Source organism: Asticcacaulis benevestitus DSM 16100 = ATCC BAA-896, from assembly GCF_000376105.1.
Classification (GTDB): domain Bacteria; phylum Pseudomonadota; class Alphaproteobacteria; order Caulobacterales; family Caulobacteraceae; genus Asticcacaulis; species Asticcacaulis benevestitus.
Map to the genome: position 1 here is coordinate 1 of NZ_AQWM01000027.1, position 50,108 is coordinate 50,108.

Genomic DNA, 50,108 nt, shown 5'->3' on the forward strand with positions numbered 1-50,108 from the left:
CCCATCGACACCCTGCTCAAGATAACGATCGCGCCAGCGGTAGGCCGTCTTCTTGGTCTTGCCCAGCGTCCGCACAATCGACGCCAAACTCGCCGCGTCCGCCCACATCAGCACGATCCGCGCACGCCAAACAAGCTTCTGCGGCGTGTTCCGGTCCGCCACCCAACCTTCCAACCGCACCCGAGCCTCAGGCGACAGCAACAGCCTTTTGTCCATGTCCATCGACACAGACTCGCATATTTGCAAGATCAAGGGAATCCATCCGTTGATTCCACAACACTAGCGAGACCTCATCATCATCAACAATCAAAATCATTCTGGAGGGCGCGCCCGGCTCTTCATGCTTTCTGTCCAGCCCTTCATCCGAAGACTTTCCAACGGTTTCAACGCTTGGTTTACGTGGCTGGTCAGTTGTCGCCGCGATGCAGAAGGGAAGGTTGCCAATCACAGAGAGCTTGGAATTGCGGGGCGGCCTTGCCCGCTGAGAGGTCAGTTTCTTCATAAGGCTTCCACCGATTACCGACTGAGTGCGCGACACAGACATGCCATCAGTTTGCACCAATTCAGATTTTAACCGACGGCAAAACGTCGCGATGCCCCTCTCTGGCGACATTTTCCGATCTATCTGAGTTTTCGACATTTCAGTTACTTTCTTGAGGGCTGAAGGCGCGACGTTCTTGCAAACCTGCTTTGATCTTAGATTGCCGCATGACCGAGTAATGACGGTCGAATCGAAGACTGATCGGAGTGAGATTCCTGCACAGTTTTACGCGCACAAGGTATGTCGATGGTGAAGCATGAACCTTCGCCGAGTTTGGATTCGGCTGTAATCCCTCCCCCCATCAAGGTGCAGAAACGCCGCGTCAGGGCCAAACCCAGCCCAGTACCGCCAAATTTATGAGAGGTATCATCCTCGACCTGAGTGAAATCGAGAAATAGCTTTTTCATGCCGTCTTCGCTCATACCGATGCCTGTGTCGCGCACCTTGATCAGCATACGCCCGCTCGATTCTGGGCCTTTATGCACAGTCAAGGTGATCGTCCCTTGCGAGGTGAATTTGGCGGCATTACTTAACAGATTAAGAATCGACTGGCGCAGTTTGAGCGCATCGGCCATGACCTTGCCCGGATCAACGGGCATGTCGAGCACGAGGCGATTTCCCTTCTTGGCGATCACCGGAGCTGTCGCCGCGATGACGTCGTGCACGAGCTGGGCAAGTTCCACCTCAGTGATTGAGATTTCCACTCGGTTCGTCTCGATCCTGGACAGGTCGAGTATATCGGTGACCAGAGCCAGAAGGTGGCGCCCTGCCGCATTGATACGTTTCAGGTCTTGCGCACGTTGGGGGTTCGCGGGTTGGTCGCCCAGATTTTCATGGAGCATTTCACTATAGCCGATAACCGCGTTCAGCGGTGTACGCAGTTCGTGGCTCATCTTAGACAGAAAGATCGACTTCTGCTGGCTCGCGAGTTCTGTATTCTTGAAGGCCTCACGCAAGGCATCGGTTTGCGCACGGTGCTCGTGGGTGGCCTTTTCAAGCTCAGCACTGACGCGCATGACCTTCTCATAATACAACGACAGGATCGTTACATAGACCAGGGCCGACAAAAGCGAGAGGAGATTGACATAGGTCAGGCTGGAGAGGGGCAGCAGCTCCGGAAAATGCCCCAGCAGCAGACGCGCGGCCACAAAGGCCGTCATTTGCGCGATCACTCCGATCAGGACCATACGCACCCGCTCGGCCAGGTAAAAAAAGCCGGTCAGAAGCGCGATCAGGAACCACGGCAAAAAGGGCGAGCTGATTCCGCCGTAATTGAATGAGCCAAAGAGGCTCATGAAGACCAGAAGCTGAACGGAAATCGTCGCTGGCCAGACAAGTGAGCGCGTCATCTTTACCATCAAGGGCAACAGCCAAAAACCGGCGACGCTGGCTTCGATGGTCCAGAACTCCCAGCCGATCGATTTGGAAGCGCCCCACAGGAACAGGATGACGGACTGCCCCATAGCTGGCCCGACCAGGTGCAGGCAGATGAAGGTGCGAACCATCATTAAGTTCGAGCGCTCCCTCCGGATTTCCTGAGGGATGAAGTAGTCCAGTATTTTGTCGACAAACCCAAGCATCTGATGACTCCCGCAATATTTTAAATAGCACGGAAGGCTTTAATTAAAGTTAAAGCACGCCTGCAATCATTTCAGACTGAATTAACTTTCTCATGTTATTTTAAGTTGAGAAATCAGGACTTATTTAATGGAACATTACCATTTATTTTGCGAGACACGTTAATGAAAACTGAAAACGTGCGCCCAAAACACAACTTAAACGCTTTTTTGGATTATTTCATCCCTAAAGAACTTCAGTCTCAGCCCGATATGCACCGACGGGCCAGAATGTTCATGTTAAGCCATGTATTCGGACCATTTCTCGGTAATTCTATTCCATTATATCTGCATTTCGTATCGCACATAGCGCTAGATTATAGGTTCTGGACCTTTACCATATCGATCGTTGCTTTTTGGGTGTACCCCTTCATACTGCGATCGACCAAGCGCTATCAGGTTCTGGCTTTTCTTTCAGTTGAAAATCTCATATTTTGCATCTTGTGGGCCTGCTACGCTTATGGCGGAATCTATTCGCCTTTCCTGCCTTGGGTTCTGATTATTCCCTTGCTGTCTTTTCTCTATTTGCCGACCACGGGCCTTATCCGCAATGTGCTCTTCATACAGATTTTTGGCAGTGTGGGCATTTTCAGCCTGCTGGTTGTAACCGGCGCACCCTTTCCTTCGATCGACCTCAAAGAGTTCCAGTTGTTAGGTCTCGTCTCGATCACCAGCGCCTCAATCTATGTGGCGATGATGGCTTTGTATTTCGCCAACGTCTATTACGCCAACGTTCTGCGCGAACAGAACGCTTTTGAGCGCGAACTCGGCAGTCTTGATGTACTCGCCGACAATCTGCGCAACCTCACCCAGGCCGCTGAACAGGCAACGGCTGCCAAGGCCGATTTTGTGGCCTCCATGAGCCATGAACTGCGCACGCCTTTGAATGCGGTGATCGGCTACAGCCAATTGTTGCTTGAGGATGCCGAGGATGAGGGCGACGAAGAAACGGCGCGCGACCTTGAGCACATATATGGCGCAGGCACGCACTTGCTAAGGCTGGTAGATGACATTCTGGACTTTTCCAAGATTGAAGCTGGTAAAATGACAACTCATGTCTCGACGGGTCAACTCGGCGAAAGCATGGATGGCGTCGCCGCCGAAATCCGTGACAGCCTGACACTGCGCAACCATAGCCTGATCTGCGAGACGTCTGACGGGGCCACCCCATTAAATCTTGACTGGCATGCCCTGAAGAAGGCCACGTCTCACCTGATCGAGGGGATCGCGACAAGCGGCAATGGTGGCGTTATCAGGATTCACAGCACCTTGCTTTCGGGGAAATATCTGCGCCTTAACATCCTCGATCCGAACGTGCGTACCGCCAAGGTTGATTCCGAAAAACTGTTCGATATTTTTTCGGATGAATCCGATACCAGCGCGACCAAGTATGGCGGCGCCGGAATCAGCATGGCGCTGAGCCTGAAGTTCGTTCAGATGATGGGCGGAGACATCAGCGCCAATGTCGATAGAAACGGCCGACGCGAATTCACCATATTGATTCCGATTACACTGGAAACCAAAAATAAGCCGCAGATGGCGGCCTGATGATCGCAACCCTTTTCTGGAATTTTTCATGACCACCGTTCTTATTGTCGAAGACAATGAAATCAATCGCGACATGTTGCGACGCCGTTTGGAGCGCAGGGGCTATGAGGTCACCTGTGCCGTCGACGGCCCGGAAGGCATCGCCATGGCCAAGGAACAGATACCGGACATCATCCTGATGGACGTGGCTCTGGGAGAGATGGACGGCTGGGAGGCAACGACTATTCTTCGAGCAGATGAGATGACGCGATCGATACCCATCATCGCTCTGACCGCCCACGCGCTGGAAAGTGATCGTCTAAAAAGTATTGAGGTCGGCTGTGCGGATTTCGAGACGAAGCCCATAGCGCTCGACATACTCATAGAGAAGATAGAAAAACACATTATTAAGCAAAACATTTAACTAAAAAATATAACCCATTCTGTATGACTTATGTATTGATACACAAATGGGGAAAATCATGGTGAATATAGATCCTTTATCTGGCGCTTTGACTGGCAGTATGCGCGACTACCGCAATATTCCCGGCGCCAATCTATTGGACAGGGCGGAAAGTTTTTATGCCTGGCAGCAATTGCGCCGTAAGGCGGGATTATGGCCGCTGGGGCGTTCGACGGAAATGGGCCCCCACAGCAAGTGTCAGGCGCGTACGGATGAAGGTGAACTTTTCGAGGGCGTTAACTTCGCCTCGCAGGATTATCTGAGCCTGTCGTCCCATCCCGCCGTTCTGGAAACCGCAGTTGAGACCATGAAGCGCTTCGGCGTCCACAGTGCTGGATCGCCCGCGCTGGTCGGCAACACTTCCTTGTCACTCGCACTCGAAGCCAAGATCGCAGCGTTTCTCAATACAGAACATGTATCGCTGTTTCCCACAGGTTGGGCCGCCGGATTTGGTGTAATCAAGGGGCTGGTTCGCGCCAATGATCATATCGTTATGGATGCTCTGGCCCACGCATGTCTGCAGGAGGGCGCGCAAGCCGCAACCAAGAACATTCACCTGTTCCGCCACAACAGCATAGAGATGGCACGCGAAAAGCTGGTGAAGATTCGGTCCACCGACACGACCAATGGCATTCTTGTCGTCACTGAAGGCCTGTTCTCGATGGATTCAGATACGCCCGATCTCATCGCCCTGCAAGAACTGGCACACGAATTCAACGCGACCCTCGTCGTTGATGTGGCGCATGATCTGGGCAGCCTCGGCAAAGACGGGCGCGGCCATATCGGTATTCAGAACATGATCGGCAAGATTGACGTCATCATGGGCAGCTTCTCCAAAACGTTCGCCTCCAACGGCGGTTTTGTAGCCTGCCGCCAGCGCGCCGTAAGGGAATATCTGCGCTACTATAGTTCGCCCAATACCTTTTCAAACGCTCTATCTCCGGCCCAGGCGGCCATAGTCGGCAAATGTTTTGATATTATCGATTCTGAAGAAGGCGCTGCCTTGCGTGGGAAGCTGATGGACAACATCCTGCTGCTACGTGAATTGCTGCAAAGTTGCAATCTCGAGACCTATGGTGACCCTTCGCCCATCGTATGCGTGAAGATGGGACAGGAAAGTCTGGCCCGCCTGACGAGCCGGCACCTGCCCGCCAACGGCCTTCTCGCTAATCTGGTGGAGTTCCCTGCCGTACCGAAGGGGCGCGCCCGCTTCCGGCTTCAGGTCATGGCCAATCATACCCCCCGCGACATCATGGATGCCATTCATAGTTTGAGTACCGCGACAGCGAGCGCCCAACTTGAAGACCTGGCGCTGAAGGCGGGCACCCTAACTTTGACCACGCTTGAAAAGCAAACCCCTTACAAGCATTTGTCTGTTCCAGCGACGGCGCTTTCCGCAAATCGTGAAACTCAACCGGCTGCGGACATCGAAAAAAATTCTTTTTCCTTAAAAGCATCAGCCGGTTAGCCGATTAAGGGGAAATTCACGCCTTTGGGATATAGTGCTTGGGATTAGAGTATTTAAAAATGGGCTGCAGTATGAATAACAAGCTTTTCTCAACCGCCATTGCAATGGTAGCTTTGCTCGGTTGCCCAATGGTTGCAATGGCAGAGGCACCGGCCAAAGGCTTCGTACATTTGGGGTTGGCTCACGGCAAGCTCGCCGACAAAGGCACGACCTATTCTGACGGTGTCGCCATTCCGGGGGGCGGATCCAAATCAAATGAATACTGGCCTGTGGTCCTTGAAGGCGGCTATTTTGTTTCACCGCACTTCGCTCTGCAAGGATCGATCAGCACGCCGGAAACCACGCATAACATCCCAACCGGAAGCATGGCGGGGCTGCCCAATCTCGGCGATGACCAGTTCACCAATCTGACGTTCACCGCGACCTATCATCCGTGGCGCGGTGCCAAAATCTCGCCCTATATCGGTGCGGGCTTCATCGGACACATTACGCTACGCGAACAGGATGGACTTGTTAAGAACCTGCACGTCCAAAGCACGTCCGGCACGGTCATACAGGCGGGTTTCGATTACAGCCTGACCTCGCGTTACGGACTTTATTTCGACGTTAAAAAAGCAACCTACACCGCCAAGGCGTGGGGTGATCTCGGCGCCAGTAAAATTACCGCAACGACTATACTTGATCCGGTCATCGTTCAGGCTGGAGCATCGTGGCGCTTCTAGGGCATTTCCCGATCAAATTGGTCGTACAATGCCCTACTATTTTTTGTTTTTTCGCAATTTTTTACGAAAACCGGAATCCGTTTTTTTTCGAAAATTGCTCTCAAGACCGCCGTAGACGTGCCTGATGTTCAGACAATCTACATTGTGAAAGTAAGACGGAGAGTCGGTGTGAAAAAGATTTTTGTAACCCTTGCCGGGACGATTTTGGCGTGTCAAGCGGGCTCGGCTTTTGCAGGCGACACAGATCGCACCTGGATTGTTCGCGCCGGCATTACACAGCTCACGCTCTCTGATAAGCTTGACCTGACCGTTGGGGGTGCCACTGTACCGGGTGCGGCTCTTAATACCAAGACCCACTACACACCCTCGATCCAGATCAGTCGTTTCCTGACCGACCATTGGGCATTTTCCGCCACAGTAGGCATACCGCCCCACATCAAGCTCAATGGCGGCGGAACCGTAGCGGCCTATGGCAAACTGGGCGAGACGACGTACGGCCCTACAGCCTTCACGATGCAATATCATCCGCTGCGTGAAGGTACGGTCAGACCCTATGTCGGCCTGGGCGCCAGCTACATGATCATTTTTTCGACCAAAGATGCCGCCCTGCAAAACGTCAAGATGACCAACGACCTGGCGCCTGCTATCGAATTGGGCTCTGACTTCATGTTCGACGAACGCCACGGCATGTTCCTCGAAGTCAAAAAAGCGTGGCTGTCGTCGAAGGCTACCGGGACCCTGGGCGGCTATCCTGTCGTCGGCAAGGCCTCCGTTGCTCCCCTGGTCGTGAGTGCGGGCACCAATTTTCGCTTTTAAGGCCTGTCCATTCTAACAGATATTGCGGCTCGTTGGCTCGCATTTTATTGTGCGTTTGCCCATGCCGAAAGCTGAGCCTGAAGCCGATCTTGTTACGGATAAAATCTCGACTACGATTGTCCCTTTTTCCCAGGGTTTTAAGCACAAAATCAGGGGTTTCCACTTTAGGTGCCGATCTACAAGGCCATTCATTGGCGGCAATGACTGGTGTGGTAAAGTAGACCTATTCATATCGTAACGCCTTCGCAGGCTTGCCGGCAGCTATGATAAGGGCATGTAGGCAAACCGTCAGCCATGCGATGGCGAGCGCACACGCGCTTGATGCCGCAAATATCCAAAGCTCCATATCAACATGTGAGGCGAAGCCACTGAGCCATTGCCCCATCAGCATATAGGCTATGGGCCATGCCAGCAGATTTGCGGCGACGACAGGCACCATGTACCGCCTCACAAGCCACTCAACGATATCGCTACGTCCCGCTCCCATGGCCTTTCGGATACCGATTTCCCGGGTGCGCTGTTCAGCTGCGACCGCCGATAATCCGAACAGGCCGAGGCATGCCACCATGAGGGCTGCGCCAGCGCAGCACGCCACAAACGCGGACAGGTTTTGCATGTCGGAGAACTCCCTCGCGACGTAGCCCTTCAGGGAATAAATAGATTTCGGTTGGTTGCCGAGACGGGTCCAGACTGCCTCGATTACAGACCGGGTTTGACGCCTGCGATCGGGTCGCAGCTTGATGCTCATCAATTCCATTGGATAGGGCATGATGCCAAACGCCGCCGCAGGCACCGATTGGCGAACGGATTCAACGGAAAAGTCTGGAACAACGCCGATGACCTGAACAGAATGGCGGGTGTTGCCTTCGGTGACCGTCACTGTCTTTTCGATAGCGGCGACTGGCGAAGGAAACCCTGACGCCTTCACGGCAGCTGCATTCAGAATTACATGACGCAACTGATAGGCCGCAGCATCATCGGTAGGCGGATCGTTGTCCCAGGCGCCTTTGTCTTTAGGAAGGGTGCGATCGAATAGCCGGCCGGCAAGTGGTTTGACGCCGTAAAGTTCGAAAAAACCGTAGTCGACATAATCTGCCTGCAACGCAAGTGGCCCTTGCCTCTTCCTGTTCGCCATTTCGGTCTGCCCGAGCGCATTCCAGGACGAACATGTGGTAGCCTCGACGCCCGGAATCCGGACAATTTCGTTGCGCAAAGCAGGGTTACATGTCCAAGCGATCAGGACGCCATCCATGTTCAGGCGCGTGCCTGCGTCCTTCGCATAGCCGGTCTGACGGTAGATAACGGCGGAGCAGATCATCAATGTGATCAAGAGCGCAAACTGGACCACGACGACAACCTGACGCCCACGTTCACCGGCACGACCTACCATCGGAGCTGTTCGCAACACCTGAGCCGGCCGAAATCCAGAAAGGATCAACGCCGGGTAGGTCGCAGCCAGCGCACCGGTGACCAGCCAGATCAAAAGGATGAGGCCTATGAGTTCGATATCCCGAATCCAATTGAAGCCGATGTTGCGGTTCAAAAGTGCATTCATCGGGCCGATCAGTTGTTCAACGACAGCCACGCCTATGATCAGGCCTATTGTGATGTGGAGCAGGTTTTCGCCCACGAACTGGAGAATGAGGTCGCCTTGCCTGGCACCGGCGACCTTGCGAACCCCCACCTCCACGAGGCGCCTTGTCATGCGCGCTGTAAACAGGGTGATGAAATTGATGGCCGCAATGAGCATGACCAGTCCGCCTACCCCGCAAAGCGCGATGATCATGGACGGTTCTACCGGCGGATTTTCCATTCCCCGGATATCTGGCCTTTGATGCAGTTTAGTAATCGGCACCAGGTCCAGCGATGCGCTCTCTATATTCGTGCCTGGACGCAAACGCACATAGGTATGTGTGTTCCCGCCGCCGATACAGGTCGAGCATGGCCACGCAGGACGATAGTTGAAGGTCGAAAAGGCGGCGCGCCCGGACACTAGGATTTCAGCGGTCCAAGTCGTCTCGGCAGGCAAGTCCTTCAACACCGCCATGATCCGCAGACTGTGCGTCCCCCTCGGATCGCTGAGGGGACTGATCTCAATGGTTTCTCCGATCGGGTTCTCCTTGCCAAAATATGCCAAGGCTATCTTGCGCGTTATCACCGCACTGTCTGGAGCGTCGAGGGCACCGTCAAACACTCCATAGAGCGCCGGCCATGGTATAACGGAGGCGATATCCGGGTCAGCATAGGCAAAATTTTCGACATGCCGCGAAGGCTTGCCGTCATGGGACACGATGCCCTGATCTTCCGCCATCCGCGCAACCGCGTCGATATTGGAACGCGCCAGTAACTGCGCGGCCAATGCGGGTGGCGTCGACGCAAAGCCAATAGGTTCGCCGCGAGGCCCTGAGGCACGTGCAACCGCCAGATAGGTATGATCAGCACCTGGCAACCCACTGTCGAAGCTCAATTCGTTGCGAACGTAAAGAGCGATCAGGATAACGGTTGCGAAACCCAGCGCTAGGCCAGCAATATTGATGGCGGCGTAAAGCCGGTTGTATGCCAGATGGCGAAGGGCGGCCGCCAAATAGGTTCTGAACATTCTAGAGGCCCATATCAGTTTCGCTGACGATGCGACCGTCGAGCATCCTGACCACACGACTCGCCGCTGCGGCATAGGCCAGCGAATGGGTAACCATGACGAGTGTAGTCCCTTTGGCGTTCAAACCTGTAAGAAGCTCGATGATAGCATCGCCATTGGCGGAATCGAGACTACCGGTTGGCTCATCGGCCAGGATCAGGCGCGGATTAGAGACAAGCGCCCGAGCGACGGCGACGCGCTGCTGCTGCCCACCTGAAAGTTGCTTCGGAAGGAACCCCGCTCGGTGTGAAAGGCCAACCTGGGCTAAAGCGTCAGCAATCCGCTCGCGCCTTTGCGCGCCTGGCATACGACGATAGATCAGTCCGATCTCGACATTCTCTTCCGCCGTCAAGTCTTCAATCAGGTTAAAGCTCTGAAAGACAAAACCGATGGAAGCGCGGCGGAGTTCCGTGAGGCGCTTTTCCGGATATCGCGCCACCTCCTCGCCCTCAAAAACATACGAGCCAGAGGAAGGGCTGTCCAGGAAGCCCACTATATTCAGAAGCGTCGACTTACCGCAGCCCGACGGTCCCATGACGGCCAGAAATTCACCCTCCCTCACCTCCAGCGTCACGCCTTCGAGCACACGGGTCTCAACCTCGCCCGTCTGGTAGGTGTGGGATATATCCTCCAGCTTCAGCATCGCGGTCATGGCATCGTATATCCAGTGTCAACAGCCCCCAAACTACCACAGGTTTTGGCGAGTGGCATCGGGTCGCGTGACATTGTTTTCATTGCAAATTTTACGTCTTACAAATTCGAGTGTACAATATCGGACGCGATAGTGTACGATTTCAGCTATGAACTCCAGCGGTCATATTCTTATTGTCGACGATGATGCTGGCGTATGCCTGGCGGCCCGTCTTGCTCTCGTGTCCCATTTTACGCAGATCGAAACCTTCAATGCACCCGACGGGCTCGACGAAGTTATCGTCTCCCGCGACATCGACGCCATCCTTTTGGATATGAACTTTCGTCCCGGCGCCAATTCCGGCCAGGATGGCCTCGATTGGCTCGACCGACTCCATCGCCTGGACCCATCCTTGTCGATTGTCATGATGACCGCCTTTGGCGGGGTGACCCTGGCTGTCGAAACGCTCAAGCGCGGCGCAGTCGATTTCGTGCTAAAGCCATGGCAAAATGAGAAGCTAATTGCCACGCTCTCAGCGGCTGTCGCCCTGACCCACGCAAAGCGCGAGGCCGAAACCCTGCGCCTGCGCGGCGCAGAGTCCGCCATTCGTCCTGGAATGATGATTGGCAATGCGCCATCGCTCTCTCCGGTGCTGCGTCATGTGCGCCGTATTGCCCCCACTGACGCCATAGTCTCAATCGTGGGCGAAAATGGCACAGGCAAGGAGACCATGGCCCGTGAAATTCATCGCCTGTCGTCACGCTCACATCTACCTTTCGTCGCCGTTGACCTGGGAACTGTGCCCGAAGCTTTCGTTGAGAGTGAGTTGTTCGGGCACCGTCGCGGCGCGTTTGGAGGTGCCGACGCAGACCGCGCAGGGCGCTACCAGGCGGCCCATGGCGGAACGCTCTACCTTGATGATATAGGGAGCTTGCCGCTGCACCTTCAAAAAAGGCTCCTGCACGTCATCGAGCATCAAGAGGTTCTGCCAATCGGCGCGACGAAGCCTGTAAAGGTCAATGTACGGCTCATCGTGTCCAGCCAGAGACCGCTCAATGAGCGGGTTGAGGCGGAGATGTTCAGGTCAGACCTGTCCATGCGCCTTGATACCGTTCGGATTTGCGTCCCACCCCTGCGCGACCGGCGAGAAGACATCCCGGCACTTCTTGAACATTTTTTGAGTCTCTATGCGCGCAAGCACAATCTGCCGCGCCGGCGCGCTTCGGGAGACGTATTGAAATGGATCGAGTCCTACGATTGGCCCGGCAATATTCGCGAATTGCGCCACGCGACGGAGCGCGCCACCCTGCTTTTGGGAGACGAAAGGCTTCACCTTGAGGATTTTCCCTTCCTCTTCACGTCAAGGACGCCGGCATCGGAAGGCGGCTCCTACAATCTCGATGAGATCGAACGCGTCGCCATCGGCCGCGCCATGTCAGATTTCGATGGCAATATCACGCTGGCCGCAACCGCGTTGGGGCTAACCCGCCCTGCCCTTTATCGCAGGCTGGAAAAGCATGGCTTCTGAAAGGATTCCGGACCGGTATGTGTTGAGTCTGGCTGCAAGGGCATTGGCTATCGGCCTGCTCGGCTTTGGAATGGGCGAAATGCTCCTTTTGCAGCGCTTCGCGAGTGCTCTCGTCCTTGTTGCCTTGGCGCTGGCCGTCGCACTCGATCTCAACCGCCAGATCCACCAGGTCGATCGGACGCTAAGCCGCTTTGTTAGCGCGATCGAAGCTGGGGACCCCGAACTTCCGCTGACGAGCCGCGGCGGCTTCGCCCGCCTCGATCAAGCCATGCGCGTGCTGCACGACAGCCTCATACGATCGCGTCACAAGCGGCAAGCTGACACCGACTATCTCCACGCCCTAACCGACACCGTATCTGCAGCGCTTATTGTCATCGAACCCGATGGTCGGATCGTAAGATTGAACCGCGCCGCCAACGCACTATCGGAACACACGCTTCTCGAAGGTGACAACGCCCGAAAGCTGCGAGCCATGGCGCCGGGGGAGCGGTTCGTGATCCGGCTCAATCAGGCTCAGCGCAGCCTAGCTCTGGCTGCCTCATTCGCGGTTGATGGAAAGACGCACAAACTCGTCTCGCTGCAAAATATCGAAAGCGAACTCGATGCCACAGAGGTCAAGGCGTGGCAGGACCTAGTACGTATTCTGGCGCACGAAATGATGAATTCACTAACCCCCATAGCGTCCCTGGCGCAAAGCTTGCGACCCATGGTCGGCGAAAGCAATACCCTAGTGGTGGAAGCCATTGACGTCATTGGCCAGCGCAGCGCAGGCCTCATGCGCTTCGTCGAACGCTATCGCGAGGCCGCTGAGCTCCCACGTGCGAATATCCGCACAGTTGATCTAGCGGAGGCACTGAAAGCGCTGGAGCGATTGATGGCCCCGGGCTTGGCCGAACACATGATCACCTGCACCTGGCCCCCTTTTCGCACCGACATGACCATCCGAGCGGACCCCCAGTTGCTGGAACAAGCCCTGATCAACATTCTGCGAAACGCCATGGACGCTGTAGCACAAGCGCCCTTGCCGCGCATCGACGTCAGCGCCGTGGCAGAACAAGATCAAATCGTCATCAGCATTGCCGACAATGGGGCGGGGCTTCCCATTGAACTGTACGACCGCATATTTGTGCCCTTCTTCACCACCAAGGTGGACGGGTCCGGTATCGGGCTCAGCCTGACACGCCAGATCGTCGCCGCCCATGGCGGACAAATCGAAGTCCGCCCCCACCTGCCCCAAGGTACGGAATTCCGGCTCTACCTGCCCGCTTAAGAGCCGTGGCCGAACTTGTAGATGAGGCTCATCATCAGACCAGGACGCTGCGTACGAGTTACGGACTGAGTTTCGCCATCCGGCGTGACGAACAGGCGCTGCTGTTTAGATGAGTTCAGCAAGTCGAAGCCGCGGACGGCAAAGGCCCACTGGGGGTTAAATCTGTGCCGATAAGCAAAGTCGAGCCGATCAAACCCCGTCGTATAGCCCTGCAAGGCCAGCGTCTTGCCAGCGGCGCTATAGGTCAGTTGTAACCAATCCTTCGTCGTCGGCGTATATTCGAGGACCGCATTGCCCGAATAGGTCACACCCGCCCGGCGAAGCATTTGCCCGCCCGTTATCCCGACAACGTCGTTATCGAAGACGTTGAGGTTAAACGAGTACTGAAGGTGCTTGGTTACATCACCCTTGGCGGTGAATTCACCTCCTGCCGCCGTGCTATGGGTCGCATTAACCGATGACGCGATAATGATCTGATCATCGGTGAAAGTCCTTGCTGGCACGATGGTATTGTAGGATTTTCGGTAATACAGAGTGCCATTCGAACTGAACTTTCCGCTCTCGTATTCATAACCGGTCTCGAACGAATCCGTGTCCTGCGGCTTGAGGTAAGGGTTGCCGACATGGGCGAATTGTTTGGAATAGTAGACGGTCGAAGGATCGAGGACCCATGGCATCGGCTTCTGGGTCCGATGACTGTAGCTGGCGACAAGTTTTAGCTGATCGGTCAGGAAGCGGTTGACATGAAGTGATGGCAACCAGCGCACATAATCGCGTCCTGCATCAAAATTCGACGAGACCAGGTTAACGTCCCACTGGTTTGACTCGATCCTGAGACCTGGCATGATGCCCCATTTGCCAAACTGCATTTGGTAAGTGACGTAGGCTGCCGCCGAACGAGCGGTGAATCGAAGAAACGCCGTTTGGTCGGCTTGGCCCGGGACAAGTTCAGACAGCCCCTGGGTCGTGCGCCAGAGTCGCTTATCTCGATCATCAAAGCTGAAACCTGTTTTGAGACTACTCCCGTTTTTGAGGGGCCGCTCGTAATCAACGGTGAAAGCAGTTTCGGCTTCGGGCGCTTTTACAGTTTGCAGATAGGTAAGATCAGGCCGAGCCGGCAGGTCGAAGCTATAGGTATGTATGGTGGTTTCAGGCGATTCCGTATGCGTCCGGATCAGGTTCATCGTGAGTTGCTCGCCGTCGGCCTTTCCAACGTGTTCGTAAGTGGCCTCGAACTCTGTCACAAACTCCTGGCTCGGATCGATGCCAGCGTCCGTGTAGTTTTCAACGACATGGCCATCGCTGTCTATCTTGCGACTTGTCGCGCTGTCTTTGACCATTTTCCAGGCATTGTTCGCGCTGATTTTGACGCTGATCTTGTCGAGGTCCGTTATCTGATCGTCGATTTGCAGGTTTGCATAGGACTGGCGACGCACCATGTCGCTTACCTCAGAGCCATGGGACGTTTCCGTCCCGCCGCCGTCCGAAAACCACGACTGATCGCCATCTTCCCGCGACCTCTCCCTGGTTTGATTGGTGCCAGCCGCCGCAGCGATCGACCACTTTCCGATTTTGTAGGCGGCGGAAGCATCCAGATTAAACCGACCATCGCCGTCACTGCGAACATTTACGCTCCCGTTCAGTCCATCGGGGCGTTTCTTTTTCAAAATGATATTGATAACGCCCCCCGCACCCTCGGAGTCGAATTGCGCCGAAGGGTTAGTGACAATCTCGATACGGTCAATTTGCGCCGGGGTCAGGTTTCTAAGAACGGCCGGGTTCGCGGCGTGACCGTCGATCAGGACCTTGACCTGAGTATTTCCTCGCAATGCGATAGCGCCATGCGGGTCGATCGTCACAGATGGGATGCGGCTCAAGACGTCGTTCAATGTCGCAAAGCCCGAATGCGGGCTGTTACTTACATTATAGACGCGACGATCGATCTTGTTGGTGACTGCCCGCTTGGCGCCTTTGACAACCACGGTCGTGCTCTCCGTAGGCGCCGGCTTATCGGCCGGCGGTGTCGGGGTTTGCCCAAAGGCAGTGGGCGGAACAATGAACATGAGCGCAATACCGATCGCTCCACGAGAAACCGCATATCGAAGGACAAGGCATTCTTTTGCACGCGCGATCATTCGCAACTCCCCAGTGAATGGTAAAAACACAGGATATACGGATCGCACGGCATTTAGCCGAAGGTATTAAGCATTGAATTTATTAGACAATATACGACATACAACAAAATTCGTCCAAAAACGGACGCATTCTTTGTACATTTATGGACGCTTGGTTGATTTCAACGGTAGTGATCAATTTTGGTCGAAGGGCCGTCCGAAATCGGACGCGCCGCCCACAAACTGAAACAATATTTAAATAAACCAAATACTTAATGTTCTTAGCTGTGAGAGACCTAATCGGATATTCTGATCTCAGTTCAACACATTCAGATTATCGTTGGAGACTTACATGCTTGGTACAGACCCTATGCGCCGTCGCCTTTCATTCGCTACTTTCGGCTTAGCGACCTTTCTTCTTGCGGCAGGCCATGCCTTGGCCCAACCCACGCCGTCAGCGCCCCCTAGTTTTAGCATCCCTGTCGATGGCACGGTCGGAGAAGGATTCGGCCCGCGTATGAACCCTGCGGATGGCCAACCGAAATTTCATCAGGGTCTGGACTTCATCGCTCCGATCGGCACCCAGGTGAAGGCCTCCGCCGCAGGAACCGTCAGTTTTGTTGGAGACCTACCGGGCTTCGGGACCGTTATCAAAATCGACCATAATGCTGGAATGGCCACGCGCTATACACATCTTAGCCGGACAGACGTCAAGGAAGGCGATACCGTATCGGCAGGTCAGGTCATTGGTGCCGTTGGAAAATCCGGATGGGGAAGCCAACCGCAGCTTCATTTCGAAATCTGGCGAGACGGCGAACCCCAGAATCCGGCTGACCTTCTTCAACTCCCAGCTCACTGACAGGGTCGGCTCTCAGAAGATTAGCCAGTTGAAGACAGACGCGGAGAGTTGCTCATCGCCACGAGCTGCGCCTAGGTGGGCCGGTCGCCTCCAATCTGTTGATTTGCGCTGAGAACTTCCCCCGAGGCATGCGGACGAAAACTTGCCCCACCAGAAGATAGTCTGCCCTAAACTGCTTCTTTGCGAACACCGTCGGTACACCTACTCAGCAAGTGCGCCTCGATTTTCCGCCCACGCCGCGCGTGTTCAGGACGTACAATCGAGATTGCTTAGCTGAATAATTTTTGACCCTGTCAAGGCCTACTACATTCGACCGGATCCAAAGGCACGACCCTTACGATTGACGCGGACGATGACAGAAATTTTTTTCCATATAGCGAAGATACTCAGACCAATTACCTTTTTGGTGGGCAGGCACGATTTGGCCAAAGGTCCACATATCTGGGAGGTGGAAATAACTATAGCGCGGATTTGGAACAACAGTTTGCGCACGGTCGTGCACTTACCGCCGGAATAGCCTACACGCCTCACTATGCGCACATTAATCGCTTGTATTATGATACGGGCGAAGTGCAAGGCCCCTATGTTGATGGTCTGGACCATGACTTTCTGGGCAGACGCGGCGTTTTAAGCGCCTACACCACCTGGTTGCAGCCTGTGGGTAATTGGACAACGTTGTGGGGACTCCGTGTTGAGAACGAAAAACTATACATTCGCTCGGACGGCACCACAGTTGAACGTTCCGATGGCACTGTTTACCCATCTTTGAATGTGATGCACGGCGTGAGTGAAAACGCCAAAATGAAGTTAAGCTACAGCCGCCGGGTGGACCCACCAGGGATATTTTCTTACGATCCCGGCTACTGGACCTCGACCTCTGAGCTGAGATATAGCGGCAATCCAGATTTGAAATCGCCCAAAACGGACTCTCTTGAGGTCCAATATGTTTATGCCCTGAAGGATATCAATTTCGAGAGCTCTATTTTTTCACGAACCACGCACGACTTTTTAACGCGGCGCAGCTTTGTCGCCAGCGATGGTGTGATTGTTATCCAACCTGTCAACGAAGGCCAGAGCCGCTCGTCAGGCGGGGAAATAACCCTAAAGGCGTCTGCCAGCCCGAAACTCAAATACTCGCTGAACCTGACCCTGCTGCGTAATGAAATTCCTATGTATGCAGGCAGCATACGTGACTACGTCACTATGAACGGAAATCTGCTATTGGAATATGAGCGCGGGGCGCGTGGAAAGCTTAAGGGGGACGTGTATCAGCTGAAACTCAACTACACGGGCCGGAGTTATAATCCTCAGGGCTACACCGCTGCTTATCACGCGCTGAATTTGACATGGCAGCATCCTATCACACCCAAATTGACGCTTGTTATGGATGGTATAGACGTAACAAACGGTGCAACGTCAGTTCAGGTCGTCGATACGCCAGCCTTGAGATATCGCACCAGACAGACGGCATTCGGCCCCTATTTACGGGTAGGACTCGCTTACAAATTTGCAGGCAATCAAGAGGCGCATTGAACGACAAGTCCGATGAGAGGCCCTTCAGGCCCGCAGACAGCACCGCACGGATCACACGCCCGCCATGGCCGCGCGCCATTCATGGTGCGCTGTCTCGTTATTTAAGAGTGCTTAGCCAGGCGCCCCAATCCCTGGTTGCCGCTTAAGCTATAGCCAGTCCCGGTCCAGGGTCCGTGATCCAGGCTAGCTACCGGCGGCTTTCAGGACGTTCCAAGAACGATAAGATCAGACGATCAAGCCACGCATCGGTGCGACACCAGCGGAATCGGGAAAGACACGCCTGGCAAGCGCCGATGATGACGTATCGTATAGCTCGGCCATCAAACCTTTGGCAACAGCACGGAGGTCTGTCGTCGGTGTCAGGTCGCGCCCCTGATAGAGCTGCGCCGCTTTCAGGCCCGGCCAGTCGGCGATCACACGGCCGCCCTTGACCGCGCCGCCGGTCAGAAAGGCCATGGTGGCCGTGCCGTGATCCGTGCCTTGGGTGCCGTTCACCGCGGCGGTACGTCCGAATTCTGTCACCACCAATATGGCCGTCTGGTTCCACACCGGTCCAAGCGTCGTCTCAAACGCACCCAATGCGTTATCGAAGCCGGTCAACAATTGGGTCAGGCGTTGCGCTTCTCTGGCGTGTGTGTCCCAGCCTTCGAACGCCAGGGCCGCAACGCGCGGCCCATCGGCGGCCGTCAACAGACGCGCCGTGCCCTCTGCCATCGCGACCATGGTTTTCGGATCACCCGCGCCGCCCATGGCGGTAATTGGGGTCTGCCCGGAGGCGATCTTGCCGGTTTTTATCGCTTCATCGAGTAGACTGGCTAAGGCGGGATCGGATTTTGTGTACAGGTCCATCAGGCGCGGTGCCAGATCGGGATCGGCGGCTCTAAGCGTCGAAGGCGCCCAGCCGAGCACATCGGCTGGGCCGCGCATGATCAACGGCGTGGTCGAGCCGATACCGAGACCTTTCGAGCCGACCTTCTGTTCCGCCGGCAGCGTTTCCAGAAAGCGGTTCAGCCAACCGGATTCCGTGTGCCCCGGAACGGAATAGCCGGATTCCAGCACGTCCTGGCCATCGAAATGCGAGCGGTCACGATAGGGCGAGGCGCAAGCGTGCAGGATGGTTGCCTGCCCTGCGTGGTATTGGCGCGCCAGATTGACAAGCGACGGATGAAGACCGAACAAGTCGTTGAGCGGCAGAGCTGCCGCCTTATCAACCGCGAGGTCACCGCGCAAACTAGCGTAGTCAGGATCACCGATGGGGGGCACTGCAGTCAGCCCATCCAACGCACCGCGTAAGACGATGACGATCAGGCGCGGATCCCGGCTTCCGGCGGCCTGTCCGATGACGGGGATAAGGCCGCCGAAGGCGGCGGTCACACTTAGAGTGGTCAGCAATTGTCGGCGGTCGATACGCATCTCAGCACCTCATGAATTCGGGAGAGAGAAGGACAAGGCTCAGGCCCTGAGCGCGGGTTTCGGCGTGGGCGACGGCGTCGCGCGTCTGATCGCTCAGCAAGGCGCCCAGCCGCGAGCGGGCGAAGTCACGCGGGTCGATCGATGGATCAGCGCGATCAGCCAGCGCATTGACCACGTCCAGACGAGTACTCAACGCTTCCGGTGAAGCCCATGCCGCCATTGTGTCAGGAAAACCATTGGGACCGGAGGGTTGCCAGATCGGTTGCCCCATATTGTTCAGGGCCTGAATTATCGCCGCGGGCTTCATTCGGATGCCCGTGCCACGGATCAGGGCCGACAGGTAAATCAGCGGCGATCGAAAACGCGTCAGGTGCGGCGTCCAGCTTTCCTCGGCCTCGATCAGGGCCGTGGAGACGGCCCTTAAGTCGCCATCGGTACGCCGGAAGACGTCGGCCAGCTTGGCCACGAGCGGCGCCGGCGGGTCGTCGGCGACGAAATGGCGCGCCAGCTTTGTGGCGATATGCTGCGCGGTGGCAGGATGGCGAGCTAGGTCAAGCAACACTGCCTTGCCCTGATCGAAACCGCTATCGGGATAGGTCTTGCCGAGGATGGTCTGCGGACCGGGTTCATGCGCCCTTTTATTAAAGGCAAATGTACCGGGTATGGCGCCGGCTTTTCCAACAGTCCGGCTAAATGTCCATCCTGTGATCACCTTGGCGAAGGCGGTGACATCGGCTTGAGTATAGCCGGAACCGACACCCATCGTATGTAATTCCATAATTTCACGCGCCAAATTTTCATTCAAACCGCGCGTCCCCTTACGGTTGGCGGGCGATTGCGGCCCGATCGATTGTTGGTTGTCCAGATAGTCCAGCATGCAGGGGTGCGTTTCCGCCGCCAACAGCAGATCAGAGAAATGGCCGAAAATGTGCGGCCGGATGGCTTCGCGCTCATAGGCCCCTGCCGTGATGGCCACCGACTGACTTTTCTTCACCGCCACGGCAAAATGATTGGCCCAGAACATCACCAGCCGTTCGTTGAAACCGATAACAGGACTTTTGATCGTGTCGTTGAACCGCACGTCAGCTTCAGTCAGGGCCGCGTCACGAACAGGATTAAAGTCGGGCTTGTCCTTCTTTGGCTGCAAGGCTTGCGTCATAGCCATGTCGGATATTGCGGACACCGGCGCGCCGGCCTTGCCGTCTTTGATGCCTTTCTTTTCCTGCTGGTAGATATAAAGTGCGGCGAACAGATCAGGCGTTGTCTTCAGATCGGCGCCCTGCGGTTCCGGCGCGCCCTCAGTTATCTCCTGATGCAGACTATCGCGCGCATTGGAGACGGCTGATACCCCGTCTACTCCACTACCCAAACCGAAGCGGGACAAAGCGAGGGCGGATTCGAACACGGCTGATATCGACATGGAACCTCACAGGCAGCTCTTAAGGGTTATACGGCGGAAAGACCGATATCCTTCGCAGAGTTTGTTAAAAAGTCTGCGGGCAACGACCAAGTGGCACCTTCTCGTAGTGTCTCCTGCATGCGCCGAAATGCCTGGTTAAATGGTACGTGAGGGTGATGTCAGTTTAACGCTACCTAGTGTCCGCTTAAGATTCAAAAGGCAAATTGGAGGCAGTTTTTGTCGCCAGACTGTTAGACGATTTCGGCAGGCGCTACATCTATCCAAACCAGAAGCATTCCGAGTGATCGTAAACCGGCAGGTCTTCAATCCCTTTTTAGCGATTTGCGCCTAGTGTCCCGTCTCAGAGATTATGACGGGTTGTTCAACGCCTAGGATTGGCAGTTGTTGAGGTGTTATAAGCAATTGGATGCTGCGAGCGACGCCGGGTTGTTTTTGGATCAATCCCATGTGATCGAGTGTCTTTAGCATTTGGTGAACCGAGGGTGCGGTGACCTTGAAGTAGCGCTGGAAGTCACTCTCAGCCGGAGCGCGGCCATTGATTTGCGAATAGGCCCAAATGAAGGCGAGGTACTGGCCCTGTTTGGCGGTGAAAGGTGCCGACTTTTCGGTCGTCTTTTGGTCAAGCAATTGATTCATTTTAGATTCATCCAAGGACCTTCCGATGAAGGGCTTTGTGAATGAACGTACGATATCGAGTCGATCTTAGCCAGGCCGAACGCGACGCGCTTCGCGCTTTGGTAAGTGGTGGCAAGCAGCCTGTCCGACGGCTCAAACGCATACAGATACTTCTGGCAGCCGACGCCGGCGTCAGCTTTTGCTGACCGCAACAGCCTCACTTAAAATGCCGGCTTTTGTTCTGAATACCCATTTGCGTCGCCACGCACAGCATGATGGCGGAGTACTGGTCCCTCCGCGATGCCACGTCCGTTAAGCTCAATATGAAAGCTTGCCCATATAACGTGTCGTACTCAGCGGCTGCTTATGCCATTCCGCCAGATGCGCCGCGATGCGTTCGACGGCAATGCCGAGCACATAGGGTGCCAGCATGGGCCTGACGATCGGATCAATACCCGGCATCGGCAGATCACGGGAATCATACACAATCGTCCGTGAGGTAAAACGCTGACAGAAGGTCAATGCCCGTTCGGTCAGGGGCCGGCTCGCGTCCTCTCCCAGCATGAGGATCACCGGGACGGTCTCATCTATGGCCTCAAATGGGCCGTGGAAGAATTCGGCCGCCTCGACGGGGATACAGTGCATCCACTGACTTTCCTGCAGGATGCAGACACCCACATAATAGGTCATGGTAAAAACGGGACCTGCCCCCAAAAGGTACACCACCCGATCATCCTTGTAGGCTTCCGCCTCCTTCGCGGCACGCGCGTCTTGTTGAACCACCGTACTCGCCAGTACTGTCGGTAAGGCTTTCAAGGAGGAGAGCAAACACGACAGGTGCGGCCAGCCCTCCGCGCCGGCCAGTATGCCGCCGATAAGCGCCTGCAGAATCATGAAAACACCGTAGAACGGCTCGTGAGTCTCACCCAGGAGAAACCGTGTCTCAATATACTGCGCAATCGGCCTGTCGGCCGCCTGTGTAATGACGAGTTTTCGACAGGGCATGTCCTGAAAAAACTGGGCCGCCGCGACGGATTCCAGTGTTTTTCCAGACTTCGATGCCATGATGACCAATGTTCTCGCATCAAGACGCGGCGGGTTCATGGCCATAAACTCAGCGGGGTAATAGCACCTAACCTCCAGCTTCGGACTGAAGGTTTCGATCCAGTATCGCATCCCTTGCATGATGCGGTTGGGGGCACCAGGAGCCACAAAGTAAATGCGGTCTATGTCCAGCGCGATCGCCTCACCGTAGGCCGCGGCGCGGTCCAGTTCAGCCACAGCGCCGCTTAAGGATTGCGCGAAACTCGTCGCGTCAAAGGGGATGGACAAGGGTAAATACTCCTAATTCAAACGACGTCAAGGACGAGCGCTGCGGCCTGAAAATCGCCTCTCAGCGGAATCCTGACACCGTGATGCATCCAATAGGATCCGCTGGCGATCTTGGGCGTATCGGCCTCCACCGCCCCGACGAGGCTCCGCACCGCATAACGGGCTTGCGGGTCAAGCCCCTGCAACTGGATAAGCGGCGTCGCATCGAAGGTTGAACTGGAGTGCAGGAACGTGAAAAGGACGGCCTGACGTTTCGTCTCCGACACGGTAAGGGTCGCAGAGCGCTCCGAACCCCCTTGCGGAGAGATCAAACGATAAAGATCGCCCCTCTGCACGGTCTGCCGGATGGATTTATACTCCGCAACCAGACGCTTTGCCGTGGCAAAATCCTCCTGGCCCCAGTGATTGAGATTGTCGCCAATACCCAAACACCCCTGCATGGCGGATAAGAACCTATACTCAAGGGAGGTTGCGCGCTTGTTCACCCAGTTTGGCGATGCCGTCACCCAGGCCATCATGACGCCCGGCATGTAGGCATGCGAGAAGCCATCCTGCATTTTCAGACGATCAAAGGGATCGGTGTTATCCGTGGGCCAGACCTGATCGGTCAAATGCATAATACCCAGATCCACCCGACCGCCGCCACCGGCGCACGACTCGATCTCCAGTTTCGGATGACGGCGCCGAAGTTCCGCCAATATCCAATAAAGGTTCTTTGTATAGTCGACGTAGAGCTTCTGTTGATCCTCCGGCGCGCGTTCCGGCCAGCCCGGCTCGGACCAGCTCCGGTTATGATCCCATTTCAGGAACGCGATGTCGTTGTCGCGCAGGAGGAGATCAAGCGACTTGAGCACGTAGTCCCGCACGTCAGAACGCGCCAGATTCAAGACCAACTGGTTCCGCCCCTCGGTACGCGGGCGGCCTTTGAAGTTGATCACCCAATCAGGGTGGGCGCGATAAAGCTGGCTATCCGGGTTCACCATCTCCGGTTCCACCCAAAGGCCAAACTCCATGCCAAGACCACGCACGCGGCTGATCAGCGCCTCGAGACCGTTCGGAAATTTCTCCGGGTTGACCGTCCAGTCGCCAAGGCCCGCATGATCATTGTTCCGCTTTCCAAACCAGCCGTCGTCCATGACAAAGCGTTCTACGCCTAAGGTGGCGGCCTTCTCAGCCAGGGCGATTTGCCCGACTTCATTGACGGCGAACTCCGTGGCCTCCCAAGAATTGTATAGCACTGGGCGCAATTTGGGCTCGGGCGCGCCGGGCAAGATCACCGAACGCTGAAAGCGATGCATACGGCGGGAGGCGCCGCCCATGCCGTCATGGCTAAAGCCGGCATAGAAGACGGGTGTTTCAAGGCGCTCGCCTGGCTTCAGGCGATAGGCAAAGTCAAACGGATTGTAGCCCGCTGTAATCCTCGGATGACCGACAATGTCCTTTTCCACCGTGATCCGCCAGGCGCCGCTCCACGCCAGCGCGCCAAACCAGACCGGGCCATTGTCTTCGTCGGTCAGCCCGGCCCGGCCAATGGCAAGCCACGGGTTGTTCTGCGAACCGGTCATGCCGAGCCGGCTCTCGAGCACGGTCGCACCGGCTTCAAGCGGGCGCTTTTGCAGGGTCCATTCCGCCGCCCAGCGGCCGGTGAGATAATTGACCTCATAGTCTTCGCCGAAAGGCAGGTTCAGCGTGGCGGCCGCCATCTGGTCAACCCTCAGCCACGCCTTGGTCCTGTTGTCGACGACAGCGGATCGGGCCAGAAGGCCCGTGGCCTTGTCCATACTGTACCTGAGTTCGACGTACACCTCCGTCGAAATATCTTTCATCCGCAGGGTAATCCCCTCGGACGTCAGCGTGTGGTCCAGATATTTCAAGACCAGATCGCGGACACCGCTCGGGAAGGCCACCTTCAGAGACGGTTCGGTGACCAGACCGCCCCCGAAAGCCACAAACTCCAGAGGGGTGACCGAGTTGGCGCGGTCAAAACCGGAATAGTCCGAGGGCTTCGGGGCCGGTGCGAGCTGGTCGTCAAGGGCCAGCGGCCCACCCCAGTGCAGGGACTGCACCTGGCCGGCGCTGTCGATCCCGAAGGCATAGGTTACACCCTCACCGTCCAGACGAAACACCCGTGACGCGGGATCGAAGCCAACGCTGGCCGTTGAGCGCATGGGCAGGGCCGCCGCAACCAGCCCTCCCATGACACTTAGACAAGCCGCCCGCCGGCTTAGACCCGTAACACCCATGACGCACCTCCATTTATATTATATATCCATATTGCAGAGGTGCTACGAACGGTCAAGAGCCGCTGGCGCTCAAAATGATGTTATCTCTTTTATGCAAACGAATAGCACCCCTGTGATCCCTTGGGCGCCAAATTTTGAGCGTAAAAAGAAAACTATATGTATTATATATTGACGATACGCGCCGACCTCCCTAAGGTGGGAGGCAAGGGCCCTATCCTACCACTGGTGACGGCAACTCAAAATAAATTCTGCAGGGATGACAGCACATATGCATATCGTGTCCAAGGAGGTTGGCGCCAATAGCGCACCGTCGCCTTACAAGTTCAATCTGGGCTATGTCTGGATGATCTCTTCGATAGCCGCGCTGGGCGGGCTTTTGTTCGGCTATGACTGGGTGGTCATCGGGGGCGCCAAGCCCTTTTATGAGCCCTATTTCGACCTCACTTCCGAAGCCCAGATTGGCTGGGCCAACAGTTGCGCCCTGCTGGGCTGCCTGATCGGCTCCATATGCTCGGGCGTCTTTAGCGATGGCCTGGGCCGCAAGAAGCTTCTGATCGCCGCAGCATCCTTATTTGGCATCTCATCTGTGGCGACGGGGTGGGCGCATACATTTGACACCTTTATTCTGTGGCGTATTCTGGGCGGCGTTGCCATCGGCATAGCGTCCAATGTGTCGCCCACCTACATCGCAGAGATTGCTCCCGCCCAATGGCGAGGCCGTCTGGTCACGCTCAACCAACTGACCGTAGTTGTCGGCATACTCGCCGCCCAGATCGTCAACCTCGTGATCGCCGGCAACATTGCCGATGGCGCGACGGCGGACATGATCCGCAATTCCTGGCAAGGGCAGTATGGCTGGAGGTGGATGTTCTGTGCAGTCGCCATCCCGTCCCTGACCTTCTTCTTTTGCGCTTTCTTGGTGCCCGAAAGCCCGCGCTGGCTCGTGAAAAAAGGACAAACCGAAAAAGCGCGGGCTGTCCTGACGCGCATCGGCGGCGCTGACTATGCTGAGGCGGAGATACGCGATGTTGACAGCGCGCTGGCCACCGAGCGCTCAGAACAAGGCGCATGGCGAGACCTTTTCCGGCCAATGGTCTTTGGTCTGGTTTTGATCGGGATTGGCCTGGCGGTGTTGCAGCAATGGAGCGGCACCAATGTCATCTTCAACTACGCCGAAGAGATTTATCGCGGCGCCGGCTATGACCTGAGCGGTGTGATGTTCAATATCGTCATTACCGGCGCGATCAATCTCTTGTTCACCCTGGTCGCCACCTTCACCGTAGACCGCCTGGGCCGTCGGGCGCTGATGCTGTGGGGAACCGTCGTCATTACGGTTATACATGGCCTTTTGGGCATCGCCTTTTTCCTGGGCATCAAAGGGCCGCTGATCCTCGGCCTTACCCTTGCGGTGATCGCAGCCTACGCCACCTCCCTGGCGCCCGTCACATGGGTGCTGCTGTCGGAAATCTTCCCCAATCGCATCCGGGGACTGGCGATGTCGATTGCCGTATCCGCCTTGTGGATTGCCTGCTTCGCGGTGACCTACACCTTCCCGATTCTCAATAAGCTCCTGGGGGCCGCGGGAACCTTCTGGTGTTACGGCGCCTTCTGCCTCCTGGGTGTCATCTTTATCGCCCTCTTCGTTCCGGAAACCAAGGGTAAAACCCTGGAAGAGATCGAAGCCAGCCTGACCAAACAACGGTAGGGGGTAAAGGCGGACCGTCCTCCGACGCCTGTTGGAGGACGGGTTCGCAGGCCACGGAGCCCGTCAGGCCTCGCCTAGATTTTGAAATCTATAGCGACTGGTGCGGCGGTAGACCTGGCCCGGTTTGAGCCAGGGGCTCGGAAATGCCGGCTGGCTTACCGCATCGATGAACCCCTGAGGCTCAAGCGCCACGGCACCCCATGCTGCAACGGCGCGTGATAAGCCAGCATAGGCTTGCAGGCAGGGCTGGTCGGTATAGAGCGCCAGTTCAAGGCCGGATCTGGGCGCATACAGTGTGGCGGCGGGCGCGGTGTCCAGCCCCGTGTCAGCCCCGAGGACCCAGCTCTGATTGAGGCCAATCTGCGTCAATTGCGGATGTTTCCGGGACAGTATCGCCGATAGGGGTTGGGGTCGATGAAGATCGAAGAGCGTGCCGGCCACCGGTAACCGTAGTCCCGTCGCCAGACACGCCTCGTCAACATGCAGAATTTCATCCCCTCTTATACCCAGACTATGATCCAAGAGATCCCCGCCGGGCGTCTGGTCAAGGTTGAAATAGAGATGATGCGTCAGGTCGACGGGGCACGGTGCATCGACCTCGGCCTTGTAATCGATTTGCAGCGTCATCGCCTCGGGAAGCGACAGGGTTACCTCGACCGCCAGGACACCAGGATACCCCTCCTCGCCGGCCGGTGAAACGTAGCGCAAAACCAGCGGGGCCTCATCTGAAGGCCTCGCGTCCGCCCGCCAGACACGCCGGCTCAGGCCCTTTGCGCCACCATGAAGGTGGTTTGGACCTTCATTTCGGGTCACCTGCCACACCGCATCATCGCAGCGGAAGCTTGCCTGTCTGAGGCGATTGACCGTACGCCCGACGATACAGGCCTGGTAGGTCTTATCGGCTTCGTAGTCAGACAAACGCTCAAAGCCAAGTATGGTCTCGACAAGCCCCTCGGCCGATGGCGCTTTGAGGCTGCGTATCGTCGCCCCGTAGGTCATGACCTCCACACTCAGGCCTCCCCTGGTGGCCAGACTCATGCTGTGGACCTCTACGCCATCGGCCAGACAGCCGAAGACCTTGCCGGGGCTCATAGCTTCGCCAGTCGGCCGCCGTCCACGTTAAGGCTTGCGCCCGTGATAAAGGCGGCTTCGTCGCTGGCCAGAAACGCGGCGGCATGCGCGATATCGTGCGGGTATCCGATATCACCCTTCTCCAGCACTTCAGCGCCGGACTGGACGTTCGGGCTGGCCCACAGCATCGGCGTGTCAATGGCGCCTGGCAGCACAGCGTTGGCGCGGATCCCGAGCGCCGCGCCTTCAATGGCGCTCGATCGTGTCAGGGAGGCAAGCGCCGCCTTCGCGGCCGCATAGGGTGCGACCAGGGGCGAGGTCTGGAAGGCATGTATACTGGATACGTTCACAATGGCGCCACCGGGCGTCATGTGACGAAACGCCTCGCGCGTGAACAAGGCAGCCCCCACCAGATTCACACCCAACAATTGGTGCCAGTCTGCGGCTGTAAGCTCCACGAGCGGCTTGTAGATCATCATCCCGGCGACGTTGATCACAACGTCGAGCTGACCGGTCTCATCCATGGCGCGTTGACACGCTGCCACCACATCACCTTCGGAGGCGACGTCACAGCGTGTGAAAATGATTTTGGGGGCGCCAAGGCCAAGCAGCTCCGTCACAACATCGGCGGAAGCCTCCGCTAACCGATCCACCAGAACCAGACTGGCCCCCTCCGCGGCCAAGCGCCGCGCACACGCCAATCCGATGCCACCGAGAGCGCCCGTCACGAGGGCTGTCTTATCTGAAAACCGCATACTTTTCACCATTCCCGCACATAGCCATCGGCCCCACGCCAGGCAGGATTACGCCAGGGCGGACAGTCACGGCTGAGTTCACGGACCTTCTCTTCATCAACAACAACGCCAAGCCCGGAGCCGAAAAACGCCTCGACCATACCGTCCTTGACATCAAATATCTCCGGATTTTTCACATAGGCCAAAAGATCATGGTCATCCGTATTGTAGTGGATACCGAGTGACATTTCCTGAATGGCAAAGTTTGGCGTCGCAAGGCCAATTTGCATGCAAGACGCCAGGGCAATCGGTCCGAGCGGACAGTGAGGCGCAAGGGCGACATCGTAGGCCTCGGCCATGGCGGCCATGCGCCTGACCTCGGAAATACCGCCTGCATGACTAAGGTCGGGTTGAAGAATGTCGATGCACGCGGCCTCGAGAAAGGGCTTGATATCCCAGCGCGAATAGAGCCGCTCGCCCATGGCGATGGGAATGCGCGTCAGAAGCGACAGCTGCTTGATCGCCTCGGGGTGCTCGCTCAAAAGCGGCTCCTCGATAAAGAGCGGCCGTAGCGGCTCCAGAAGCATGGCCAGTTGTTTAGCCATAGGCTTGTGCAGGCGACCGTGGAAATCCAGACCTGCGTCCAGCCCCAGCGACTGGACGTCGGAGAGCCGTTGTACGACGCCGTTAAGGGAGCGCGGACTGTCAAGCCAGGCGGCATCCTCCGTAGCGTTCATCTTGACCGATTTAAAGCCCTGCTGCAGGCGCACCCGCGCCGCGTCAAGCACATCCGACGGGCGGTCACCGCCCACCCAGGCATAGACCGCGACCCTGTCCCGCACCTGCCCGCCCAGAAGCTGATGCACAGGCACGCCCAATCGCTTGCCTTTTATATCCCAAAGCGCCTGATCCAGCCCAGACAGCGCCGACATCAACACAGGCCCGCCGCGATAGAAGCCGAGCCGATAGGCCGTCTGCCAAACGTCCTCGATACGGTCGGCATCGAAGCCAAGGAAACGATCCCTTAGAGCCGCATAGGCGCCGACGACGGCCTCAGTATGGCCCTCAAGACTGGCCTCCCCCCACCCGATGAGGCCGTCATCGGTTTCCACACGCACAAACATCCAACGCGGCGGAACCGGGAAGGTCTCAATTCGGATAATCTTAGACCTCTGACCGGTTTCCCGTCGCTCCAAGTCCGCTTCCCTCGCCATAGGATTTTGCTCATATATCTGCATAAAAAACTCGCATTTCATTCCGCCTGTCGCACGCGATCAGCCATATCCACAAATATTATGTTGCGGCCGAAACGTCAATATATGTATTATAAATAAGAAGCGGGGCCTCCCGTTGTTCATCTCCGCGGATAGCTTTTTCCGTCCACCTATAAGGTTTTATATTAAATATATACATCACATATCCTGAGCAAAGCGGCCTTTCATGCGATTAAAACCATAAAAAATAGTACCATGCTACGATCCATTCGCCTCAAACATGACAATAAATTTGATTTGAACGCTATATATTGATACGCAAAGGTCGCATTAGTCATTTTTATATTTCACTATTCTCTTATATATTTTTCTTTATATTGATTTAGTGCGTCATTTTTCGACATAGACCTCTCCGCAAATCAGGCTCCCTTGACAGTTATATAATATTTATTTTCGATTTTCAAAGAATACGGTCTCGGGTTATGGCGTGTAGATCGCCTCCACATGCCCCTTGAGGTCATCAGCATAAAAATAGATCGGACGCAGATTCCCCGCCGCATACCGATCCACCTGGTCTGAGAAATGAGCGGACTGGGGATGCCCGCTCTGCCCCCCGATGCTGATCGCATAGGCGCGTACGCGCGGCCCAAATTCGACGACGGCGACAAAGCTGTTCCCTGATGTGCCGTAGTACCGACGCGTGCCGGGATAGGCCTTCGCGCCGAAGGACGCGAGCGCCCCCCACTGATTAGATGTAAACGGCACAGGGTAGCTCGGCTTGGCATCGTCAAACACCTGCTCAACCTCGCCATCATTACGCTGGAAGCGATTGATATCGCCCCACGCCACCCGCCAGGAGCCAAAATCAGAGTTCAGCCGGGCAACGGCTTCCTCTAGAGCCTGCAAACGGTCTTCACGCGAACTTTTCTGCTCCATGTAATCCCAAACGCTCATCCTCGATCCCGCGGCAAGGGGCGCCGCCCGGCGCCACAGCGCCTCCCCCCAGAAGACCGCCAGCGACGTGGCCTGCGAGTCGCTGCTCCATCGCCGGTCCCAGTCCAGAAGAAGCCTCATAGGCGCCTCCAGGCTCGCACGGCGCGGATCGGTCGACGGCAGGGCGTCAAAAGCGCTGCCGAGATGTGGTAAAAGCCTGTCAAAGGTCGGCAGCCATGGGTCATAGGCAAGGTCACGCAGGCCCTCCAGCGTGACCTTATGAGCGGTCTGAAGCAGCTTTACCGCATGGAGGCCGCGCGGATTTTCGCCGGCCTGGTCCATGTACCGCGGATAGTCACTGGCCTTAGGGCTATCGTCACCGGCCGCCGTCCACGGCCAGTTGTTCGTGTTGAACACGTAGCCCGTCTTTGGGTTATAGACATGCGGCAGGCTTTCGAGGCTATGGAGGCCTTTCCAACCCGTCGTCGGATCACGGCCGTCGACAGGCGAGGTATAATCAAAGCGATCATCGCGCAGAGGCACAAACTGGGGATGAAGATAGGCGATGTCGCCCTTCTGGTCGGCGAAGATCGTGTCATTGGACGAATTGGCGCGAAGCCTGGCAATCTCTAAAAAACCATCAAGGTCCGTCGCCTTGGTACGCAGAAAGGACTGCTGGAGGGCTGCCAGGGGGCTGTTCATGAGCGCCACGGCTATCCACTTCCCCTCAGCGGCCCCCATAACGGGACCGTTGTGAGTCTCGTAGACGGTGAAGGCGCGATTGGCCGGCGCCCCGGACGGCAGACGATAGGTGATGGTGATACGGCGCTGCTTCAAAGGACGCCAGCGCTTTCCATCCTGATACACAAAGCGCCCGCCGGGCCGAGCCTTGACCGTCTCGGCAAACTCGTCAATGGCATCGACGCCACTTGAGGTGTGCATCCATCCGGCGGAAGCGTTGAACCCCTGATAGATGAAAAATTGCCCCCAGGTCGCCGCTCCGTACACATTCAGCCCCTCGTCGCTTGTCACCTGCTGTTCTGCCCGAAAGAAGAAGCTTGTGTGGGGGTTTATCAAGAGGAGCGCGTGACCATCGCGCGTGCGCGACGGCGCCAGAGCTATACCGTTCGAACCTGTGGGCTCCTCATAGGCCACCCCCCGCTCGACATCCGATAAAGCCAGGCGGGTTCCCTCGTAAAAGCTCTTCAGTCGGCCCAGTGGCACCTGCTCTATATCGCCACCAATACTGCCTTCGGAGAAACTGAGGGCCATCCACGGCTCGAAATGCGTGAGAACTTTCGGGCGCACCTCCGGATGCTTGGCCAGATAGGTGTTGAGCCCATCGGCCCAGGCGACCATCAGCGCACGCAGCCACGCGGGGCTACGCGCATAGTCAGCCTGCAGGGTGTTCGGGTCGGTGAACATACGCTGGCGTAAATCCGTCCAGATGGCGGCTTCGCCGTCGACTTCGGCCGTTCGGCCCAGGGTCTGAAGGTAATTGCGTTCGATGCGCCCGAAATCGTCCTCAGCCTGCGCGTACATCATGCCAAAAACAGCATCGGCGTCCGTCGCGCCATGGACGTGCGCAATACCCCAGTCGTCGCGCGTAATGGTGACATCCCGGGTGTGGGCCAGCCCCGCCGTCGGAAGCGTAAGACAGGTCAGGCCTAACCAAAGGAGGCTCATACTCAGGTATCGCGGCGCACCGCACCATCCCAACAGCCTGGCACAAACTCGCCTGAGACTGGCAGAGCGACCACCTGAAGGCCTCACAGCGTCTATTTCACTCCGCACTCCCACCGGTCGCCCTCCCCTTAACCCTTCACCAGCAAATGTCCGGATTTCAACCAAAATGGCGCCAGACAGCCGGGTGTCTGACCCAGGGGCAGAATGGACGGACTTAAGTTTACGCCTAAGGCTTCAGCCATAAAGCTACGTCGGGCGTCGATACGGCTCATGACGTCGGGATGGCGTGTGGCGATCTCGGATCTTAACGCAGCGTCTGCAAGAACAACCGGGTCTTCACAGTTCAAAGCCCAACCCAACGGCATCGGCGTCGGGATGATGTCCACCTGGAAGACCATGCCAGACCTGAGCCGGTAATCCCCGGTCGGACGGATCGGGGTATTAACCCACTCCTCGTGACCACACAGGTGCCCCGGATTGAGCATGGAGCCCAAGCCCCCTTGCGCCAGGGTTTCGCTGACGCGCGAAAAAACTTCTGTCCCGGCAACGCCGATATCAACGGTCTCATACCACGCGAGCAAGCCCTTGAAATAGGCCGATGCCGTCTTCAGGAAATCATCGTCCCCGTCGCTGATCAAGCCGGCCCTGGCGGACAAGCCGCCCCAGTAGCCGACCGCCGTCGTCACGCCGTCGCCTCGCGACAATCGCCGCGCCGTCGGACTGCGCAAGCCTACCACCGGCCCTGAAGCGTCGCTCGAGGCCAGCATGACGTGCGCGCTGAGCGGCTCACCCGCGTACGCCATACGCGCCGCAGCCTCAAGTTCGCTGTCGCCCTCCCTCACCTGGGTCACAATCCGCCAGACAGCCGCCGTGGCCCGGGACGCGGCCCACTCGAAGGCGGCGATCTGGTCGGCGTCCACGATCGCCCGCAATCCCTGTTCCGGATGCATGAGGCTCTCGGTACGGTCCACAACCGCCGACGGATCGCCCGCAGACCGACGCAACGCATCGACATAGACAGACGGGAAGAAAAAGCCCGCGTCTTCACCTGCCTCAAGCGCAGGCGGCTTCCAGCCCACAAGGCCAATACGTTGACCTGCAAGGATGCCGATATCTTTTAACACCGCCAACAGGCTGGGAGCACGGCTTCGGTCCTGGCCCGGCAGACTCATCGCCTGGCAAAGCCTCACCTCAAAGCTCGTGAGGCGTGTCATGGCTTGCGCGAACGAGACACATTCGTTGCCAGTGATGATTACGCGGACGTCGTCCGGCCCCAGCATCAATAGGGCTTCTTCGAACCGCGGCTCGAAATCGCAAAGATAGGCGATGTTGGAAAAGTGTTCGCGATCCGCATAGACCGCGACCCAGTCGCAGCCAGCGCGGTCATAGGCCTCCCTACAACGCAGATCGTAGGTGTGAACCGGGACCGAGGGCTTTTGAAGAGGTAGCCCGAAATCAGGTACGGATACGGGCGCAAGTTCGACGGTCATGTTTTATGCCTTAGGAAGACGGATCGTCATGGAATTTAGACCTGCGGCACCAAGCTTATGTGGCGCGTCTGAACCCCGAATGATCAAGTTGAAAAATTGGTCAGGTTAGGCGTGGACAGAGCGACTCAAAGTCCACCCCGCATCCGCCATTTACTAATACTTATATTACATATATATGGGCGACGTGTCGACGCCTTGTCAATCGCAAATATGTCTAAGGATTGCAAAGATGATCCGGGTGGAGACTGATGAGATGCGCGCTGGGCAGGCGCGCCAAAGCGGCTCAGGACATCGCTTGTCCTTCACTCATCCCATGTAAAAGCAACCCCTAAGCCGGCGCGCCTTGGGACATCAAGGGTACGGATCATGTGCCCGTGCGTTTTTGGGGACCACAGACGCGTGGAGCGGCTAGCGCTGAGGCGTCTGGTCGGCCTGGACCTTGACCATCAGGTCAAGCGCGCCTTGGATCAGATCGCGCATCCGGGTTTCAGCTTCGGCACTGTCACCGGCCAGGATAGCATCGGCGACGCGTTTGTGATCGACGACGCTCGCTAACCGCACACCTTTAAAATCATTCGTTTTGCGAATGCTGAACCGCAATGCCGTTTCGATCATCTCGCGCATCTGGCGATAGAACCGATTGCCGCTCGCCTCGAGTACGGCGACGTGAAAATCAATGTCGGAGGTGAGTGCGTCGTCTTCCCCGCGTTCGGCCGCAAACATTCGGCCAATCGCTCTGTTGATCGCCGCCCGTTGCTCACCCGTTGCGACCTTGGCCGCGAGACAGGCAGCGCCTGGCTCGACGCTGAGCCGAATTTGCGTGAACTCTATAAGCAGACCCAGCGAGAAATTACGTTCCAGAAGCCAGCGCAACACTTCGGGGTCAAGAAGATTCCAGTGATCTTCGGGCTCGACACGGGTCCCCTGACGCGGTCGCGCCGACAGCAGGCCTTTCGACGTCAGCATCTTGACCGCTTCACGCGTCACCGTACGAGCGGCATTGTAACGCTGCGAAAGTTCAACCTCCTTTGGGAAGACCTGGTCTCGGTACTTACCTGTAACAATCTCTATACCAAGGTCTTGAACGATAGACTGTGTAAGGTTCGTTGGGGTCAGTCTTGCTCGCATATGTCGTGCCTATTAATCCTGCAATCTCCAGCATACAGCCAGATCGTGACTCGTAACAGACCTGGCTCCTGATAGAAATGCCAATCTCAGAAATTTCGCCAAATCAAGCCCGGGCCTGGGGCCTTGCGTCAAAAAAACGCGGTGCTTTTTAGGGCACCGCGAAGGACAGTCGTCAATGGGAGGATTTAGACGCCTGGCATCAGAAGGTCATACGGAACCCAACGTTGTAGAAAGCGCCGTCGAGATTATCGCCCAGGAGCTCAGCCTCATAGTATCCCTTTTGAACCAGATGCTCCTTGGTCAGGTTTGTGCCCTCAATGAACACATCCACGCGCGGGGTAATCTGGTAGGAGGCACGCATATCAATCTGATCATAGGCTTGCGTGAAGACCGGCCCGCCCGAACCATCACCGCTCAGGCTGGATAAGAACCGATCGCGCTTGTTATAGGCCACACGAACCGAAAGCGGGCCCTTTTCATAGAACCCGATCAGGTTGTACGAATTGCCCAGCCCCGGCAGTGCGAAGGTACGACCAGCAACCTCTGTCGAATTTGACACCTTGGCGTTGCTGTCGACCAGGGTCGCATTCGCAGTGACACCGAAGCCGCTCCACCAGCCGGGCAGAAAGTCGAAGGAGTATGTGCCCGCCAGCTCGATCCCTTCGGCACGCGTCTTTGCCAAGTTGCGGGGGCGCCGGGTCAGGAAGGTGGCCGTCGTGGCCGTAAAGGCCGGGTCAGCCAAGTGAGTCCTTCCGTCTATGACGCTCGTTGTATCAAGACGTTGAGCGTTGGTGATGGTGAAGGCTTCAGAGGCGACCCCGTAATCGATGAAATCGCTCACATCCTTGCTGAAGATGGCCGCGGCCAGGTTAAGGTTCTTCTTCGGATACCACTCGAGCGACAGATCAAGGTTCTTCGACAGGTAAGGCTTCAAGGCCGGGTTGCCGCCGCTGGCGCGCATATTGCCCTGACGCGCATCGTCAATGGAAGTGTTCGGACGCATGTCGCTCGGGCTCGGCCGGGTAAGGGTCTCCGAGGCCCCAAAGCGCGCCAGCAGGTGTCGGGTTATGTTGAGTTTGACATTGAGGCTGGGCAGAAGCTTGCTGTAGTTGGCCTCAACTGTACGCTCAACGGGCGTTGCGCTGGCGTAGACCGGCGTCTGGTTGCCCTCTGATATCCACTTAACATCGACGAGCTGACGATCCGATCCGGAAGCCCGGACCTTCGTGCTGATATAGCGCGCTCCCAGATTGAGGGACCAGGGCATGTCCGCCACCTCGCCCGCAAAGTTGGTCTCGATATAGGCCGATGAGGTCTTTTCCTCCACCCAGTACGAACTGGGCTGGCGCTTAAGGGTGTAACCGCCATTCGCCTCAAGTTGAGCCGCCACCGATCCAGGCGCCCGACCGTAATAGGTGTCCAGCTGTGCCAGCGCTTCAGGCGAACCCAAATAATTGAGCAACTCCAAACCATCGAAGGAGAAGAACTTCAAAGGTGCGTTGGCGCCCAGGCCGCCACCCAGGAAATCACCACCCAGGTCGAGAGGGGTGAGGAAGCGTTGCGGCAGGACAACCGGGTAACCACAGTAGGTACAGTACGCGTCACCGATGCCGAACGACTCGTTCTCCTTGCGCGTGTCATTGAATGCGACACCCAACATGACCGAACTGAAGACACCGCGGTCCACGACGTAGGTCGCATCAAGTCGACCTTCCTGAACGGATGTCGAGGTGTTGCCGCCGCCTCGCGTCGCATAGTGCGCGCGCGCATTGCTTGGGTCCGAGATACTGGCGCCCAGGACCTCAAGTTGCGGCAAACTGCCGTCCGACGGTTGCTTCCAGGTGACGTTGGTCGGAATGCCGACCACAATATAATAGGATCCCGAGCCCCCAACATTGCTCGCGTCGGACGTCGACAGATCGCCGACAATCGTCAGCTGATCGTTGGGGTGCCAATCCATGTTAATGCCGAAGGCCGTTGTATCGGACTTGCGAGGATAGGCCTGCATAACCATGTCCCACTGCCCGTTCTCGGTCTGCTCGATGACGTCGCGATTGGCATCGATGGCGGCGGTGCGCACCTGATTTTCGAGGAAGTAGAAGGCACCGGTCGCGACGGTTCGCTTGATATTGTAACGGCTAAACAGCGCATCGGCCGTGAAGGTGAGCTCGCTACTGGGGCGATACTGATAGGTCGCGGTGAGCCCGGTCCGCTCCTGGCGCTGTTCACTCAGATTGAGATTGTAATTGCGGGGAAAGCGAACGTTCGTGAAAAGGGGTACATTGGGGCTGAGATTGGAACCGTAACCGTTCGTTTGACCGGCCTGCGTGCCGATCGAAGCGTTCGGGACATAGCCGCTGACATTGAACGAATCCTCGCGTGCATCGCGCAACTGATAGGAGGCCGAGACCATCAAGCCCATCTTGCCGTCATCGAACGTCGTGCTGTACAGCGCAAAAGCGCTGGGCGTGGTCTTGCCGCTTAGACTCTCGTTATGCGCCTTCAGACTCACCACCCCCTTCGTGGCGCCAATATCAAGCGGACGGGGCGTCTTCAGATTGATGGTGGAACCAATGCCGCCCTCCGGGATAGACGCCCGCGAGGTCTTGTAGACATCGGCACCGCTGATCAACTCCGCAGCAATATTGTCAAAGCCGAAGCCGCGACCGCCACTGTCATTGGCAATCGTGCGACCGTTGAGCAGAACGTTGTTAAACTGCGGACCGAAACCTCTGACGGTGACACTCGACCCTTCGCCCAGGCTTCGGTCGATCGACACGCCAGGAATGCGCTGCAAGGATTCCGCCACGTTGCCGTCCGGAAACTTACCCAGGTCTTCTGAAGTAATGGAATCGAGACCCACAACAGACTGACGCTTGATACGGGCGGCGGCCGACAAACTTCCGCGAATACCCGTAACAATGACCTCCACCGCCTCGTCATCGCCGGCTGGCGCCGGCGCTTGCGCGTGGGCCATAACCGGCACGATCAACGACGACAACGCACCGGCAACCGCAAGAACGCTCGTCCCTCTTAGAAACTTATTCCGCATATCTCTCCCTCTCTTTGATATACCACTGCTGGCTTCAAGTTGACAAAAAGCGGCACCCGACCTTGATTGCCCGCCTTCAACATATGTAATATATATATCATCTTTTCGTGTCAAGTTCGTCACGATTGGAATTTTAGCTTTTGACATTTTCAAGCGCTTCAAGGTTGATTGCCACGCGAAAGATCCATCCAATTCTTACCGCATGGCAGGTTGGAGACAGGTTCGACGACCTTGATACCTGCGAGCAAAGAGCCGCCCTGGGCCTAACCCGCATGACAAGTCGGTAACTTGACAAACGGCGCCGCACGTACGAAGCCTTTCGTATTTAATGGAGGTAGCCATGACCTTGATTTCACGGCGCAGCTTTGCGACCATGGCTGCTGTTGCAATTGTATCGCCGTCAATGGCTCAAGCTGATCCCACATCCACCATGGAAGCCACTCTTGCAGAGCTGCCACTTGGCGACGGCTGGAGATGCAAAATGACGCACCCGGGGACAGGCAAGGCGCGAAAATGCTATCTCTGGGCCTATGCCCGTGATGATCGACCGTTCGGCGGCTCGGCCCCCTTCCTGGTGGCCTTCCGCTTCGAAGATAGTCGCGCCGGTGACTGCGTGGCCAATCATCTCGATGGCTACAATGGCATTGTGCAGGTGGACGGTTATAACGGTTACAACAGCATCGCACCGAAAGGCGCCGCCAATGGCGGCGCAGTCCTTGCCGGCTGCTGGGCGCATCTACGACGAAAGTTCTACGATCTGCATGTGTCGGATGCCTTACCGGTTGCGACCGCCACGGTCGAAATGATGAAGGCGCTCTGGCGGATCGAGGACGACATCCGCGGCCGGGCACATGAACTACGAGCCAAAGCCAGGCAACAAAACTCCGCCAAGGTCGTCGCTGACTTGTTCAAGCTCTGGGAAACTACGCTGCCCAGAATATCGGGAAAATCAAAGTTGGCTGTGGCCATAAGATACGCACTCAAGCGCCGCGAGGCCTTCGAAGTGTTCCTACATAACGGCCTGGCCGAAATCGACTCCAACGTTGTCGAACGCGCCATCAGGCCCCAGACAATTACGAGAAAGAACAGTCTGTTCGCTGGCTCCGATGGAGGAGGCAGAACCTGGGCGACCATCGCAACCGTTCTGCAGACCTGCAAAATGAACGATGTCGATCCTGCCGCCCGGCTTACACAAACACTCGAAAGGCTCGCCAACGGATGGCCCATCTCAAAACTCGAGGATCTCATGCCGTGGAACTTTAAGGCCTACGGGGCCAGCTGATCGCTTACCTTTCAGGCGGGCCTTAAGACGTTTCAACGACATCGGCCAAATCCGGTCGAAGTCACCATCCGCCGTTGTTAATAATTTCCCGTGTGTGTGTCTTTGCGCTTCAAGTCATCTACTTATCCACAGGCACAGAGCGCGCTCCAATAAAATCAGCTAGATCATCAGAGCCCTTAGATCTTGATCACTAGTCCTTTTCGCCGCATGCGCTCCGTGACAAGCCAGATGCACATGAGGAAGGCGATAACCGGAAGAAGCGCGGCTATAGGTTCATAGATATATGGCCGGCTAAGATGATAGGGGAGCGCGAACAGCGACCAAGTTGGCATTCCAGCGCAAACTTCATCTAAGACATACGCGGTCATTGCGTTCATGCCAATAGCCATTGGAAACAATGCCCAAACAGACACCTTTTCTCTTCCGTCGAGGCAGAGGTGCAATATAGCCAGCAGAAACGTAGTAAGGCCGCACGTCACTAGAACAAAGGGACTTGACCAAATGTCCTTGACTACCGGGAAGATGAAGCCCCAAAGGCATCCCGCGATGAGCGTGCCAATCCCGGCCAGGGCCAGTTTAAGGCCGGCATCTCTGCTTCGCATACGCTGTAACCATTCACCAACAGCCACTCCTATGAGGCCGTGGGCAACGGCCGGCAGCGTGCCTAATAGCCCCTCGGGATCGTAGCCCTCGGGTCCCCGAACGTAATTGTGGCCTCCAGCGCCCAACCACACCCGGTCGAACGAACCTATAAAGTTATGACCACGCACCCAAATATCAGAGGGGCCGGCGTCGATTTGTGGCAAAAGGGCCAGTGGCCAGTAGAGCAGCAAGAGTGCGGCGATGATAACCAGCCGAACTCTTGGGCTGCACAAGAAATAAAGGATCGCACAGGCACCATAGACTAGGCCGATACGTTGTAGCACCCCGAACAGACGCCAAGTCGTGCCGCCGAAATGAGCAAACCAGTCGAGATTGACAAGAAGGAAGCCTAGAAATACCAGCCTGAATGTACGCCAGAATATCCTGCGAAACTGTTCGCCGTTGAGCCCTGTGGCGACCTTGGCCTTAGTAAGTGCCATGGGTACGGAAACACCCATCATCATCAGGAAGGCCGGAAAGACTGTGTCAGCAAAATGCAGCCCCTGCCAAGGTTCATGCAATAGTTGTGGAAATACATGTGCCCCGAGGCCTTCTTTGACCCCATCGGTCGCATTGGCCAGAATCATGCCGATAACGGCTAGGCCGCGCATCACATCAAGGGAGACAAGACGGGAATTCGGGGGGTATATTTCGGTCATGAAGGCGCCCTTTCCTTATCAAACAAGGTGGCGTTTCTGACGAGCGGACGCGCCCAGAAACTGATACTTAGCATGTAGAATAGCATCACGAAGACGAGTAGCAAGCTTGTGCGCAGGCTGACCAGTTCGCCAAGAGTGCCAACTATGAGGGGAGCGATCGCGCCACCCAGAATACCGGAGCACAGAATACCTGACAGGGCGCCATGATGTTTGGGGATCGAATTCAGGCCAAGAGAAAAAATGATCGAGAACATAACTGATAGGCAAAAACCGCAAAGGGGAAAAGCCAAGAGGCTCACCGTGGCCGGACCGAACAAGGCTGCCAGAAAACAGACCATAGCCGCGACAACTGCGCCGCGTAAAACCATACGGGAATCAGTCAATTTCAGGAGCAAGAGTCCCACCAGACAGCCTACGGACATCAGGCCCCAAAAATCACCAACGGTCTGCGCGCCAGTCGTGTTCGGGTCTATGCCGTGGTAGGTTTCCAGAAACGGTGACATCCAGTTGGCGATGGATTGCTCAGTGCCCACATAGGCAGCAATGCCGAGGAAGAACAGTATGACATATCGATCACGCAAGAGATCGAAATAGACCCTTAGAGGTTCACTCTTCTCGTCGCTTTTCAATTCAACCCCAGTCAGGTCAAGCGGCAGCGTAACCAAAGCTATCAATACGAATAGGACCGCGAACAGCCAATAGAGAAGCACCCAATGTGGCGCTCGGGTCAGGTTCATCAGGCTGGACAGCCACAATGACAGGACTCCCTTGTGCGTCATGATGGCCGAGAAAACCATTGGGCTGAGATAGGAGGCAAGCCCAAAGACCAGTTGCCCCATAACGGCAAAGAAGGCGAAGTGGGCTTCGCCGCCCGCGCTGCGTGTCAGTGGGTTAATCACCACCTGCAGAATGGCCATGCCCATTCCTATAATGAACAAGGCCGCCACGGCCGTCAGATAGGTCGGATGGAGCGCAAAAAGCAAACTGCCTGCGAGATTGACTGAAAAAGCCAGAAGCAAGGCAAAGTGGGCGCCCCGCGTCTCGATCAGCATACCGGCCGGGATAGACACAAGACCATAGGATAGAAAGAACGCGAATGGCAGGACACCGGCCAAGGTCAGGCTCAAGTGAAAGTCGCTTATTATAACCGGCATCAATGGGCCGATGATATTGGTCACGAAGGAAATCACGAACCAGACACACTGGATGTAGAGGAGCGTCAACCAGCGATTTGTCATCTTGCCTCCTGAAATGCTTCTGGAAGTGAGCGCTGTCGTGGAAAATGACCGATGGTTTTGGTCGCGCACACACAGCCTGCCGTTAATGCGCCGAAAATATCTTGGCCGCGAATGAGGGCGTCAAGATATCCGGCATTAAAGGCATCGCCGGCCCCTATTGTGTCAAATATAGGTGATGTCATCGGGGGCGTTGCGCTGAAGCGCGCCTCTCCTCTGCACCCAATCGCGCCATCGCGGCCAACCTTAGCGACCAGTGTCGCGCCCGGGCGCAACCAGCCAATAATGTGCTCCATAGAAGCTTTAAGATCGCCTCTTGCAGCCAGGCTGCATATCTCAAGGTCATTGAGCAGAACATGATCACTGAGGGCCAGCCAGGACCTGACTTCTTCAATGACAGACGGCGTCCACCCCTCGGATGGCCAGCCGGTATCGATAGCCACGGCATAGCCTTGGCGGCGAATACGGCTAATGAGATCGACATAGCGTTTACGCAAACGCGGCATGAGAAATACACCCGTCAACAAAGCTACCGCGCCGGGTTCGGCGGGTGGCAAGGTCGATATCCCGTCATAAGCGTCAAGGTGGCCGTGCGTTGTAAAGAAATTACGGTCACCACCAGCATGTATCAGCCCAACGGTCGTGGTGGTGGCCGCCGGTATGGTTTCAATGTCCGCCTGGAGCTCGTAAAACTGTGAAATGAGCCATTGACCAAGGGAATCCGAGCCAACCCCCGCAATCAGATGAACGGACGTACCAAGTGATTGCGCGGCTAGGGCTGCATTTCCTGCGGATCCGCCGGCGCGCATTTCACTTCGTTCCATCAGGATTTCAGTCCCGATACTCGGCCATGATTTCAAAGGCCCCATAACAATATCGACCCCAATATCACCAATGATCGTCAGTTTTGTAGGTATCTTAGTCAGGTTGAACGTCCGTACATTCATGTACTTGGCTAAAGCCTTTTCATGCAGTTTCAAATTTTGTCCAAAAGCTAGTTCATGTTTATGCATCCTGTCAATTATTATATCTAATGGATGTTTTTATTAAATGTTGCCTAGATATCACTAAATAGCTTGCCAAGGCCCTGTTCAACAGACGATTATCCCATTAAGCGCACGCGACATTGATGGGAAAAGGGCTGAAATTTCAGTCATAAACTAATAGAGGCAAACGCAGAATATGGTCAGTCGTGGCTCGACCCAGCAGTCTAGCGCCCCTTACAACCGGCGCATCGTGCTGGATGTCATTCGCCGACAGGGAGAAGCGTCGCGCAAGGAGTTGATCGACAGGGTCGGTCTAAGCCCACAGACGATTGCCAACATCACGCAAGATCTTGAAGATCTCGACCTGATTATTTCCAAACGTCAAAAGGGTGAAAAGTCGCGCGGGCAGCCACCGATGTCCTTCGCCCTTAATCCTGATGGCGGAGATGCCATTGGTATCAGCCTTGAGCTCAATCATATCGCCTCAGCACGCGTGAATCTTGTTGGCGAGATGCGTGATCGTCGTGAGATCAGTGCCGATCTTCGCGATCCAACGACAGCATTGGTCGCGATGATCAAACAGGTTGAGACCTTGCGCCTGGGAGCCCTTCATCCCGATAGAATCTGGGGCGTTGGCGTCGCTATGCCGGGACCGTTTGATGCGCCCGACCTGGCCTTCAAAGGACCGACGGTATTCGAGAAATGGCGCGGGCTGGAAATTTTTACCGCTTTGGAGGACGCCATAGGCCTGCCAGTCTACTATAATGTTGACAGCGTTGCGGGCGCGGTTGGAGAATCCTTATTTGGAGCTGCAAGCGACACCAATCGCTTTTTCTATCTATATATGGGGGCCGGGCTTGGCGGAACCCTTATGATCGATCGCGCCGCCTACACCGGCGCCAATGGTAATGCTACAGAAATCGGCCACATCCCCGTTGAGCGAAATGGCCGCCAATGCAGTTGTGGAAATCGGGGGTGTGTTGAAACCTATCTTTCGCTTCACGCCCTTTCGGAATCGATTGCCGGACCAGGCGCCCTTCTGTCATCAGATGAGATCGAAAAGCGTCTAAATGAGAACGACAGCACTATTCATGATTGGTGCCGCTCGGTTGCTCCTTACCTGCAACAGGTGATCTGCACAGTCGAGAATATGCTGGATCCGCAAATGATCGTTCTGGGCGGAGCTGTGCCCGGGGCTTTGTGGCAAGCGATACTGACTTACGCGCAGCCCTTGTTGCACTCTGTGCGAAGCGGTGGCACGATTCAGAATGCACGCCGCGTCGTCATCTCTTCCCAGGCTGGCGACAGCGCCCTGCTCGGCGCCGCCGTATTACCCATATATGAAAAGCTGACTCCTCGGATTGACGTCCTGACACAAGGCCGCGCTGAAGAGATGGATTCCGCGCAAAAAAAGATCGAGCGCCGCTTCCGTATTTAAGCGGCTTTGAAATGTAGATATAGAATATGTATTTAAAATATCACATTTTTTAAGTCCCAAAACTGCATTTCTATAATACCGCTTTCGAATCCGCTTTGTTTTTCCCCCATAAAATCAAGCGGTGTGTTTCAACTCAAATAGGACCAATTATTACTTACATCCATTAGAAGTAAATATTGACAGCCTGTCATACATCCGTCAAACTTTGCGCCATCGGGGCCTTTGGCCGGTGAGTTTGGAGGGTAAAAATATGACGAGAGTGAACCGGAGCCGCGCACGCTCCTTCTTGATGATTTCCTCGGCCTTAAGCGTCATCATGGGGATGCCTGGTTTAGCTGCAGCTCAAGATGTGCCTACGGACCAGCCCCCCTCCGCAGCACCTGATACAGGGATTCAGGAGGTGGTCATCACGGCGTCAAAACGGGAGACCAAACTGCTCAAAACGCCTTTGGCCGTTACGGCGTTAACACAAGAGTCACTCGACAAGCAGGGCATCCAGGATATTCGCGGGATGGCAACGTCTGTGCCAAATTTGCAAATGGGGTCGAACGGCGATTCCAGTACCGCCATTAGCATGCGCGGCGTCACCTCAACGGACACGACGGAAGTGGCTGAAGCCGCCGTGTCTATCCATCAGGACGGTTTTTACTCACCGCGGCCGCAGGGTGCGCTGGCACTGATGTACGACGTCGAGCGCGTTGAAGTGCTGCGTGGCCCTCAGGGGACCTTGTTCGGTATGAATTCGCCCGGCGGCGTGATTAATGTCATCCCGGCAAAGCCGAAATTTTCAACATATTTTGGCCATGTGGACGCCGGGCTCGGCAGTTATAACGGTCGCGAAGTGCGGGCCATGTATAATTTCGGTTTCAGTGACACGTTTGCCGTGCGCGCTACCTATACGGCGTCAAAGCATGATGGCTACGGCACTCAGGTTCAGGATTTCACCGATATTGCCTCACCCGCCAACGGTATTGAGAAAGACGGCATCCCGGATGTCGATCAGCGCTATAACAAGCCGGTTGCAGCGAAGGACTGGTACAATAATGACAATGAGTGGGCCGGGCGCTTGATTGCGCGCTGGCGGCCCAATGACCGGTTCGAAATGACGGCCACCGTATCGCGATTTGCCGATAATGGCGCAGGAGACAGTGATTACCAAGATTGCAAATCGGCCGAGGGAACGCCAGCCGCCTGCGACCATGAGCTCCGCTATTTGAAGATCAACGTGCCTGGCTATGTGCGCATGACACTTGACGATTATCAGCTCAAAACGGCCTATAATATTAATGATTCCATGGTGTTGGAATACAGGGTTGGATTTGAGGATGAGCGCCGTCATCAACTCCATGACGATGACGGCGGCTTTTACCCGCCGGCCGAATGGTCATCCATTGGCGCGCCACAAACCGCTGAACAGGCTGCCACCCTCAGCTATCCCGTGTCCGACAATAGCAGCGACACACAAGGCAGTAATTATCGTTCCGTGACGCACGAGATTCAGTTGAAATCGAACGGGGATCACCGTCTCAACTATGTTCTTGGCGCATTTTATTTGTACGAACATAAGCAAATTCTCTATAGCCAGGATTTCATCGAAAACAAGAGTTACGATGCAGAGTCAGGTTCACTGATCGATGGCCTGCCTTACGGCGTGGTTTATGACCAACGGGATCGCACCACAGAATCCAAGGCCGTGTTCGGCCAGTTTGATTACAAGATGACCGACACCCTGACACTTACCGTGGGCGGTCGCTATTCGTGGGACAAAAAGGGCGATCACAATGGCTATGAATACGGTGATTGGACTCCGAGCGATGCCTGGTACAACGGTCTTTATGAGCCGACCAGTGTGCGTGCGCATCAATCAAGTGATCTGACGCAGAACATGGGGCGTAATGCGCCGCTAGGCAGCGCGGCCAATCCGCTTGTATACATTACGGATTCCGACAAAAACTGGAATGTCGGCACCTATCGTTTGGGCCTCGAATACAATCCCAGCCCCAACCACATGTTCTACGGCTCGATCGCCACGGGCTATAAGATGGGCGGCATGTATGAGGCAGCGGATTTTTGCAACAATGGTTGTGTCAAGATCCTCGAATACGGGCCGGAACACGTAACCAATTATGAAACCGGTTATAAGGGGAAACTGTTCCACAACAAACTGCAACTGTCCGCGACGCTATTCCTCAGCGATTATCACGATATGCAGAATACCGGCGATAAGGTCATTGGAATCAACACCAATCCTAACAGTCCCGCGGAAGGCAGGGCTGTGACCGCATGGACAACAGATAACCTGCCTTTGGCCCGAATTGAAGGGCTAGAGTTGGAATTCGACTCCAAGCCATGGGACAATGGCGAACTGGGCGGATATGTCTCGTGGCTTCACACTGAAGTCATCCGCGGGACGCTCATTGATGAGTATGCCTGTGCTGGGCGCGTCATTTTCGGCCAAACCCAGTGCGGCGCGCCCGACGAGCAAATAAGCTTAAAAGGCAATCAACTGCCTTTTGCGCCAGAATACTCTCTGACTGTTCACTATCAACATACCCTCCACCTTGGGAACGGCTATACGGTTCAGCCTTATGTCCTGATGCATTGGCAAAGCAAAATGTGGCTCGATGTGCAAAACTATGACGGCGCGCATTTGGCACAATTGCAAGATGCCTACACCAAGTTCGATGGCAACATACGCATTACGCCATCTAACGACACCTTCTATGTCGAGATCTATGGGGAAAACCTGACAAATATTGCCACCAAGAACTTTCAGTCCGCGGGCCTAGGAGAATTGCTCGCTAGCTATGATGCGCCAAGAACCCTTGGTGTTCGCCTGGGTTTTGATTTCTGATACGGACGCAATGCCGCGTTCGTACCGGCGGGAGCAGGCCTTGGTTTTCCCTGGCCAGGACATGCTCCCTGCGGCACTTAGATCGCTCGCTTCTGGCAAAACCCCTTGCCTTTTATTCCGGTATATTTGCTTTCAGTTGACTGGAATGGTGTGGCAAACAAAGGTGCGTTCTTGAACCTCGTAAAGACATCCACCGCTGCTTTGTACCGTCTGTTGCGTCACCTTCTAAAGGGGACGGGCGTGTTGGGTCTTACAGCAAGCCTTATCGCGTGGCCGGGTTCGGCGACCGCCCTAAAGCAGCCCAACATGTCGCACGCCGAACTCGATTCACTCGCCCACAACCTCGGTTAGCCGTAAATGCCGTGCCAGAACAGCTCACGAGGGACACGTCCGCCGCGCCAATTCACCGAATTCTCATCAGCCGCACGATCAAAGGCATGAATAGCCCCTTCGTTAGAATAGCGCGCGATGGTAGCGGTATAGTATAGCCGCCCTCTTCTCATCCAGAAAATACCTAACTACGATAGCTTCAGACAAGATAAGCATAGGAACCCACACGTTGAAACCGATCACAATCGTGACTATGTTGGCTTTTGTGTCGAGCCCTGCCTTGGCCCAGAGTCAGCCATGGCTCGACACCTCGAAGTCGCCCGAAGAACGCGCAAAGGCCGCTGTCGCGGCCATGACCATCGACGAAAAATTGACCTTGATTTTCGGCTTTACCGATGCCGACGACCTAGCGAAGCAGGCCGATGACATCGTGCCTGCGGCGGTCAAGGCTGTCGTGAAAGCAAACCAAGTCCCCGGCTCTTCCGGTTTCGTTCCGGCAATTCCACGCCTCAAGATTCCGGCCCAAGCCCAGACCGACGCATCGCTCGGCGTACGTGTAGAGGGCATGCAGCGTACCGCCCTGCCCTCGTCCTTGGCTACGGCTGCCAGTTTTGATCCCACCGTGCCCGAAGCCGGTGGCCGGATGATCGCGTCCGAAGCCCGGCTGACCGGATTCAACACGTTCCTGGCCGGAGGCGCAAACCTGGCACGCGAGCCCCGTAGTGGCCGTAACTTCGAATATGTCGGCGAAGATCCCTGGCTGGCCGGTAAAATGGCCGCGGGGCTGATCAATGGTATCCAGTCGCAGCACATGGTGTCGACTCTGAAGCATTTTGCCGTCAACGACCAGGAAAGCCAGCGCCACAGCTTAGATGTCACCATCTCGCCCGAGGCCATGCACCAGTCCGACCTGCTGGCCTTTGAATTCGCCTACGAGCAGTCGAGTCCCGGTTCGGTCATGTGTTCCTATAACCTGATCAATGGGCGCTGGGGGTGCGAAAACGAGTACCTGCTGCAAAAGACACTAAAGCAGGACTGGGGCTATAAGGGCTATGTGATGGCTGACTGGGGCGCAGTTCATTCAACTGCGGATGCGGCAAATTACGGTCTCGACCAGTTTACGGGCTTCCCGTGCTGCGGCGACCGCAAGCCCTGGTTTGCGCCCAAGGTCTTCAAAGCCGCCATAGACAAGGGCGAAATCAGCATGACCAGACTTGATGATATGGCCACCCGGATTCTATGGCCGCTGTTCTCGACAGGCGCATTCGACGATCCGGCGAAGGCCGGCCCCATCGACTTCAGATCCAATGCCGCGGTCGCGCAAAAAGCCGCCGAAGACTCGCTGGTTTTACTTAAAAATGACGGCAACCTGTTGCCCCTGGTAGGCGTGAAATCGGTCGCCATGATTGGTGGCCACGCCGACAAGGGCGTCTTGGCCGGCGGCGGCTCTTCCGCCGTTATGCCGGTCGGTGGCAACCCGGTGCCGGAAGCCGACCCCAAGGTCTGGCCGGACCCGGTCATCTACATGCCGTCTTCGCCTATGGCGGCCCTGAAGACCGAATTGCCGAAGGCGAAAGTGTCCTATAGCAGCGGCAACGATATCGCAGCGGCCGTGGCCCTGGCCAAGTCCTCTGACGTCGCCATAGTCTTCGTGACCCAGTTCATGGGTGAGGGCATGGACAGCACGCTAGAGCTCAAAGGCGATCAGGATGCTCTGGTGGCCGCGGTTGCCGCCGCCAATCCGAAGACGATCGTCGTGATCGAATCGGGCGGCGCCATCCTCATGCCTTGGAAGGACAGCGTTCCGGCAATTCTCGAAGCCTTCTACCCCGGCATCCGTGGCGGACACGCGATCGCCCGCATCCTCAGCGGCAAGGTCAATCCCTCAGGGCACCTACCGATCAGCTTCCCGGCATCGGACGCGCACCTCGCGCACGCTGACATACCCGGTTTTGACCAGCCTGACGGCAAAGCCGTCCATGTCACCTACGACGAAGGCGCGACCATTGGCTACAAGTGGTACGATGTAAAGGGCTTTAAGCCCCTGTTCGCGTTCGGCCACGGCCTGAGCTATACCACCTTCGCGGTATCCGATACCAAAGCCACCGTCGACAATGGCGCCTTGAGCGTCGGCGCGACACTACGAAATACGGGAAAGGTCCCGGGCAAGGGCGTAGTACAGATCTATGTTGCGCCTGATGACTACAAAGCGGCGGGATGGGAAGCGCCCAAGCGCCTCGTGGCGTTCCACAAAGACTTGGTCGCCCCTGGCTCCGCCGCCGCCGCCTTTGCGCAGAAGGTGGATCCACGTTTGTTGGCAACTTACGAGGTCGCTGACAACAGCTGGCGTGTAAAGGCCGGGACGTACCACGTGCTGTTTGGTCAGGCGTCGGATGATCTGCCGATATCCGTAGACATCACCCTGCCGGACATGATCTGGAGCGCCGTCCATAACTAAAGGACTGCAGGTTCATTTTCCGACCGGAGCGGAATGACGTTCGCTGGCGGCGTTATTCCGTCTTACTGTTTCATTTTAGACTTTGGTTGCGGGGGCCCGCAACCAACGTAACTACTACCCTATTTCATTTACTCAAGGAATTTCGCGTAAACCTCGGCGACCTCGAACGGTTGGCTCAAGCCCAAGCGCTGTTATGATCAGCTAAGTGTAACCGGGGCAAATTGGCGTGCAAGGGGGCTTGGCAGGGACTCGCGGTTATGATTCAAACTGGAGATGGCTCCATCGACTGAATCGAATGACGATTTTTCCCTGGCGGGTTTGCGCAGTGTTGTTGCGACACTTTTGGGGCAGGTTGAGCGACTCCAGACGGAGGTAGGTTCGCAAGCGAAGGTCATTGAAGAACAATCTCGTACCCTTGAAGATTTGAAACTGGCGGTGACGGTTCGCGACGCCAAGATTGCT

The 50,108-nt window shown here is 56.2% G+C and carries 35 protein-coding genes and 2 pseudogenes; 16 read left to right on the plus strand and 21 right to left on the minus strand.

Annotated elements, in window-relative coordinates:
- The 3 genes from B060_RS26720 to B060_RS26245 form a co-directional block, all read right to left on the minus strand.
- Positions 1-201, minus strand: a 201-nt coding sequence (locus tag B060_RS26720; RefSeq protein WP_211210480.1) for a helix-turn-helix domain-containing protein, incomplete at its 3' end; no start/stop codon positions are given.
- Complete coding sequence (locus B060_RS0118265) at positions 188-502, minus strand: hypothetical protein (protein WP_157405670.1); 315 nt, start codon at positions 500-502, stop codon at positions 188-190. The genes B060_RS0118265 and B060_RS26720, both read right to left, overlap by 14 nt.
- Positions 503-696: 194 nt before the next feature.
- Entirely contained in the window at positions 697-2,121 is a 1,425-nt protein-coding gene (locus tag B060_RS26245) for a sensor histidine kinase (protein WP_081606919.1), read from the minus strand.
- A gap of 162 nt (positions 2,122-2,283) precedes the next feature.
- Here B060_RS26245 and B060_RS0118275 point away from each other — a divergent pair, with 162 nt between their 5' ends.
- The 5 genes from B060_RS0118275 to B060_RS0118295 all read left to right on the plus strand — a co-directional run bounded on the left by B060_RS0118275 (position 2,284) and on the right by B060_RS0118295 (position 7,153).
- On the plus strand, positions 2,284-3,705 hold the full coding sequence (locus B060_RS0118275) for a sensor histidine kinase (RefSeq protein ID WP_081606920.1): 1,422 nt from the start codon (positions 2,284-2,286) through the stop codon (positions 3,703-3,705).
- A gap of 28 nt (positions 3,706-3,733) precedes the next feature.
- Entirely contained in the window at positions 3,734-4,108 is a 375-nt protein-coding gene (locus B060_RS0118280; protein ID WP_018083250.1) for a response regulator, read from the plus strand.
- Between the two features lie 58 nt (positions 4,109-4,166).
- Positions 4,167-5,615 (plus strand): aminotransferase class I/II-fold pyridoxal phosphate-dependent enzyme, encoded by a 1,449-nt coding sequence (locus tag B060_RS25130; RefSeq protein ID WP_023447387.1) that lies wholly within the window; start codon positions 4,167-4,169, stop codon positions 5,613-5,615.
- 71 nt (positions 5,616-5,686) lie between these two features.
- A complete protein-coding gene (locus B060_RS26250; RefSeq protein ID WP_157405671.1) occupies positions 5,687-6,337 on the plus strand; it encodes an OmpW/AlkL family protein in 651 nt (216 codons plus the stop codon).
- 168 nt (positions 6,338-6,505) lie between these two features.
- Positions 6,506-7,153 (plus strand): OmpW/AlkL family protein, encoded by a 648-nt coding sequence (locus B060_RS0118295; protein WP_018083253.1) that lies wholly within the window; start codon positions 6,506-6,508, stop codon positions 7,151-7,153.
- Positions 7,154-7,376: 223 nt separating this feature from the next.
- On the opposite strand, the gene B060_RS0118300 is transcribed toward B060_RS0118295, so the two are convergent.
- On the minus strand, positions 7,377-9,752 hold the full coding sequence (locus tag B060_RS0118300) for an ABC transporter permease (RefSeq protein ID WP_018083254.1): 2,376 nt from the start codon (positions 9,750-9,752) through the stop codon (positions 7,377-7,379).
- A gap of 1 nt (position 9,753) precedes the next feature.
- Positions 9,754-10,443: an ABC transporter ATP-binding protein gene (locus tag B060_RS0118305; protein WP_018083255.1), complete on the minus strand. Its 690-nt coding sequence runs from the start codon at positions 10,441-10,443 to the stop codon at positions 9,754-9,756.
- 148 nt (positions 10,444-10,591) lie between these two features.
- Here B060_RS0118305 and B060_RS0118310 point away from each other — a divergent pair, with 148 nt between their 5' ends.
- Both B060_RS0118310 and B060_RS26255 read left to right on the plus strand, forming a co-directional pair.
- A complete protein-coding gene (locus tag B060_RS0118310; protein WP_018083256.1) occupies positions 10,592-11,950 on the plus strand; it encodes a sigma-54-dependent transcriptional regulator in 1,359 nt (452 codons plus the stop codon).
- A complete protein-coding gene (locus B060_RS26255; protein WP_018083257.1) occupies positions 11,940-13,220 on the plus strand; it encodes a sensor histidine kinase in 1,281 nt (426 codons plus the stop codon). The genes B060_RS0118310 and B060_RS26255 overlap by 11 nt, the downstream gene beginning before the upstream one ends.
- On the opposite strand, the gene B060_RS0118320 is transcribed toward B060_RS26255, so the two are convergent.
- A complete protein-coding gene (locus tag B060_RS0118320; RefSeq protein ID WP_081606924.1) occupies positions 13,217-15,355 on the minus strand; it encodes a TonB-dependent receptor in 2,139 nt (712 codons plus the stop codon). The genes B060_RS26255 and B060_RS0118320 overlap by 4 nt on opposite strands.
- Positions 15,356-15,686: 331 nt before the next feature.
- On the opposite strand from B060_RS0118320, the gene B060_RS25145 reads away from it, so the two are divergent.
- Complete coding sequence (locus B060_RS25145) at positions 15,687-16,193, plus strand: M23 family metallopeptidase (protein ID WP_018083259.1); 507 nt, start codon at positions 15,687-15,689, stop codon at positions 16,191-16,193.
- Between the two features lie 318 nt (positions 16,194-16,511).
- Positions 16,512-17,726, plus strand: a pseudogene (locus B060_RS26725) (TonB-dependent receptor domain-containing protein); the annotation flags it as partial.
- 225 nt (positions 17,727-17,951) lie between these two features.
- Here B060_RS26725 and B060_RS0118340 read toward each other — a convergent pair.
- From B060_RS0118340 to B060_RS0118350, 3 genes are all read right to left on the minus strand, one after another.
- Complete coding sequence (locus B060_RS0118340; protein WP_018083262.1) at positions 17,952-19,139, minus strand: DUF1501 domain-containing protein; 1,188 nt, start codon at positions 19,137-19,139, stop codon at positions 17,952-17,954.
- A gap of 1 nt (position 19,140) precedes the next feature.
- Positions 19,141-20,559 carry a DUF1800 domain-containing protein gene (locus B060_RS0118345; protein WP_018083263.1) on the minus strand — a complete coding sequence of 473 codons (1,419 nt, stop codon included), beginning with the start codon at positions 20,557-20,559 and terminating at the stop codon, positions 19,141-19,143.
- Positions 20,560-20,886: 327 nt separating this feature from the next.
- Positions 20,887-21,210: a LexA family protein gene (locus tag B060_RS0118350; protein ID WP_201768116.1), complete on the minus strand. Its 324-nt coding sequence runs from the start codon at positions 21,208-21,210 to the stop codon at positions 20,887-20,889.
- A 26-nt stretch (positions 21,211-21,236) separates the two neighbouring features.
- Here B060_RS0118350 and B060_RS27340 point away from each other — a divergent pair.
- Positions 21,237-21,365 (plus strand): annotated as a pseudogene (locus B060_RS27340) (IS630 family transposase); the annotation flags it as partial.
- A 127-nt stretch (positions 21,366-21,492) separates the two neighbouring features.
- Here the strand turns inward: B060_RS27340 and B060_RS0118360 are convergent.
- On the minus strand, positions 21,493-22,506 hold the full coding sequence (locus tag B060_RS0118360; RefSeq protein ID WP_018083266.1) for an SIS domain-containing protein: 1,014 nt from the start codon (positions 22,504-22,506) through the stop codon (positions 21,493-21,495).
- A 17-nt stretch (positions 22,507-22,523) separates the two neighbouring features.
- Positions 22,524-24,749 (minus strand): alpha-galactosidase, encoded by a 2,226-nt coding sequence (locus B060_RS0118365; RefSeq protein WP_026172962.1) that lies wholly within the window; start codon positions 24,747-24,749, stop codon positions 22,524-22,526.
- A gap of 268 nt (positions 24,750-25,017) precedes the next feature.
- On the opposite strand from B060_RS0118365, the gene B060_RS0118370 reads away from it, so the two are divergent.
- Positions 25,018-26,454 carry a sugar porter family MFS transporter gene (locus B060_RS0118370; RefSeq protein ID WP_018083268.1) on the plus strand — a complete coding sequence of 479 codons (1,437 nt, stop codon included), beginning with the start codon at positions 25,018-25,020 and terminating at the stop codon, positions 26,452-26,454.
- A gap of 63 nt (positions 26,455-26,517) precedes the next feature.
- On the opposite strand, the gene B060_RS25150 is transcribed toward B060_RS0118370, so the two are convergent.
- The 7 genes from B060_RS25150 to B060_RS25155 form a co-directional block, all read right to left on the minus strand.
- Entirely contained in the window at positions 26,518-27,546 is a 1,029-nt protein-coding gene (locus B060_RS25150) for an aldose epimerase family protein (protein WP_018083269.1), read from the minus strand.
- The gene (locus B060_RS0118380; protein ID WP_018083270.1) at positions 27,543-28,280 is read right to left on the minus strand and encodes an SDR family NAD(P)-dependent oxidoreductase; all 738 of its coding nucleotides are present in this window, start codon (positions 28,278-28,280) and stop codon (positions 27,543-27,545) included. Before B060_RS0118380 ends, B060_RS25150 begins: the two co-directional genes overlap by 4 nt.
- A 5-nt stretch (positions 28,281-28,285) precedes the next feature.
- A complete protein-coding gene (dgoD, locus tag B060_RS0118385) occupies positions 28,286-29,473 on the minus strand; it encodes a galactonate dehydratase (protein ID WP_051081115.1) in 1,188 nt (395 codons plus the stop codon).
- A gap of 480 nt (positions 29,474-29,953) precedes the next feature.
- Positions 29,954-32,092 (minus strand): penicillin acylase family protein, encoded by a 2,139-nt coding sequence (locus B060_RS0118390; protein WP_018083272.1) that lies wholly within the window; start codon positions 32,090-32,092, stop codon positions 29,954-29,956.
- A 128-nt stretch (positions 32,093-32,220) separates the two neighbouring features.
- Positions 32,221-33,582: a M24 family metallopeptidase gene (locus tag B060_RS0118395; RefSeq protein ID WP_018083273.1), complete on the minus strand. Its 1,362-nt coding sequence runs from the start codon at positions 33,580-33,582 to the stop codon at positions 32,221-32,223.
- A 408-nt stretch (positions 33,583-33,990) separates the two neighbouring features.
- Entirely contained in the window at positions 33,991-34,710 is a 720-nt protein-coding gene (locus B060_RS0118400; RefSeq protein WP_026172964.1) for a FadR/GntR family transcriptional regulator, read from the minus strand.
- Positions 34,711-34,909: 199 nt separating this feature from the next.
- Positions 34,910-37,762 carry a TonB-dependent receptor gene (locus B060_RS25155; RefSeq protein ID WP_157405672.1) on the minus strand — a complete coding sequence of 951 codons (2,853 nt, stop codon included), beginning with the start codon at positions 37,760-37,762 and terminating at the stop codon, positions 34,910-34,912.
- Positions 37,763-38,165: 403 nt separating this feature from the next.
- On the opposite strand from B060_RS25155, the gene tnpC reads away from it, so the two are divergent.
- Entirely contained in the window at positions 38,166-39,044 is an 879-nt protein-coding gene (tnpC, locus tag B060_RS25160; protein ID WP_269078016.1) for an IS66 family transposase, read from the plus strand.
- 176 nt (positions 39,045-39,220) lie between these two features.
- Here tnpC and B060_RS0118415 read toward each other — a convergent pair whose 3' ends face one another.
- Genes B060_RS0118415 through B060_RS0118425 form a run of 3 tightly spaced genes read right to left on the minus strand, consistent with a single transcriptional unit; the run spans position 39,221 to position 42,593 of the window.
- On the minus strand, positions 39,221-40,345 hold the full coding sequence (locus tag B060_RS0118415) for an acyltransferase family protein (RefSeq protein ID WP_018083277.1): 1,125 nt from the start codon (positions 40,343-40,345) through the stop codon (positions 39,221-39,223).
- Positions 40,342-41,583, minus strand: a complete 1,242-nt coding sequence (locus B060_RS0118420) for an MFS transporter (RefSeq protein ID WP_018083278.1) — start codon at positions 41,581-41,583, stop codon at positions 40,342-40,344. The genes B060_RS0118415 and B060_RS0118420 overlap by 4 nt, the downstream gene beginning before the upstream one ends.
- The gene (locus B060_RS0118425) at positions 41,580-42,593 is read right to left on the minus strand and encodes a carbohydrate kinase family protein (RefSeq protein WP_018083279.1); all 1,014 of its coding nucleotides are present in this window, start codon (positions 42,591-42,593) and stop codon (positions 41,580-41,582) included. The genes B060_RS0118420 and B060_RS0118425 overlap by 4 nt, the downstream gene beginning before the upstream one ends.
- Before the next feature lie 169 nt (positions 42,594-42,762).
- Between B060_RS0118425 and B060_RS0118430 the strand changes: the two genes are divergently transcribed.
- From B060_RS0118430 to B060_RS27785, 4 genes are all read left to right on the plus strand, one after another.
- Entirely contained in the window at positions 42,763-44,004 is a 1,242-nt protein-coding gene (locus tag B060_RS0118430) for an ROK family transcriptional regulator (RefSeq protein WP_018083280.1), read from the plus strand.
- A gap of 250 nt (positions 44,005-44,254) precedes the next feature.
- Entirely contained in the window at positions 44,255-46,858 is a 2,604-nt protein-coding gene (locus tag B060_RS0118440; protein WP_236621652.1) for a TonB-dependent receptor, read from the plus strand.
- Positions 46,859-47,417: 559 nt separating this feature from the next.
- The gene (locus B060_RS0118445; protein WP_236621651.1) at positions 47,418-49,646 is read left to right on the plus strand and encodes a beta-glucosidase family protein; all 2,229 of its coding nucleotides are present in this window, start codon (positions 47,418-47,420) and stop codon (positions 49,644-49,646) included.
- 273 nt (positions 49,647-49,919) lie between these two features.
- On the plus strand, positions 49,920-50,108 hold a 189-nt coding region (locus B060_RS27785; protein ID WP_026172966.1), incomplete at its 3' end, for a hypothetical protein.

Bases quoted from the DNA above. Each gene is read 5' to 3' on its own strand.
- B060_RS0118280 (WP_018083250.1), top strand. From the start codon at position 3,734: ATGACCACCGTTCTTATTGTCGAAGACAATGAAATCAATCGCGACATG.
- B060_RS26255 (WP_018083257.1), top strand. From the start codon at position 11,940: ATGGCTTCTGAAAGGATTCCGGACCGGTATGTGTTGAGTCTGGCTGCA.
- B060_RS0118265 (WP_157405670.1), bottom strand. From the start codon at position 502: ATGAAGAAACTGACCTCTCAGCGGGCAAGGCCGCCCCGCAATTCCAAG.
- B060_RS25145 (WP_018083259.1), top strand. From the start codon at position 15,687: ATGCTTGGTACAGACCCTATGCGCCGTCGCCTTTCATTCGCTACTTTC.
- B060_RS0118390 (WP_018083272.1), bottom strand. From the start codon at position 32,092: ATGAGCCTCCTTTGGTTAGGCCTGACCTGTCTTACGCTTCCGACGGCG.
- B060_RS0118275 (WP_081606920.1), top strand. From the start codon at position 2,284: ATGAAAACTGAAAACGTGCGCCCAAAACACAACTTAAACGCTTTTTTG.
- B060_RS26250 (WP_157405671.1), top strand. From the start codon at position 5,687: ATGAATAACAAGCTTTTCTCAACCGCCATTGCAATGGTAGCTTTGCTC.
- B060_RS0118365 (WP_026172962.1), bottom strand. From the start codon at position 24,749: ATGGGTGTTACGGGTCTAAGCCGGCGGGCGGCTTGTCTAAGTGTCATG.
- B060_RS0118425 (WP_018083279.1), bottom strand. From the start codon at position 42,593: ATGCATAAACATGAACTAGCTTTTGGACAAAATTTGAAACTGCATGAA.
- B060_RS0118400 (WP_026172964.1), bottom strand. From the start codon at position 34,710: ATGCGAGCAAGACTGACCCCAACGAACCTTACACAGTCTATCGTTCAA.
- B060_RS0118300 (WP_018083254.1), bottom strand. From the start codon at position 9,752: ATGTTCAGAACCTATTTGGCGGCCGCCCTTCGCCATCTGGCATACAAC.
- B060_RS0118395 (WP_018083273.1), bottom strand. From the start codon at position 33,582: ATGACCGTCGAACTTGCGCCCGTATCCGTACCTGATTTCGGGCTACCT.
- dgoD (WP_051081115.1), bottom strand. From the start codon at position 29,473: ATGGCGAGGGAAGCGGACTTGGAGCGACGGGAAACCGGTCAGAGGTCT.
- B060_RS0118430 (WP_018083280.1), top strand. From the start codon at position 42,763: ATGGTCAGTCGTGGCTCGACCCAGCAGTCTAGCGCCCCTTACAACCGG.
- B060_RS0118345 (WP_018083263.1), bottom strand. From the start codon at position 20,559: ATGTCGATATCAGCCGTGTTCGAATCCGCCCTCGCTTTGTCCCGCTTC.
- B060_RS0118370 (WP_018083268.1), top strand. From the start codon at position 25,018: ATGCATATCGTGTCCAAGGAGGTTGGCGCCAATAGCGCACCGTCGCCT.
- B060_RS0118340 (WP_018083262.1), bottom strand. From the start codon at position 19,139: ATGCGTATCGACCGCCGACAATTGCTGACCACTCTAAGTGTGACCGCC.
- B060_RS26245 (WP_081606919.1), bottom strand. From the start codon at position 2,121: ATGCTTGGGTTTGTCGACAAAATACTGGACTACTTCATCCCTCAGGAA.
- B060_RS25130 (WP_023447387.1), top strand. From the start codon at position 4,167: ATGGTGAATATAGATCCTTTATCTGGCGCTTTGACTGGCAGTATGCGC.
- B060_RS25150 (WP_018083269.1), bottom strand. From the start codon at position 27,546: ATGAGCCCCGGCAAGGTCTTCGGCTGTCTGGCCGATGGCGTAGAGGTC.
- B060_RS0118415 (WP_018083277.1), bottom strand. From the start codon at position 40,345: ATGACCGAAATATACCCCCCGAATTCCCGTCTTGTCTCCCTTGATGTG.
- B060_RS0118380 (WP_018083270.1), bottom strand. From the start codon at position 28,280: ATGCGGTTTTCAGATAAGACAGCCCTCGTGACGGGCGCTCTCGGTGGC.
- B060_RS25155 (WP_157405672.1), bottom strand. From the start codon at position 37,762: ATGCGGAATAAGTTTCTAAGAGGGACGAGCGTTCTTGCGGTTGCCGGT.
- tnpC (WP_269078016.1), top strand. From the start codon at position 38,166: ATGGCTCAAGCTGATCCCACATCCACCATGGAAGCCACTCTTGCAGAG.
- B060_RS0118305 (WP_018083255.1), bottom strand. From the start codon at position 10,443: ATGACCGCGATGCTGAAGCTGGAGGATATATCCCACACCTACCAGACG.
- B060_RS0118310 (WP_018083256.1), top strand. From the start codon at position 10,592: ATGAACTCCAGCGGTCATATTCTTATTGTCGACGATGATGCTGGCGTA.
- B060_RS0118420 (WP_018083278.1), bottom strand. From the start codon at position 41,583: ATGACAAATCGCTGGTTGACGCTCCTCTACATCCAGTGTGTCTGGTTC.
- B060_RS0118320 (WP_081606924.1), bottom strand. From the start codon at position 15,355: ATGATCGCGCGTGCAAAAGAATGCCTTGTCCTTCGATATGCGGTTTCT.
- B060_RS0118440 (WP_236621652.1), top strand. From the start codon at position 44,255: ATGACGAGAGTGAACCGGAGCCGCGCACGCTCCTTCTTGATGATTTCC.